General features: G+C 71.6%; 46 protein-coding genes, 18 tRNA genes and 1 pseudogene. 29 read left to right on the top strand and 36 right to left on the bottom strand.

Annotated elements, in window-relative coordinates:
• The first annotated feature begins 89 nt into the window (after positions 1 to 89).
• From V1634_RS34715 to polA, 5 genes are all read left to right on the top strand, one after another.
• Complete coding sequence (locus V1634_RS34715; RefSeq protein WP_331211856.1) at positions 90 to 1,031, top strand: branched-chain amino acid ABC transporter permease; 942 nt, start codon at positions 90 to 92, stop codon at positions 1,029 to 1,031.
• A 50-nt stretch (positions 1,032 to 1,081) separates the two neighbouring features.
• Positions 1,082 to 2,173, top strand: coding sequence for a branched-chain amino acid ABC transporter permease (locus V1634_RS34710; protein WP_407951910.1), 1,092 nt, complete (start codon positions 1,082 to 1,084; stop codon positions 2,171 to 2,173).
• Positions 2,166 to 3,140, top strand: coding sequence for an ABC transporter ATP-binding protein (locus tag V1634_RS34705; RefSeq protein WP_331211854.1), 975 nt, complete (start codon positions 2,166 to 2,168; stop codon positions 3,138 to 3,140). Before V1634_RS34710 ends, V1634_RS34705 begins: the two co-directional genes overlap by 8 nt.
• On the top strand, positions 3,130 to 3,840 hold the full coding sequence (locus V1634_RS34700; protein WP_331211853.1) for an ABC transporter ATP-binding protein: 711 nt from the start codon (positions 3,130 to 3,132) through the stop codon (positions 3,838 to 3,840). Before V1634_RS34705 ends, V1634_RS34700 begins: the two co-directional genes overlap by 11 nt.
• A gap of 134 nt (positions 3,841 to 3,974) precedes the next feature.
• Complete coding sequence (gene polA, locus V1634_RS34695) at positions 3,975 to 6,662, top strand: DNA polymerase I (RefSeq protein ID WP_331211852.1); 2,688 nt, start codon at positions 3,975 to 3,977, stop codon at positions 6,660 to 6,662.
• A 20-nt stretch (positions 6,663 to 6,682) separates the two neighbouring features.
• Here polA and V1634_RS34690 read toward each other — a convergent pair whose 3' ends face one another.
• The 3 genes from V1634_RS34690 to V1634_RS34680 all read right to left on the bottom strand — a co-directional run bounded on the left by V1634_RS34690 (position 6,683) and on the right by V1634_RS34680 (position 8,243).
• A complete protein-coding gene (locus tag V1634_RS34690; RefSeq protein ID WP_331211851.1) occupies positions 6,683 to 7,117 on the bottom strand; it encodes a DUF3140 domain-containing protein in 435 nt (144 codons plus the stop codon).
• Positions 7,110 to 7,322, bottom strand: a complete 213-nt coding sequence (locus V1634_RS34685; protein ID WP_107263450.1) for a hypervirulence associated TUDOR domain-containing protein — start codon at positions 7,320 to 7,322, stop codon at positions 7,110 to 7,112. Before V1634_RS34685 ends, V1634_RS34690 begins: the two co-directional genes overlap by 8 nt.
• A 75-nt stretch (positions 7,323 to 7,397) precedes the next feature.
• Positions 7,398 to 8,243, bottom strand: coding sequence for a class I SAM-dependent methyltransferase (locus V1634_RS34680; RefSeq protein WP_331211850.1), 846 nt, complete (start codon positions 8,241 to 8,243; stop codon positions 7,398 to 7,400).
• A 391-nt stretch (positions 8,244 to 8,634) separates the two neighbouring features.
• Here V1634_RS34680 and rpsA point away from each other — a divergent pair, with 391 nt between their 5' ends.
• From rpsA to uvrB, 3 genes are all read left to right on the top strand, one after another.
• Positions 8,635 to 10,146, top strand: a complete 1,512-nt coding sequence (gene rpsA, locus V1634_RS34675; RefSeq protein ID WP_331211849.1) for a 30S ribosomal protein S1 — start codon at positions 8,635 to 8,637, stop codon at positions 10,144 to 10,146.
• A gap of 207 nt (positions 10,147 to 10,353) precedes the next feature.
• Complete coding sequence (coaE, locus tag V1634_RS34670; RefSeq protein WP_331211848.1) at positions 10,354 to 11,559, top strand: dephospho-CoA kinase; 1,206 nt, start codon at positions 10,354 to 10,356, stop codon at positions 11,557 to 11,559.
• A 348-nt stretch (positions 11,560 to 11,907) separates the two neighbouring features.
• Positions 11,908 to 14,019, top strand: a complete 2,112-nt coding sequence (gene uvrB, locus V1634_RS34665; protein WP_331211847.1) for an excinuclease ABC subunit UvrB — start codon at positions 11,908 to 11,910, stop codon at positions 14,017 to 14,019.
• A gap of 25 nt (positions 14,020 to 14,044) precedes the next feature.
• Here uvrB and V1634_RS34660 read toward each other — a convergent pair whose 3' ends face one another.
• Complete coding sequence (locus V1634_RS34660; RefSeq protein ID WP_331211846.1) at positions 14,045 to 14,824, bottom strand: SDR family oxidoreductase; 780 nt, start codon at positions 14,822 to 14,824, stop codon at positions 14,045 to 14,047.
• Positions 14,825 to 15,382: 558 nt separating this feature from the next.
• On the opposite strand from V1634_RS34660, the gene V1634_RS34655 reads away from it, so the two are divergent.
• Positions 15,383 to 16,225 (top strand): STM4013/SEN3800 family hydrolase, encoded by an 843-nt coding sequence (locus V1634_RS34655; protein WP_331211845.1) that lies wholly within the window; start codon positions 15,383 to 15,385, stop codon positions 16,223 to 16,225.
• A gap of 69 nt (positions 16,226 to 16,294) precedes the next feature.
• On the opposite strand, the gene V1634_RS34650 is transcribed toward V1634_RS34655, so the two are convergent.
• Positions 16,295 to 16,594 carry an antibiotic biosynthesis monooxygenase family protein gene (locus V1634_RS34650; protein ID WP_331211844.1) on the bottom strand — a complete coding sequence of 100 codons (300 nt, stop codon included), beginning with the start codon at positions 16,592 to 16,594 and terminating at the stop codon, positions 16,295 to 16,297.
• 107 nt (positions 16,595 to 16,701) lie between these two features.
• On the opposite strand from V1634_RS34650, the gene pnuC reads away from it, so the two are divergent.
• The 3 genes from pnuC to V1634_RS34635 all read left to right on the top strand — a co-directional run bounded on the left by pnuC (position 16,702) and on the right by V1634_RS34635 (position 19,857).
• Positions 16,702 to 17,358 carry a nicotinamide riboside transporter PnuC gene (pnuC, locus tag V1634_RS34645; RefSeq protein WP_331211843.1) on the top strand — a complete coding sequence of 219 codons (657 nt, stop codon included), beginning with the start codon at positions 16,702 to 16,704 and terminating at the stop codon, positions 17,356 to 17,358.
• A 119-nt stretch (positions 17,359 to 17,477) separates the two neighbouring features.
• The gene (locus tag V1634_RS34640) at positions 17,478 to 18,563 is read left to right on the top strand and encodes an AAA family ATPase (protein ID WP_331211842.1); all 1,086 of its coding nucleotides are present in this window, start codon (positions 17,478 to 17,480) and stop codon (positions 18,561 to 18,563) included.
• 295 nt (positions 18,564 to 18,858) lie between these two features.
• Entirely contained in the window at positions 18,859 to 19,857 is a 999-nt protein-coding gene (locus V1634_RS34635) for a TerC family protein (RefSeq protein WP_331211841.1), read from the top strand.
• A 150-nt stretch (positions 19,858 to 20,007) separates the two neighbouring features.
• Here V1634_RS34635 and V1634_RS34630 read toward each other — a convergent pair whose 3' ends face one another.
• The 4 genes from V1634_RS34630 to typA all read right to left on the bottom strand — a co-directional run bounded on the left by V1634_RS34630 (position 20,008) and on the right by typA (position 24,970).
• A complete protein-coding gene (locus V1634_RS34630; protein ID WP_331211840.1) occupies positions 20,008 to 20,946 on the bottom strand; it encodes a C40 family peptidase in 939 nt (312 codons plus the stop codon).
• A 154-nt stretch (positions 20,947 to 21,100) separates the two neighbouring features.
• Positions 21,101 to 22,195, bottom strand: a complete 1,095-nt coding sequence (locus tag V1634_RS34625; protein ID WP_331211839.1) for a mandelate racemase/muconate lactonizing enzyme family protein — start codon at positions 22,193 to 22,195, stop codon at positions 21,101 to 21,103.
• A 24-nt stretch (positions 22,196 to 22,219) separates the two neighbouring features.
• The gene (locus tag V1634_RS34620; protein WP_331211838.1) at positions 22,220 to 23,080 is read right to left on the bottom strand and encodes a serine hydrolase; all 861 of its coding nucleotides are present in this window, start codon (positions 23,078 to 23,080) and stop codon (positions 22,220 to 22,222) included.
• Positions 23,081 to 23,101: 21 nt separating this feature from the next.
• Complete coding sequence (gene typA, locus V1634_RS34615; RefSeq protein ID WP_331211837.1) at positions 23,102 to 24,970, bottom strand: translational GTPase TypA; 1,869 nt, start codon at positions 24,968 to 24,970, stop codon at positions 23,102 to 23,104.
• A gap of 134 nt (positions 24,971 to 25,104) precedes the next feature.
• Between typA and V1634_RS34610 the strand changes: the two genes are divergently transcribed.
• From V1634_RS34610 to V1634_RS34600, 3 genes are all read left to right on the top strand, one after another.
• On the top strand, positions 25,105 to 26,625 hold the full coding sequence (locus V1634_RS34610) for a DedA family protein (protein ID WP_407951909.1): 1,521 nt from the start codon (positions 25,105 to 25,107) through the stop codon (positions 26,623 to 26,625).
• 48 nt (positions 26,626 to 26,673) lie between these two features.
• On the top strand, positions 26,674 to 27,534 hold the full coding sequence (locus V1634_RS34605) for a transglycosylase SLT domain-containing protein (protein ID WP_331211836.1): 861 nt from the start codon (positions 26,674 to 26,676) through the stop codon (positions 27,532 to 27,534).
• 150 nt (positions 27,535 to 27,684) lie between these two features.
• On the top strand, positions 27,685 to 28,557 hold the full coding sequence (locus tag V1634_RS34600) for a peptidoglycan recognition protein family protein (RefSeq protein WP_331211835.1): 873 nt from the start codon (positions 27,685 to 27,687) through the stop codon (positions 28,555 to 28,557).
• Between the two features lie 36 nt (positions 28,558 to 28,593).
• Here V1634_RS34600 and V1634_RS34595 read toward each other — a convergent pair whose 3' ends face one another.
• Complete coding sequence (locus V1634_RS34595) at positions 28,594 to 29,649, bottom strand: NAD-dependent epimerase/dehydratase family protein (protein ID WP_331211834.1); 1,056 nt, start codon at positions 29,647 to 29,649, stop codon at positions 28,594 to 28,596.
• Between the two features lie 91 nt (positions 29,650 to 29,740).
• Positions 29,741 to 30,517 (bottom strand): GntR family transcriptional regulator, encoded by a 777-nt coding sequence (locus V1634_RS34590; RefSeq protein ID WP_331211833.1) that lies wholly within the window; start codon positions 30,515 to 30,517, stop codon positions 29,741 to 29,743.
• A 74-nt stretch (positions 30,518 to 30,591) separates the two neighbouring features.
• On the opposite strand from V1634_RS34590, the gene V1634_RS34585 reads away from it, so the two are divergent.
• The 5 genes from V1634_RS34585 to V1634_RS34565 are packed head-to-tail and all read left to right on the top strand — an operon-like array spanning position 30,592 to position 36,312.
• Positions 30,592 to 31,476 carry a Cgl0159 family (beta/alpha)8-fold protein gene (locus V1634_RS34585; RefSeq protein WP_331211832.1) on the top strand — a complete coding sequence of 295 codons (885 nt, stop codon included), beginning with the start codon at positions 30,592 to 30,594 and terminating at the stop codon, positions 31,474 to 31,476.
• On the top strand, positions 31,476 to 32,405 hold the full coding sequence (gene iolB, locus V1634_RS34580; protein ID WP_331211831.1) for a 5-deoxy-glucuronate isomerase: 930 nt from the start codon (positions 31,476 to 31,478) through the stop codon (positions 32,403 to 32,405). The genes V1634_RS34585 and iolB overlap by 1 nt, the downstream gene beginning before the upstream one ends.
• Before the next feature lie 34 nt (positions 32,406 to 32,439).
• Positions 32,440 to 34,323, top strand: a complete 1,884-nt coding sequence (gene iolD / locus V1634_RS34575; protein WP_331211830.1) for a 3D-(3,5/4)-trihydroxycyclohexane-1,2-dione acylhydrolase (decyclizing) — start codon at positions 32,440 to 32,442, stop codon at positions 34,321 to 34,323.
• A 50-nt stretch (positions 34,324 to 34,373) separates the two neighbouring features.
• Positions 34,374 to 34,946, top strand: coding sequence for an ArsR/SmtB family transcription factor (locus V1634_RS34570; RefSeq protein ID WP_331211829.1), 573 nt, complete (start codon positions 34,374 to 34,376; stop codon positions 34,944 to 34,946).
• 34 nt (positions 34,947 to 34,980) lie between these two features.
• Complete coding sequence (locus V1634_RS34565; RefSeq protein WP_331211828.1) at positions 34,981 to 36,312, top strand: MFS transporter; 1,332 nt, start codon at positions 34,981 to 34,983, stop codon at positions 36,310 to 36,312.
• Here V1634_RS34565 and V1634_RS34560 read toward each other — a convergent pair.
• The gene (locus V1634_RS34560) at positions 36,293 to 36,496 is read right to left on the bottom strand and encodes a cold-shock protein (RefSeq protein ID WP_101367032.1); all 204 of its coding nucleotides are present in this window, start codon (positions 36,494 to 36,496) and stop codon (positions 36,293 to 36,295) included. The genes V1634_RS34565 and V1634_RS34560 overlap by 20 nt on opposite strands.
• 219 nt (positions 36,497 to 36,715) lie before the next feature.
• Here V1634_RS34560 and V1634_RS34555 point away from each other — a divergent pair, with 219 nt between their 5' ends.
• Both V1634_RS34555 and V1634_RS34550 read left to right on the top strand, forming a co-directional pair.
• A complete protein-coding gene (locus V1634_RS34555; RefSeq protein ID WP_331211827.1) occupies positions 36,716 to 37,324 on the top strand; it encodes a DedA family protein in 609 nt (202 codons plus the stop codon).
• Positions 37,325 to 37,584: 260 nt separating this feature from the next.
• Positions 37,585 to 37,854: an SCO4848 family membrane protein gene (locus tag V1634_RS34550; RefSeq protein ID WP_331211826.1), complete on the top strand. Its 270-nt coding sequence runs from the start codon at positions 37,585 to 37,587 to the stop codon at positions 37,852 to 37,854.
• 161 nt (positions 37,855 to 38,015) lie between these two features.
• Here the strand turns inward: V1634_RS34550 and V1634_RS34545 are convergent.
• The 21 genes from V1634_RS34545 to V1634_RS34445 all read right to left on the bottom strand — a co-directional run bounded on the left by V1634_RS34545 (position 38,016) and on the right by V1634_RS34445 (position 43,013).
• Positions 38,016 to 38,088, bottom strand: a tRNA-Cys gene (locus V1634_RS34545).
• Between the two features lie 27 nt (positions 38,089 to 38,115).
• A tRNA-Tyr gene (locus V1634_RS34540) sits at positions 38,116 to 38,198 on the bottom strand.
• 3 nt (positions 38,199 to 38,201) lie between these two features.
• Positions 38,202 to 38,275, bottom strand: a tRNA-His gene (locus tag V1634_RS34535).
• Between the two features lie 20 nt (positions 38,276 to 38,295).
• Positions 38,296 to 38,368 (bottom strand) — tRNA-Val (locus V1634_RS34530).
• A 28-nt stretch (positions 38,369 to 38,396) separates the two neighbouring features.
• Positions 38,397 to 38,470, bottom strand: a tRNA-Glu gene (locus V1634_RS34525).
• Between the two features lie 7 nt (positions 38,471 to 38,477).
• A tRNA-Val gene (locus V1634_RS34520) sits at positions 38,478 to 38,550 on the bottom strand.
• Between the two features lie 77 nt (positions 38,551 to 38,627).
• Positions 38,628 to 38,700: transfer RNA gene (locus V1634_RS34515), tRNA-Lys, on the bottom strand.
• Positions 38,701 to 38,715: 15 nt separating this feature from the next.
• Positions 38,716 to 38,798 (bottom strand) — tRNA-Ser (locus V1634_RS34510).
• 403 nt (positions 38,799 to 39,201) lie between these two features.
• Positions 39,202 to 39,945 carry a DUF7873 family protein gene (locus tag V1634_RS34505; RefSeq protein ID WP_331211825.1) on the bottom strand — a complete coding sequence of 248 codons (744 nt, stop codon included), beginning with the start codon at positions 39,943 to 39,945 and terminating at the stop codon, positions 39,202 to 39,204.
• A 67-nt stretch (positions 39,946 to 40,012) separates the two neighbouring features.
• Positions 40,013 to 40,086 (bottom strand) — tRNA-Pro (locus V1634_RS34500).
• A 6-nt stretch (positions 40,087 to 40,092) separates the two neighbouring features.
• Positions 40,093 to 40,165 (bottom strand) — tRNA-Arg (locus V1634_RS34495).
• 120 nt (positions 40,166 to 40,285) lie between these two features.
• Positions 40,286 to 40,370: transfer RNA gene (locus V1634_RS34490), tRNA-Ser, on the bottom strand.
• Positions 40,371 to 40,409: 39 nt separating this feature from the next.
• Positions 40,410 to 40,482, bottom strand: a tRNA-Leu gene (locus tag V1634_RS34485).
• Between the two features lie 78 nt (positions 40,483 to 40,560).
• Positions 40,561 to 40,636: transfer RNA gene (locus V1634_RS34480), tRNA-Leu, on the bottom strand.
• 6 nt (positions 40,637 to 40,642) lie between these two features.
• Positions 40,643 to 40,714, bottom strand: a tRNA-Gln gene (locus V1634_RS34475).
• Positions 40,715 to 40,750: 36 nt separating this feature from the next.
• Entirely contained in the window at positions 40,751 to 41,191 is a 441-nt protein-coding gene (locus V1634_RS34470; RefSeq protein ID WP_331211824.1) for an HNH endonuclease, read from the bottom strand.
• 53 nt (positions 41,192 to 41,244) lie between these two features.
• Positions 41,245 to 41,318: transfer RNA gene (locus tag V1634_RS34465), tRNA-Gly, on the bottom strand.
• A 9-nt stretch (positions 41,319 to 41,327) separates the two neighbouring features.
• Positions 41,328 to 41,401: transfer RNA gene (locus tag V1634_RS34460), tRNA-Leu, on the bottom strand.
• Positions 41,402 to 41,446: 45 nt separating this feature from the next.
• Positions 41,447 to 41,519: transfer RNA gene (locus V1634_RS34455), tRNA-Glu, on the bottom strand.
• Between the two features lie 218 nt (positions 41,520 to 41,737).
• Positions 41,738 to 41,810, bottom strand: a tRNA-Trp gene (locus tag V1634_RS34450).
• Between the two features lie 399 nt (positions 41,811 to 42,209).
• Positions 42,210 to 43,013, bottom strand: a complete 804-nt coding sequence (locus V1634_RS34445; protein ID WP_331211823.1) for an alpha/beta fold hydrolase — start codon at positions 43,011 to 43,013, stop codon at positions 42,210 to 42,212.
• 422 nt (positions 43,014 to 43,435) lie between these two features.
• Between V1634_RS34445 and V1634_RS34440 the strand changes: the two genes are divergently transcribed.
• On the top strand, positions 43,436 to 43,867 hold the full coding sequence (locus V1634_RS34440; protein ID WP_331211822.1) for a phage holin family protein: 432 nt from the start codon (positions 43,436 to 43,438) through the stop codon (positions 43,865 to 43,867).
• A complete protein-coding gene (locus tag V1634_RS34435) occupies positions 43,864 to 44,391 on the top strand; it encodes a DUF3618 domain-containing protein (RefSeq protein ID WP_331211821.1) in 528 nt (175 codons plus the stop codon). Before V1634_RS34440 ends, V1634_RS34435 begins: the two co-directional genes overlap by 4 nt.
• Before the next feature lie 9 nt (positions 44,392 to 44,400).
• On the opposite strand, the gene V1634_RS34430 is transcribed toward V1634_RS34435, so the two are convergent.
• Together V1634_RS34430 and V1634_RS34425 are read right to left on the bottom strand one after the other, a co-directional pair.
• Positions 44,401 to 45,051 carry an MBL fold metallo-hydrolase gene (locus V1634_RS34430; RefSeq protein ID WP_331211820.1) on the bottom strand — a complete coding sequence of 217 codons (651 nt, stop codon included), beginning with the start codon at positions 45,049 to 45,051 and terminating at the stop codon, positions 44,401 to 44,403.
• A gap of 30 nt (positions 45,052 to 45,081) precedes the next feature.
• Positions 45,082 to 45,837 (bottom strand): maleylpyruvate isomerase family mycothiol-dependent enzyme, encoded by a 756-nt coding sequence (locus V1634_RS34425; protein WP_331211819.1) that lies wholly within the window; start codon positions 45,835 to 45,837, stop codon positions 45,082 to 45,084.
• A gap of 225 nt (positions 45,838 to 46,062) precedes the next feature.
• Between V1634_RS34425 and rsgA the strand changes: the two genes are divergently transcribed.
• From rsgA to uvrC, 4 genes and pseudogenes are all read left to right on the top strand, one after another.
• On the top strand, positions 46,063 to 47,133 hold the full coding sequence (gene rsgA / locus V1634_RS34420; RefSeq protein ID WP_331211818.1) for a ribosome small subunit-dependent GTPase A: 1,071 nt from the start codon (positions 46,063 to 46,065) through the stop codon (positions 47,131 to 47,133).
• Between the two features lie 143 nt (positions 47,134 to 47,276).
• Positions 47,277 to 50,228 (top strand): annotated as a pseudogene (gene uvrA, locus V1634_RS34415) (excinuclease ABC subunit UvrA); the annotation flags it as partial.
• A 271-nt stretch (positions 50,229 to 50,499) separates the two neighbouring features.
• The gene (locus V1634_RS34410; RefSeq protein WP_331211817.1) at positions 50,500 to 50,988 is read left to right on the top strand and encodes a Rieske (2Fe-2S) protein; all 489 of its coding nucleotides are present in this window, start codon (positions 50,500 to 50,502) and stop codon (positions 50,986 to 50,988) included.
• A 77-nt stretch (positions 50,989 to 51,065) separates the two neighbouring features.
• Entirely contained in the window at positions 51,066 to 53,018 is a 1,953-nt protein-coding gene (uvrC, locus tag V1634_RS34405; RefSeq protein ID WP_331211816.1) for an excinuclease ABC subunit UvrC, read from the top strand.
• A gap of 51 nt (positions 53,019 to 53,069) precedes the next feature.
• Here uvrC and V1634_RS34400 read toward each other — a convergent pair whose 3' ends face one another.
• Positions 53,070 to 53,327 carry a hypothetical protein gene (locus V1634_RS34400; RefSeq protein WP_331211815.1) on the bottom strand — a complete coding sequence of 86 codons (258 nt, stop codon included), beginning with the start codon at positions 53,325 to 53,327 and terminating at the stop codon, positions 53,070 to 53,072.
• 417 nt (positions 53,328 to 53,744) lie between these two features.
• On the opposite strand from V1634_RS34400, the gene V1634_RS34395 reads away from it, so the two are divergent.
• Positions 53,745 to 54,465: hypothetical protein (locus tag V1634_RS34395; RefSeq protein ID WP_331211814.1), on the top strand; the 721-nt coding region annotated here is incomplete at its 3' end.

Genomic DNA, 54,465 nt, shown 5'->3' with positions numbered 1-54,465 from the left:
CCAGCAGGATAAAAAGAAAAGGAGACCAACACACCCGACGTGCGCCCGGGGGGACCCCCCGCCCCCACGCGGTGTAAAAGGGAGACTTCGTGAACTTCGATGAACTCTTCGGGCATCTCGGCCAGCACACCATTGACGGTTTGGCAAAGGGCTCGATCTACGCGCTCGTGGCACTCGGTTACACCCTGGTCTACGGCGTACTCCGGCTGATCAACTTCGCGCACTCCGAGGTCTTCATGGTGGGGACCTTCGCGGTCCTCGGCGTGTGGGGCATGCTCGGTGCGACCGACGGCGCGTCGATCGGCATGTTGCTGCTGCTGCTCGTCGCGGGCCTGCTCGCCGGGGCGCTGGCCTCCGGTGCCACCGCCGTCGCGGTGGAACTGGTGGCCTATCGACGACTCCGCCGGATGAACGCTCCACCGCTGATCTTCCTGATCACCGCGATCGGGCTGTCGCTGGCCATCTCCGAGGCGTTCGGCGTCTGGCAGGGCCGGCTGATCAAAGGCATGCCGAACGTGATCGAGCGGGACGTCTGGCTGACGATCGGCAACACCCAGATCACCAACACCCAGGTGATCACGATCGGCGCCGCGTTGCTGATGATGGCCGCGCTGGACCAGTTCATCAACCGGACGCGGTACGGCCGGGGCGTGCGCGCGGTCGCGCAGAACCCGGACACCGCCGCGCTGATGGGCGTGAACAAGGACCGGGTGATCCTGCTGATCTTCCTCCTCGGCGGCTTGCTGGCCGGCGCCGCGGCGCTGCTCTACAACATCCGGTACGGCAACACCCGGTTCAACGTCGGATTCCTGCTCGGGCTCAAGGCGTTCACCGCGGCTGTGCTCGGCGGTATCGGCAACCTGCGGGGCGCCCTGCTCGGCGGATTGCTGCTCGGCGTCGTCGAGGTCTACGCGGCGACCCTCACCTCGTCGAACTGGGAGGACGTGGCCGCGTTCGTCGTGCTGGTGGTCGTGCTGCTGTTCCGGCCGACCGGCCTGCTGGGAGAGTCGTTGGGGAGGGCACGGGCATGACCGACACCATCCGGAACGTGACCGGTCGGGTGAGCGGGGTGACCGGCGAGATCGGCGCGCGGTTCCGCGCGCTGCCGAAGTGGCAGCGGGCGCTGGCCTTCCTCGCCTTCCTGGCCTTCCTCTACTACCTTCCCTACCTCGGCATCCCGGGGCTCACCTGGCTGCGCACCGACTCGGTCCCGGGCGGCAACAACTGGGCCGGCGTGCTCTTCACCTGCGCCATCTACGTGCTGATCGCGATCGGCCTGAACGTGGTGGTCGGGCTCGCCGGCCTGCTCGACCTGGGGTACGTCGGCTTCTACGCCATCGGCGCGTACTCGGTGGCGCTCTTCGGCTCGAAGCAGTCGCCGGTGGTGAAGGCGTTGCAGAGCCAGTTCGGCCTCTCCGAGAACTGGTCGGTGGCCTGGGCGATCTGCATCCCACTGGCGATCGCCCTGACGATGATCTCCGGGGTGATCCTCGGCTGGCCGACGCTGCGGCTGCGTGGCGACTACCTGGCGATCGTGACCCTCGGCTTCGGCGAGATCATCCGCATCGTCGCCCGGAACGTCGCCTGGACGGGCGGCCCCTCCGGCATCGCGGGGATCCCGGGACCGCAGGGCGTGCCCTCACCGGACAACGACCTCTTCGGCCTGATCGACATGAAGCCGTGGTACTACCTGGCGCTCACCGTCGGCATCGTCCTGATCTTCGCGGTGCGGGGACTGGAGCGCAGCCGCGTCGGCCGGGCCTGGCTGGCGATCCGGGAGGACGAGGACGCCGCCGCGGTGATGGGGGTGTACGGCTTCAAGTTCAAGCTCTGGGCCTTCGCCATCGGTGCCGCACTCGGCGGGATGTCCGGCTTCCTCTTCGCCAGCCGGAACGCGTTCATCGAGCCCAACCAGTTCAATGCCCTGCTCTCCATCCTGTTCGTCGCGATGGTGGTCGTCGGCGGCGCGGGCAACATGGCCGGGGTGGCGCTCGGCGCCTTCCTGGTGGCGTACCTGCCGGAGCGGTTCCGGGACTTCGCCGAGTACCGGTACCTGGTCTTCGGTGTTGCCCTGGTGTTGATCATGCTGCTCCGGCCGCAGGGTCTGATTCCGAGCCGGCGCCGCGCCCGCGAGTTGCAGGATCGGGCGAAGGAGGTGTCCGCCAATGCCTGACGACGAGATCAGGGAAGAGATCCAGTCGCTGTCCGAGGACGAGCTCAAGGACGAGATCAAGGTCGGCGGGGCGATCCCCCGCCAACGGGAGGTACTGGTCGACGTCGACCACCTCACCCTCCGGTTCGGTGGGGTCGTCGCGCTCGACGACGTCAGCTTCCAGATCTACAAGGGTGAGATCATCGGGCTGATCGGACCGAACGGCGCCGGCAAGACCACCTGCTTCAACGCCATGACCGGGGTCTACCGACCCAGTGAGGGCGAGGTGCGGTTCGACGGCACCCGTGTCAGCGGTCGCAAGCCGCACCAGATCAACCGGATGGGCATCGCGCGGACCTTCCAGAACATCCGGCTCTTCCCGGAGATGACCGCGCTGGAGAACGTGATGGTGGGCACCGACTCACAGCACTTCACCAGCGTGCCGGGGGCGTTGTTCCGGCTCTACCGGGTCCGGCCGAAGCCGGAGGAGCTTCCGGTGGTGGACTCGGAGGTTCCGCTCTACCGGGCGTGGCAGCGGATCCGGCTCACCTGCGCCAAGATCTTCGGCATCTCCCGGCACACCCTGGAGGAGCGGGCCGGTGAGCGCAAGGCGCTGGCACTGCTCCGGTTCGTCGGCATCGGGGACCGGGCCAACGAACTGGCCCGCAACCTGCCGTACGGCTACCAGCGGCGGCTGGAGATCGCCCGGGCGCTGGCCACCGAGCCGAAACTGCTCTGCCTGGACGAGCCGGCCGCCGGCTTCAACCCGGCGGAGAAGGAGGAACTGCTCCAGCTCATCCGGCGCATCCGCGACCTCGGCTACACCGTGCTGCTCATCGAGCACGACATGCGGCTGGTGATGGGTGTCACCGACCGGATCGTCGTGCTGGAGTTCGGCAAGAAGATCGCCGAAGGGCTCCCCGCCGAGGTGCGGGAGAACCCGAAGGTGATCGCGGCCTACCTGGGGGTGCCGGCAGATGCTGCTTGAGATCGAGGACCTGACCCTGCTGTACGGCCGCATCGAGGCACTGCACGGCATCAGCCTGCACGTGGACGAGGGCGAGATCGTGGCTCTGATCGGCGCCAACGGCGCCGGCAAGACCACCACGATGCGGGCCATCTCCGGGCTGCGGCCGGTGGCCCGGGGCCGGGTCCGGTTCGCCGGTGAGGACATCACGAACCTCCGCGCCGACCTGCGGGTGGGCCGGGGCATCTGCCAGTCGCCGGAGGGTCGGGGCATCTTCCCCGGCATGACGGTGCTGGAGAACCTCGACATGGGGGCGTACACCCGAAGGGACAGCGCGGGGATCGCCGCCGACCTGGAGCGGGTGTTCGGGCTCTTCCCCCGGCTGGCCGAACGGCGCAAGCAGGCCGGCGGCACGCTCTCCGGCGGTGAGCAGCAGATGCTGGCCGTGGGGCGGGCGTTGATGAGCCGACCCAAGCTGCTGCTGCTGGACGAGCCGTCCATGGGGCTGGCCCCGATGGTGATCCAGCAGATCTTCGAGATCATCACGGAGATCAACCAGCAGGGCACCACGGTCCTGCTGGTGGAGCAGAACGCCCAGCAGGCGCTCTCCCGGGCACACCGGGGTTACGTGCTGGAGACCGGCCGGATCGTCAAGGAGGGCAGCGGCCAGGAACTCCTGCACGACCCGTCGGTCAAGGAGGCATATCTCGGGGTCGCCTGATCCCGTAGCCAGCAGGCCCCGGTCCGGTTCTCCGGACCGGGGCCTGCCGCGTCTGCCCGGGGGGTACCCGCAGGCCCGCCGGGCGGCCCGGCGGGTGGTTACGGTGTCGGGGGTGCGGACTAGAGTCGCCTATCGTGACAGCCTCCACGCCGCGCCTGCTGCTGCTCGACGGTCATTCGCTCGCATACCGGGCGTTCTTCGCCCTGCCGGTGGAAAACTTCTCCACCACGACCGGGCAGCCGACCAACGCGGTCTACGGCTTCACCTCGATGCTGATCAACGTGCTCCGCGACGAGCGTCCCACGCACATCGTGGTGGCGTTCGACGTCTCCCGGCGGTCGTTCCGCACCGAGCGCTACGCCGAATACAAGGCCGGCCGCGCCGAGACGCCGGGCGAGTTCGCCGGCCAGGTCAGCCTGGTCAAGGAGGTGCTGGCCGCGCTCCGGGTGCCGACGGTGGAGAAGCCGGGCTACGAGGCTGACGACGTGCTCGCCACTCTCGCCTGCCAGGGCCGGGACGCCGGCATGGATGTGCTGATCTGCACCGGCGACCGGGACGCGTTCCAGCTCATCGACGACCGGGTCACCGTGCTCTACCCCCGCAAGGGCGTCTCCGACCTGGCCCGGATGGACCGGGCGGCGGTCACCGAGCGCTACGGTGTCGGCCCCGAGCAATACCGGGACCTGGCCGCGCTGGTCGGCGAGACCAGCGACAACCTCCCCGGCGTGCCGGGGGTGGGCCCGAAGACGGCCGCGAAGTGGATCCTCCAGTACGGCGGGGTCGAGGGTGTGGTCGCCCGGGCCGACGAGATCAAGGGCAAGGCCGGCGACAACCTGCGTGAGCGGCTCGCCGACGTGATCCGGAACTACGAGATCAACTGCCTGGTCTCCGACCTGGAGCTGCCGCTGCGCGCCGAGGAGACCCGCTGGCAGGGCTGGGACCGGGAGGCGGTGCACCAGGTCTTCGACACCCTGGAGTTCCGCATCCTGCGGGACCGGCTCTACCAGTACCTGGACGCCGTGGAGCCGGAGGCCGAGTCCGGGTTCGACCTCTCCGGCAGGGTCCTGCCGACCGGTGAGGTGACCGGCTGGCTCGCCGAGCACGTGTCGCCCGGCACTCCGGTCGGGGTCGCCGTCGCCGGTTCGTTCGGCCGGGGCACCGGCGCGCTGACCGGCGTCGCGCTGGCCACCGCGACCGGGGCGGCCGGCTGGTTCGACCCGGCCGGCCTGGCCCCGGCCGACGAGGCGGCGGTGGCCGACTGGCTCGCCGACCCGGAGCGGCCCAAGGTGCTGCACGACAGCAAGCCGGCCCGGCTCGCCTTCGCCGCGCACGGCTGGACGCTGCGCGGGGTGGCCCGGGACACCGCGCTCGCCGCCTATCTGGCCCGCCCCGACCAGCGGTCCTACGACCTGACCGACCTCGCCCTGCGTTACCTGCACCGGGAGCTGAAGGTCGACGCGCCGGAGACCGGCCAGCTCGCCTTCGACGGCCTCGGCAACGACGGCGAGGTCGAGCAGAACCTGATGCTCCGGGCCCGGGCCACCCTGGATCTGGCCGACGCGATCGGCGCCGAGCTGTCCCGGGACGGCGAGCAGTCCGCCCGCCTCCTCGACGAGGTGGAGCAGCCGCTGATCGAGGTGCTCGCCGCGATGGAGCGGACCGGCATCGCCGCCGACACCGACTACCTGTCGGAGCTGGAGGCGCACTTCGCCGGCGAGGTGAAGGCGGTGGCCCAGGCGGCGTACGGGGTGATCGGGCGGGAGTTCAACCTCGGCTCGCCCAAGCAGTTGCAGGAGATCCTCTTCACCGAGCTGGGCCTGCCCAAGACCAAGAAGATCAAGACCGGTTACACCACCGACGCCGACGCCCTCCAGTGGCTCTACGCACAGCAGCCGCACCCGCTGCTGGAGCACCTGCTCCGGCACCGCGACGTGGCCCGGCTCAAGTCCACGGTCGACGGCCTGCTCAAGTCGGTCTCCGACGACGGCCGGATCCACACCACGTTCCACCAGACGGTGGCGGCGACCGGCCGGCTCTCCTCCACCGACCCCAACCTGCAGAACATCCCGATCCGCACCGAGGAGGGCCGGCGGATCCGCCGGGCCTTCGTGGTGGGGCCGGGCTACGAGTCCCTGCTCACCGCCGACTACAGCCAGATCGAGATGCGGATCATGGCGCACCTCTCCTGCGACGCCGCGCTGATCGAGGCGTTCAACTCCGGCGCCGACTTCCACGCCGCGACCGCCTCCTCGGTCTTCGGGGTGGCGGTGGCCGAGGTCACGCCGGACCAGCGACGCAAGATCAAGGCGATGAACTACGGCCTGGCGTACGGGCTGAGCGCGTTCGGCCTCGGCCAACAGCTCGGAATCGCCGCCGACGAGGCACGCGCGCTGATGGAGGAATACTTCAGCCGCTTCGGCGGGGTCCGGGACTACCTCCAGACGGTGGTGAAGAAGGCGGTCAAGGACGGCTACACCGAGACCATCCTCGGCCGTCGGCGCTACCTGCCCGACCTGGTCAGCGACAACCGGCAGCGCCGGGACATGGCCGAGCGGATGGCGCTCAACGCCCCGATCCAGGGTTCGGCGGCCGACATCATCAAGGTGGCGATGCTGCACGTCGACACCGCGCTGCGCGATTCCGGCCTGCGTTCCCGCATGCTGCTCCAGGTGCACGACGAGCTCGTCTTCGAGGTGGCCCCCGGCGAGCGGGCCGACCTTGAGGCGCTGGTCCGGCGCGAGATGGGCGGCGCCTATCCGCTGGCCGTACCGCTCGAGGTGTCGGTCGGCGTCGGTTCCGACTGGAACAGCGCCGACCACTGACCGCGTGGGCCGGGCCGGCGTCAGCGGCGCCGGTTCCGGTCCGAGGAGCGCTCCGCCTCCCGGTGCCGTTGCAGCGCCTTCCGGGAGGGTCCGCCCACCGCCGGCAGCGGCGCCTTCAGCGGATCGTGGCCCCAGTTCATCAGGGAGTAGCGCCACTTCGTGTTGCGGACGTCCCCGGCCGGGCGCTGGGCCATGTGCCGCCGTACGTACCCGACGACCTTGCGCATGTGCGCGAAGTCGCGGTCGGTGAACTGGTTCGCCCTCTTGCGCAGCAGGTCGATGATGCGCCGGCCGGACTCGTGCCCGACCGACTCGCCGCCGCTGCCGCGCCTGCGCCAACCCACCGCCTTCGCCTCGTCGGTGGCCAGCCACTTGCCCAGCTCGCCCGGGTTCATGTTCACCGCGTCCCGGAACTCCCGGACGGTGTCCCGGCCGTCGTCGTCCCGGCTACTCATCGAACAACGCCTCCGGCTTGTGCACCGCGTCCCGCCCCTCGTCGGTGCGGACCCGGTACTGCGGGTTCTCCTTCGAGGCGGCGACGGTGCGCTTCCCGGCGTACGTCCGTTCGGTGATCTCCTCCTGGACGGTGCCGTGCGCACTGGAGCCGTGGCTGCGCCAACTGACCCGGTCGCCCTTGTGCAGCTTCCTTCGCTCTGGCATACCGGGGTCTACCCGGTGGCTCGGAGCGGTAACCGCTGCGCCGCCGGGAGCGGGAAAGGGACTTACGGGGTGATGTCAGGCGGTCGTGCCGGCGGGCTTGTCGCAGACGAAGATGGCGGTGCCGGGGAAGAGCCGGCCGCGCAGTGGGCTCCACTGCCCCCAGACCTGCTCGTGTCCGGCCGGCCACTCCGGCTCCACCACGTCGCGCAGGACGAAGCCGGCGCCGACGATCTCGCGTACCCGGTCGCCGAGGGTGCGGTGCTGCTCGACGTAGCTCGGGGTGCCGGTGGCGTCCTGCTCGACGTACGGCCGGCGGTCGAAGTAGGAGTGCGTGGCGACCAGTCCGCCCTCGCCCGGGTCGTCGAGGAAGATCCACCGCATCGGGTGGGTGACCGAGAACACCCACCGGCCGCCCGGGCGGAGTACCCGGTACACCTCGCGGAGCGCCGCCGCCGAGTCGGCCACGAACGGGATCGCGCCGAACGCCGTGCAGACGACGTCGAAGCTGGCCGCCCGGAAGGGCAGCGCCAGGGCGTCGGCCTGGACCAGCGGCACGCGTACCCCGGAGCTGGCGGCCCCGAGCGCGGCGTGCCGCAACATGCCGGCGGAGAGGTCGAGCCCGACCGGCCGGGCACCCTCGGCGGCGAGCCAGCGGGCCGCCGAGGCCGCGCCGCAGCCGAGTTCGAGCACCCGCCGGCCGGTCAGCTCGCCGAGCAGCCGGGCGTCGGCCTCGCGCAGCCCCTCCGGGCACCAGACGAAGTCCACCTGGCCCAGGAACGCGCCGTGTTCGGCCTGGTAGTCGTCGGCGTCCGCGTCCCACCAGCGACGGTTGGCCCACCGGCTCTCGCCGTCGCTGACCGGGCGGCGGAGTACTCCGGGCAGGTCGTCCTCGGGCAGCTCGGCCAGGGTGTTCTCGGGCACCCCGCAACGCTAGTGCCCGGGGCGGGCGCGGGCACGGATCGGGTCGGCGGCCACGCCGTCCGCCCGCGCGCCGCGCGGTCGGTCGCGGTGCGCCGGTACCGGTGCGGGGTAAGGTGCGGGCACGGCGCCCTGGCGACCTCTTCCCGAGCAGTGGACAGCGGATCTCATCACGTGCGGGGAGGGCTTGCATGCTGTGGTAATGCGCACGGTAAGCTGTTCGATGCGCTCGCGGATCGTGTGCCTCGGCAGGGAGCAGGTCCGCGGTCGTCGGATAATCCCAGCGGTCGGAGCAGCGACCGCCCGGTGCACCTGACGACGGATCCGCAGAGCGTAAAGGGTCACCGCGACACAAACCTGCTGTGACATCCATCCGACCGGAGCAACCGCCCACATGACGAGCAGCATCGAGGCCCCCTCGAGCGCCACCAAGGTCACCGTCGACGACCTCGGTTCCGAGGAAGCATTCCTCGCCGCGATCGACGAGACCATCAAGTACTTCAACGACGGCGACATTGTCGAAGGCACCGTCGTCAAGGTCGATCGGGACGAGGTCCTGCTCGACATCGGCTACAAGACCGAGGGCGTCATCCCCTCGCGCGAGTTGTCGATCAAGCACGACGTCGACCCCGCCGAGGTGGTGTCGGTCGGTGATCACATCGAGGCCCTCGTCCTCCAGAAGGAGGACAAGGAGGGGCGGCTGATCCTCTCGAAGAAGCGGGCCCAGTACGAGCGCGCCTGGGGCACGATCGAGAAGATCAAGGACGAGGACGGCGTCGTCCGCGGCTCCGTCATCGAGGTGGTCAAGGGCGGCCTCATCCTGGACATCGGGCTGCGCGGCTTCCTGCCCGCGTCCCTGGTCGAGATGCGTCGGGTGCGGGACCTCCAGCCGTACGTCGGCCGGGAGCTCGAAGCCAAGATCATCGAGCTGGACAAGAACCGCAACAACGTGGTGCTGTCCCGCCGGGCCTGGCTCGAGCAGACCCAGTCCGAGGTGCGCACCGAGTTCCTCAACAAGCTCCAGAAGGGCCAGGTCCGCAAGGGCGTCGTCTCCTCGATCGTCAACTTCGGCGCCTTCGTCGACCTTGGCGGCGTGGACGGCCTCGTGCACGTCTCCGAACTCTCCTGGAAGCACATCGACCACCCCTCCGAGGTCGTCGAGGTCGGCCAGGAGGTCGAGGTCGAGGTGCTGGACGTCGACCTCGACCGCGAGCGGGTCTCGCTGTCGCTGAAGGCGACCCAGGAGGACCCGTGGCGCCAGTTCGCCCGTACCCACGCGATCCAGCAGATCGTGCCGGGTAAGGTCACCAAGCTGGTGCCGTTCGGCGCGTTCGTCCGGGTCGACGACGGCATCGAGGGCCTGGTGCACATCTCCGAGCTGGCCGAGCGCCACGTGGAGATCCCGGAGCAGGTCGTCCAGGTCGGCTCGGATGTCATGGTCAAGGTCATCGACATCGACCTGGAGCGGCGGCGGATCTCGCTCTCGCTCAAGCAGGCCAACGAGGGCTTCGTCGAGGGCGAGGAGCACTTCGACCCGACCCTCTACGGCATGACCGCGACCTACGACAACGAGGGCAACTACATCTACCCGGAGGGCTTCGACCCGGAGACCGGGGAGTGGCTCGAGGGCTTCGACAAGCAGCGGGAGGCCTGGGAGCAGCAGTACGCCGAGGCCCGCAACCGCTGGGAGGCGCACACCAAGCAGGTGCAGAACTCCCGGGCGGCCGACGCCGAGGCAGCGGCCAACCCGGCCGCCGCGACCAGTGGCACCGGCGGTGGCGGCGGCGGTGGCGGCACCTCGTCCAGCAGCACCACTCCGGCCCGCCAGGCGGAGGAGCCGGCCGGCACGCTGGCCACCGACGAGGCGCTCGCCGCACTGCGGGAGAAGCTCGCCGGCGGCAAGTAGCCGACGCGGGGTAACACGCGGCGAAGGCCCGCTTCCAGGATCGGTCGACCGGTCCGGGAAGCGGGCCTTCCCCTTTGCTCCTGCTAATTCCTCCCCCTTCTCCCTACCCGTGCCCTTCCCCGGCCGGCTCTGCGGTAGCGGGTGCCCGGACGGGTCGCGAAATCCGAAGATCTTGGCGGGTGGGCGCCGATCGGGTTGACTGGACCGGTGCTGAAGGTCGGACTCACCGGTGGAATCGGGTCGGGCAAGAGCGTCGTCGCGGCCCGACTGGCCCGCCTCGGGGCGGTGGTGGTCGACTCCGACCGGATCGCCCGGGAAGTGGTCGAACCCGGTACCGAGGGGCTGCGGGAGGTGGTGGCCGCGTTCGGCGCCCGGGTCTGTGCCGAGGACGGCACCCTGGACCGGGCGGTGCTCGGCGAGATCGTCTTCGCCGACCCGTCGGCGCGGGCCAGACTGGAGGCGATCATCCACCCCCGGGTACGCCGACGCAGCGCCGAACTGGTGCACGGGGCGGCCCCGGACGCGATCGTGGTCAACGACGTACCGCTGCTGGTCGAGGTGGGGCTCGCCCCGACGTACCACCTGGTGCTGGTGGTGCGGGCCGCCGAGGCGACCCGGGTGCAGCGGCTGGTCCGGGACCGTGGCATGACCGCCGAGCAGGCGACGCAGCGGATCCGGGCCCAGGCCGACGACGAGCGGCGGGCCGCTGCCGCCGACGTACTGCTGGACAACGATGGTGAGCTGACCGAGTTGCACGCCGCGCTGGACGTGCTCTGGCGGGACCGGTTGACGCCGTACGAGCGCAACGTCCGGCAGCGCCGACCGGTACGGGCGACCGAGGCGCGACTGGTCGAACCCGACCCGGGCTGGCCGGCCCAGTACCGGCGGCTGGCCGCCCGGATCCGGCACGCCGTCGCCCCGGCCGAGGTCCGCGTCGACCACATCGGGTCGACCTCGGTGCCCGGGCTGGCCGCCAAGGACGTCGTCGACCTCCAGCTCGGAGTCACCTCGCTGGCCGAGGCGGACGCGCTGGCCGACCGGCTCGCCGAGGCCGGCTTCCCGCGCTGTCCCGGACAGTGGTGGGACAACCCGCGCCATCCCGGCGACGACAGTTCCCGGTGGGAGAAGCGGCTGCACGGCGGCGCGGATCCGGGCCGGCCGGTCAACCTGCACGTCCGGGAGATCGGCTCGCCGGGCTGGCGGTTCGCCCTGTTGATGCGCGACCACCTGCGGGCCGACCCGGAGCGCCGGGCCGACTATCTGGCGGTGAAGCGGCGGCTGGCGGCGGCCGGCCCGGACCTGGACGCCTACGCCGGGGCGAAGGAGCCGTGGTTCGACCGGGAGCACCGGTACGCCGAGGAGTGGGCGGCGGCCGTCGGCTGGCGACCGGCGCCGCCCGAGGAGGGGTCGTGAGAGGCGCCGAGCCGGCGGACGGCCGCGACCCGGGCGGGGCGCCGCAGAACGACGCGGTGGGGCGGACAACGACCGGGGGAGGGACGTAAAGGGCGCTCGCGGCGGCCGGTCTGCGCTCTGCGCGACCGCATCGGTGCGCTCGCCGGCCTGAGCCGGGGCTGCAACTCCTGCGCCGGATGCGACGCAGCCGGTGTGGCGGCTGTTGTCGCAGACCCGGTCGGCCGCCGCGAGCGGCCTACCCTAGAACGGTAGCGCGGTGATCTTACACACACAATGACGATATCGAAGCCGATCGTGTACCCACCGTGGCCCGGCGGCTTGTCACACCGTCGGCGTACGGTTGAGGTCATGGCGCTCGACATTCCGCGGCTCGACGGCCGCTTCCAGGTGATCTCCGAGTTCCGGCCCTCGGGTGACCAGCCGACCGCCATCGACGACCTGGAGCGCAGGGTCCGTCGGGGCGACCGGCACAGCGTGCTGCTCGGCGCCACCGGCACCGGCAAGAGCGCGACCGCGGCGTGGCTGATCGAGCGGTTGCAGCGTCCCACCCTGGTGCTGGCGCCGAACAAGACCCTCTGCGCCCAGCTCGCCAAGGAGTTCAGCGAGCTGCTGCCCAACAACGCCGTCGAATACTTCGTCTCCTACTACGACTACTACCAGCCCGAGGCGTACATCCCGCAGACCGACACCTACATCGAGAAGGACTCCTCGATCAACGAGGAGGTCGAGCGGCTCCGGCACGCGACCACGATGTCCCTGCTGACCCGCCGGGACGTGGTGGTGGTCGCCACCGTCTCGGCGATCTACGGCCTGGGCACCCCGCAGGAATACCTGGACCGGTCGGTGCGGATCCGGGTGGGCCAGGAGGTCGAGCGGGACAAGTTGCTCCGCCGGCTGGTCGACGTGCAGTACACCCGCAACGACATGGCGTTCAACCGGGGCACCTTCCGGGTCCGGGGCGACACGCTGGAGATCATCCCGGCGTACGAGGAGCTGGCGCTCCGGATCGAGTTCTTCGGCGACGAGGTGGAGAAGCTCTACTACCTGCACCCGCTGACCGGCGAGGTGGTCCGGGAGGTGGACCATCTGCTGATCTTCCCGGCCACGCACTACACCGCCGGCCCGGAGCGGATGGAGCGGGCGCTCGCCGGCATCGAGGCCGAGTTGGCCGAGCGGCTGGCCGAGCTGGAGCGGCAGGGCAAGCTGCTGGAGGCACAGCGGCTGCGGATGCGCACCACCTACGACGTGGAGATGATGCGCCAGGTCGGCTTCTGCTCCGGCATCGAGAACTACTCGATGCACATCGACGGCCGGTCGCCGGGCAGCGCGCCGCACTGCCTGCTGGACTACTTCCCCGACGACTTCCTGACCGTGGTCGACGAGTCGCACGTCACCATCCCGCAGATCGGCGGCATGTACGAGGGCGACGCCTCCCGGAAGCGGATGCTGATCGACCACGGCTTCCGGCTGCCCAGCGCCGCCGACAACCGGCCGCTGCGCTTCGACGAGTTCCTGGACCGGGTGGGCCAGATGGTCTTCCTCTCCGCCACCCCCGGCCCGTGGGAGCTGGAGCAGGCCCAGGGCGAGGTGGTCGAGCAGGTGATCCGGCCGACCGGCCTGGTCGACCCCGAGGTGGTGGTGAAGCCCACCAAGGGGCAGATCGACGACCTGATGCACGAGATCAAGCTGCGTACCGAGCGGGACGAGCGGGTGCTGGTCACCACGCTGACCAAGAAGATGGCGGAGGATCTCTCCGACTATCTGTTGGAGCACGGCATCCGGGTCCGCTACCTGCACTCCGAGGTCGACACGCTGCGCCGGGTGGAGTTGCTGCGCGAGCTGCGCAAGGGCGACTACGACGTACTGGTCGGGATCAACCTGCTCCGGGAGGGGCTGGACCTGCCCGAGGTGTCGCTGGTGGCGATCCTCGACGCCGACAAGGAGGGCTTCCTGCGCAGCGGTAGGTCGCTGATCCAGACCATCGGCCGGGCCGCCCGGAACGTCTCCGGCCAGGTGCACATGTACGCGGACAAGATGACCCCGTCGATGGCCGAGGCGATCGAGGAGACCAACCGGCGCCGGGCCAAGCAGGTCGCGCACAACGAGGCGAACGGGATCAGCCCGGAGCCGCTGCGCAAGAAGATCCACGACATCCTGGACGACATCTACCGGGAGGCCGAGGACACCGACAGCGCCACCACCCGGGTCGGCGGCGCGGTCCGGCAGATGTCCCGGGGCAAGGCGCCGACGCCGGAGACCCGCAGCCGGGGCCGGGTCGGTGCCGCACCGGCCCGGGAGGGGATGGCCCGGGCCGAGCTGGCCCAGCTCATCCAGGAACTGAACGACCAGATGCTGGCCGCCGCCCGGGAGTTGCAGTTCGAACTCGCCGCCCGGATCCGCGACGAGGTCGCCGAACTGAAGAAGGAGCTGCGCGGGATGGACGCGGCCGGGGTCAGCTGACCACCGGCCGCGTGGCCGGCGGCCGTCAGGCGTACCGGTTGAAGCCGCCCTCGGAGTCGATCACCTGGCCGGTGATCCAGCGGCCGTCCGCCGAGCAGAGCCACTCGACGAGCCGGGCGGCGTCGTCCGGCCGGCCCCACTCGCCGCCCGGAAAGAGGTAACCGCTGGCGGCCATCTCCGCCGGCGGGGCCCAACCGGTGTCGGTCGGCCCCGGGTTGACGCAGTTCACCGTGATGCCGCGGGGCATGAGCAGTGGGCTCAACTGCCGGGTCAGGTTCTCCACCCCGGCCTTGCTGACCGCGTACGCCAGCTCGCCGGGCATCGGGCCGAGCCGCTGACCGCTGGAGAAGAGCACCAGCCGCCCTCCGGTGCCGGCGTCGAACGCCGCCGCGAACGCCTCGGCGAGGAGCAGGTTCGCCCGCACGTTGACCACGAGGTGCCGGTCGATCTCGTCCGCGTCGAGCTTGCCCAGCGGGGTGGGCGTCGAATAGGCGTGTGCCGCGACCAGCACGTCGAGCCGGCCGTGGACGCGTACCGCCGTCTCGACCAGTTCGGCGGGGGCGGTCGGCGAGGTCAGGTCGGCGGCCCGGTACCGGGCCAGGTCGGGGTCGCCGGTCAGCTGCTCCAGTTCGGCGAGCAGCCCCGGGATGCCCTCGGGATCGCCGCCGTACGGCTGCGCGTCGTCGTACTCGGGTAGCCCGGTCAGCTGTAGCCGGTAGCCGGCGGCGGCGAACCGCCGGGCGACCGCGGCGGCGATTCCCGCCCGCCGGCTGACTCCGGTTACCAGTGCGACCCGTTCCAGCATGCCGCAGAGTCAACCCGATCCGGCCCTGTCCGGGCCAGCGGGAATCGCCGGTGGGAGTGGCCGGGGTGCGGCGACCGGTAGATGGCCGTCGACGAGTGACTGGCATGATCGACGGATGACTGGCAGGGCCCCGCTGGTGGTCGTCGGCAACCCGGAGAACCGTCGGGTGACGCTGTTCCGGGCGCCCACGGGCGAGGACGCCGGGGTCGACCGGTTGCTGCGCGGTGCCGACCGGTCCGCCGGGCACGGCGGGACTGTCCTTCGCCGCCTGGTACGCCGGATGCACCGCCGCCCTGGGCCGGCTCGGATGCACCGCCGCCCTGGGCCGGCTCGGCGAGGCGGCCCGACCAGGCCGGCACCGGAGCCGACACCGAGGCCCGAGCCGACAGCGGGACCCGGGTCGAGAGTGCGGTCCGGGGTGGGAGTAGAACTGCGCTCGACAGTGGAGTCCGAGTCGGCGTCGGCGGTCGGGGCGGGCAGGGGGTCCGGGCGCGCGGGCGACGGCGGCACCGGGCAGCATGGGAATCCGGGACGCGACAGAGAGGTGGGGAGGGCGGCATGAAGGAGCTGATCGGCAGCCACGACCTGTTGTTCGTCACCCTGGACACACTCCGCTACGACGTGGCCGAGGAGCTTGCCGCGGCCGGGCGCACCCCGAACCTGGTGCGCGCGTTGCCGGGCGGCGTCTGGGAGCGACGGCACAGTCCGGCCAGCTTCACCTACGCGGCGCACCAGGCGTTCTTCGCCGGCTTCCTGCCCACGCCGACCACACCCGGCCCGCACACCCGGCTCTTCGCGGCGGCCGTCCCGGGCAGCGAGAGCACCGGCGAACAGACCTGGACCTTCGACGCCCCGGACGTGGTGCGGGCCCTCGCCGGTGCCGGCTACCACACCGTCTGCGTGGGCGGTGTCGGCTTCTTCAACAGCAGGTCCCCGCTGGGTGGGGTGCTGCCGGCCCTCTTCGCCGAGGCGCACTGGGAGCCCCAGTTCGGCGTCTCCGCACCCCGGTGCTTCGAGGCGCAACTCGACCGGATCGCCACCGTGCTGCCGACCGTGCCGGAGGAGCGGCCGCTCTTCCTCTTCGTCAACGTCGCGGCGATCCACCAGCCGAACCGGCACTACCTGCCCGGCGCCGACCGGGACTCCCGGGAGAGTCACGCCGCCGCGTTGGAGTACGTCGACCGGCACATCGGGCGGCTCTTCGCCCTCGCCACCTCCCGGGACCGGCCCTGCCTGGTGCTGCTCTGCTCCGACCACGGCACGGCGTACGGAGAGGAGGGGCACAGCGGTCACCGGCTCGGTCACGAGGTGGTGTGGACGGTGCCGTACGGGCAGTTCGTCCTCGAACCGGGGGACTGGGGCAAGCCTGGCGACTGGCCCGGCCCGGAACAGTCGGGGTGACCGGCTGGAGTGGCTGACCGCTTGCCATCGACTTGACGACGGCGTACGACAGTCTGCGTAAGTCGGGGGTCAGCCCGGCGCCGGTACGTCGGTGAAGTGCTCGACCACCGGTGGGGCGGCGAAGTACGGGCCGATCAGTGCGCGCCAGGTGTCGAACCGCTCGGTGGCCCGGAAGCTCTCCAGGTGGGCCTCGACCGAGTCCCACTCGACCAGCAGCACGAACCGGGACGGCGACTCGATCCCCCGGGTCATCCGGACGGACCGGCAGCCGGGGGTACCGGCCAACGTCGGGTGACCCTTGGCGTACGCCTCGGCGAACGCCTCCTCCTGACCGGCCAGCACGTCGATCAGGGCAACCTCCAGCACCATGATTCGCAGCATGGCACGGCGGGCCGGGGCTGGTCGATCGGGGTATACCCGTCCCGCCCGCCGGTACCTACGGTAGGAACTCCGAAGGATCTTGCGGGAGGTGCGCCATGCTCGACTGGCTGACCGGTACGGCGTTCACCGTGGCGGGTACGCCGACCAGCCGGGCCGAACTGCTCGGCTTCGCGACCGGCGTACTCAACGTCTGGTTACTGGCCCGGCAGAAGATGTGGAACTGGCCGGTCGGCATCGCCAACGTGCTGCTGCTGATGGTGCTCTTCTGGACCGCCGGCCTGTACGCGGACGCCGGGCTCCAGATCGTCTACGTCGCCCTCGGCCTCTACGGCTGGTGGGCCTGGCTCTTCGGCGGTGCGCAGCGGAGCCGGCTGGTGGTCAGCCGGACCGGTCGTCGGGAGTGGACGGTGCTGGTCGGCGCCGGTGCGGTGCTGACGCTGCTGCTCTGGCTGCTACTGGACCGGGCGACCGACTCGACCGTGCCGCTGCCGGACGCGGTCACCACCGCGCTCTCCCTGATGGCGACGTACGGCCAGTGCCGCAAGCGGGTGGAGAGCTGGTGGATCTGGATCACCGCCGATCTCGTCTATATTCCGCTCTACGCCTACAAGGGCCTGCACCTGACCGCCGCGCTCTACCTGGTCTTCCTCGGGCTCTGCGTGCTCGGGCTGCGGAACTGGCGGGCCGACCTGCGCCGGCTCTCGGCCGCCGCCCGGCCGATCGCACCCGGTCCGGCGCCGGTCACCCCGTGAGCGTGCGCGACCCGGGCGGCCCCGCCGCCGCACCACGGCCCGGCCGGGCGGCTCCGCCGACCGCACGGAACACCGGCAGTTTTCCCCTCGTGCGGCCCGGGCGGGATGCGGTGCACCCGGTGCTGGCGGGGGGCGGCCGGCCGGAGTTCGGGCACGGGCTGGTGGTGGGGAAGTTCTATCCGCCGCACGCCGGGCACCACGCGCTGATCGCCGAGGCGGCCCGCCGGTGCGCCGCCGTCACGGTGGTGGTGGCGCCGTCCCGGCGGGAGTCGATTCCGCTGGAGCTGCGGCTGGACTGGTTGCGCGAGGTGCACGCCGCCGACCGACACGTCCGGTTCGTCGGCCGGTACGACGACCACCCGGTCGACTACGCCGACCCGGCCGCCTGGGAGGCGCACTGTGCGGTCTTCCGGGCGGCCGTCGGACCGGACCGGGTCGACGCGGTCTTCTCCTCCGAGGCGTACGGGGCGGAGCTGGCCCACCGGTTCGACGCGGTGGACGTACCCGTCGATCCGGCCCGGGCCGCCGTACCGGTCTCCGGCACGGCGGTCCGGGCCGATCCGGTGGGGCACTGGGCGATGCTCAGTCCGCCGGTCCGGGCCTGGTTCGTCCGCCGGATCGTGGTGGTGGGCGCCGAGTCCACCGGTACCACCACGGTGGCCGAGGCGCTGGCCCGGCACTACCGCACCTGCTGGGTACCGGAGTACGGCCGGGAGCTCACCGAGGCGAAGCTCGGCCGGCTGCGGCGTACCGAACCGGCGGCGACGATTTTCGACGTCGAGTGGGAGCGGGCGGATTTCGAGACGGTGGTCCGGGAGCAGCAGGCGGCCGAGGACGCGGCCGCCCGGCGGAGCGGACCGCTGCTCTTCTGCGACACCGACGCCCGGGCCACCGCCGTCTGGGAGGAGCGCTATCTCGGTTCGACCTCGCCCCGGGTCCGGGCCGCCGCCCGTCGACCCGATCTCTATCTGCTCACCGACCACCGTGGGGTGCCGTTCAGCGACGACGGACTGCGGGACGGGGCACATCTGCGGGGCTGGATGACCGAGCGGTTCCGGGCGGTCCTGGCCGATTCCGGGGTACCCGTGATCGAACTCACCGGTCCGCTCCGGGACCGGCTGCGCGCCGCGATTCTGGCCTGCGACGGGATTCTCGCGGCCGGTTGGTCCCTCGCCGACCCGGTCTTTCCCCGAAATAGCACCTAGGTTCCTAGGATGATTAGTGGTGGTGACCAGAGCAGCCTCGACAGGGGGAGATGCGCAACCGGCGGGGAATGGTGAACAATGGCGCTGTAGGAGGGGAGTATTCCTTCGCGACGGTGTCGTCAACACGGTCATCGGCCGGCAGACCGGTACGAAGACCCGGCACCGTAGGTTGTCGCCACGGCGTCTCCGCGTGGCGACGGCGGAAGAGACCTCCGACAGTCACCACCGTCTACACCGCCTGACGCGCGTCATCCGCGTGCTGACGGCGGTGCCGCGTGCCTGCCGGAGGAGTGCTTTGAACGTGTCCGCCTGGGTTTGGGCCGTCTCACTAGTCGTGATGACGGCGATCCTGCTACTCGATCTCGTGATCATCGGCCGACGACCCCACGAGCCGAGCCTGAAGGAGTCCGGCCTCTGGGTCGCGCTCTACGTCGGCCTCGCGATCATCTTCGGGGTCGGTCTGGCCCTGACCACCAACTTCACCGTGGCCGGGGAGTTCTACACCGGCTGGCTCACCGAGTACAGCCTCTCGGTGGACAACCTCTTCGTCTTCGTGATCATCATGTCCAGGTTCGGCGTGCCCCGGCAGTACCAGCAGAAGGTGCTGCTGATCGGCATCGTGCTGGCACTGGTGATGCGCGGTGGCTTCATCGCGGCCGGTGCGGCCCTGATCAACCAGTTCTCCTGGGTCTTCTACATCTTCGGCGCGTTCCTCATCTACACGGCGATCAACTTCTTCCGCCAGGGTGAGCCGACCGAGGACGACTTCAAGGAGAACGTGCTGATCCGCTGGACCCGGCGGGCCCTGCCGGTCTCCCGCGACTTCTCCGGCACCCGGCTCACGGTCCAGGAGAACGGCCGCCGGCTCTTCACCCCGATGCTGATCGTGCTGATCGCGATCGGCACCACCGACCTGGTCTTCGCGCTCGACTCCATCCCGGCGATCTTCGGGATCACCCAGGAGCCGTACCTGGTCTTCACCGCCAACGTCTTCGCGCTGATGGGGCTGCGGCAGCTCTACTTCCTGCTCGGTGGGCTGCTCGACCGGCTGGTCTACCTCAACATCGGGCTCGCCGTGGTGCTCGGCTTCATCGGGGTCAAGCTGGTGCTGGAGGCGCTGGCCGGCAACAACCTCGGGTTCCTCAACGGTGGTGAGCCGATCGCCTGGGCGCCGCACATCCCGATCTGGCTCTCGCTCACCGTCATCCTGGGCACCCTGGCGATCGCGACCGTGGCCAGCCTGATCAAGTCCAGCCGGGACCGCCGGTCAGCCGACAAGGTCCCGGTCGCCTGACGCGACGACTGTCGGTCCCGGTCGCCTGACGCGACGACTGTCGGTCCCGGTCGCCTGACGCGACCGCCGACACGGCGGGTCAGGGAACGGATCCCCTCGTGGGCCACGTGGCCCACGAGGGGAGCGGGGCCGAGGTGCGCGCCTCGCGGTTCAGCGGGGAAAAGGTTCGGTGACCCGGTGCACGCCGACCAGGGTCGCGACCCGGTCGGCGGGCATCGGTTCCTCCAGGACCCGTCGCTTGGTGTAGCAGGCGTGCAGCATCCGCCGGTCGCCATCCGGCCCCGGCCGGGCGGTGACGATGCCGATGTGGTGCACGGGCCGGCCGGGGCGGGCGAAGAAGTAGAGGTCGCCGGGGCGTTCCGCGCCGAGCGGCACCGGGAGCGTCGCCGCCGCCTGGTCGTCGGCGTCCCTGGGCAGGCGTACGCCGAAGCGCCGCCAGGCCAGGTGCACCAGGCCGGAACAGTCGATGCCGTACGCCGAGACGCCGCCCCAGAGATAGACCACGTTACGCAGCCGACTGGCCACCGTGAGCACCTCGGCCGCGCTGGGCAGCCGGCTCGGCGCCGGGGCGAGATGGGTGTCGGGCGCCCAGAGCGGCTGCCCGTGGTCGGGGACCCGTACCGGCCGCCAGCCGCCCCTGGACGGTCCCGCGCTGGCGAGCCGGGTACCCAGGATGACCCCGGGCAGCAGCACCGCGCCGGACGGGGCGTCGTGCAGCCGGGTGACGGTCGCCGCGACGACCAGGTCCGGGGGTGCCGGGGCCGGATCGGCGGGCTCGACGAGCTGCTCGAGCGGTAGCCAGCCCGGATAGCCTCTCGGGTCGAGCTTGGCCGCCGGCTGTTCCACGGCGACGACCCGGACCCAGCCGTCCGGGCGGATCTCCTCGACCAGCACCCGCTCGCCGAGCAGGAGCTGACTGAGCACGCACTCGCCGACCCGCTGGTCGGCGGTCATCCCGGAGATCCAGCCGGCGATGTCGGTCCGGCGGGACAACGCCGGCGCGTCCACCGGACGGATCGCCTCGGGGCGCGCCCACAGGGTGGCGACGGCGACCCGGACAACGGCTTCGTGCCCCGAGCGCAGCACCATGTCAGTCCCACCCGTCCTCGCCCCGCCCTCCGCCCGAACCTTATGAAAATTAGCGCCGTACTGCAACAAGCGACTGAATGTTGCCTTCAAGGCTTGCGGGTGGCGGGTGGTGGGTGGTGGGTGGTGGGTGGTGGGTGGCGGACGATCTTCCCGGTCAGGGCGTCGGGGGCGGCGTCCGGTGCAGGCCGGCGATGCCGAGGCCGGGAGCGTCGGGCAACAGCACGGCGGCATTCTCGTACCGGATGCCGCCCTGCACCGGCGACCAGGCCAGCCACCAGGCGGCGTCCAGGTCGGAGACGGCGCTGGTGCCGTACGCGCCCACCAGGCTGGCGGCCGCGCCGATCCCGATCTGACTCTCCATCATCGAGCCGACCAGCGTGCCGAGGCCGTGCTCGGCGGCCAGCTCCAGCAGCGCCCGGGCCGGACCCAGCCCGCCGCACTTGGCCAGCTTCACGTTCACCATGTCGGCGGCCCTCCGCTGGATCACCTCGACCAGGTCCCGCAGACCGTAGACCGACTCGTCGGCCAGGATCGGCACGTCCACCCGCTCGGCCACCCAGGCCAGCCCGGCGATGTCCCGGGCGTGCACCGGCTGCTCCACCAGCTCCACGTCGAGGCCGGCGTCCTCGACACTGCGGATCACCCGGACCGCCTCCCGGGGCGTCCAGCCCTGGTTGGCATCGAGCCGGATCCGGGTCTGCGGCCCGGCGGCGGCGCGTACCGCCCGGACCCGGGCCAGGTCACCCGAGGCGTCGGTGCCGACCTTCACCTTGAGTACGTCGAAACCGTCGGCGACCCGCTGCTTCGCCGCCCCGGCCAACTCGACCGCGTCCCCGGCCGACAGGGTGACGTCGGTGGCGACCCGCCGGGACGTACCGCCGAGCAGCCGCACCAGCGGTACCCCGAGCCGCCGGGCCGCCAGGTCGTGCAGCGCGACGTCCACCGCCGCCTTCGCCGCCTCGTTGCCGACCACCGCCCGGCGCACCTCCGCGCAGAGCGCCACCAGGTCGTCCGGGTTCCGTCGGGTGAGCAGCGGGGCGAGCACCTCCTCGACACACGCCCGCGCACCGCCGATCGACGCCCCGGTCACCCGCCACACCTGGGGTGCCTCGCCGAACCCGGACCGCCCGTCGGCGTCGACCACCTCCACCACCAGGGTCTCTACTGTGGAGGTGCGACGCAGTGCGGTCACGAACGGCGTGTGCAGCGGAGCGGAGAGCCGGTGGGTGCGTACCGAGACGATCGACATGCAGGCACCATATCGACCGTCGGGTCAGCCGACGGTCCCCAGACGGTGCCGGGCGGCCCAGACCAGGGCGGAGACCCGGGCGACGAGACGGCGGGCCCGGGCGTCCCGGTCCTCGCCGGGCGGCCCGCCGGCACCCTCCGGCGGCGCGCTGGTGCAGACCACCACGGCGTACGGGGGCGCGTCGTCCGGGAAGACCACGCCGGCACCGTGCCGGACGCCGCGTACCCAGCCGTTCTTGTGTGCGATCCGGGTGCCCGGCGGCAGCCCGGCGGCCAGATCCTCCCCGCGCTCCTGGGCGAGCAGTACGTCCAGCATCGCGGCGCAGGCGCCGGGGGAGGCGAGCCGGGACCGGGCGATTCCGCCGAGCAACCGGGCCAGGTCGGCGGCGGTGACCTCGTTGTCGAGCCCGGCGTCCCGGGCGGCGAAGTCCTCGATGCCCCGTCGGGTGTGGCTGTGCCGGGCGCCGCTGTCGGCCCAGACCTGGGCGACGGCGGGGAGCCCGACGTGCCCGATCACCAGGTTGGTGGCGAGGTTGCTGGACCGGACGATCATCCGTTCGGCGAGCCAGCGCAGCGGGGCGGTGCCGCCGAGCCGGGCCCAGACCGCCTCGTCGTTGTCGTAGTCCGCCGCGCAGCGGAACCGGCCCGCGCCCGGCCGGGCCGAGTCGAACTCGTTGACCACCGGCACCGGCGCGTCCAGCTCCACCTCGCCGGCCTCGGCTGCCCGGTGCAGGGCGGCCAGCACCGCCACCTTCATGGTGCTGGCCGCGTAGTGCGGGGTGTCCGGCAGCCGGGTGTACGCGGGCCGGCGGCCGAGCCGACCCGCGTAGACCGAGACGGTGCCGGGCACCGCCGCCAGCTCGCTGTCGAGTGCGTCCCAGGGCATCTGTGTGCGGTGCGGCCGGACTCAGTTGGCGTGCTTGCGCCGGGCGGCGGCCCGGGCCCGGGACGGCGCGTCCAGCACCACCTTGCGGAGCCGGATCGCCACCGGGGTCACCTCGACGCACTCGTCCTCGCGGCAGAACTCCAGGGCCTGCTCCAGGGAGAGCTTGCGCGGCGGGATCAGCTTCTCGGTCTCCTCACTGGTCGAGGAGCGCATGTTGGTGAGCTTCTTCTCCTTGGTGATGTTGACGTCCATGTCGTCGGAGCGGGAGTTCTCGCCGACCAGCATTCCCTCGTAGACCTCGGTGGACGGCTCGACGAAGAGGGTGCCGCGCTCCTGGAGGTTGAGCATCGCGAACGCGGTCGCCACCCCGGAGCGGTCGGCGACCAGCGATCCGGTGTTCCGGGTACGCAGCTCGCCGAACCACGGCTCGTACGACTCGAAGACGTGGTGCAGGATGCCGGTGCCCCGGGTGTCGGTGAGGAACTCGGTGCGGAAGCCGATCAGCCCCCGGGCCGGGACCAGCCACTCCATCCGGATCCAGCCGGTGCCGTGGTTGACGAGCTGCTCCATCCGGCCCTTGCGGGTGGCCAGCAGCTGGGTGATGGCGCCGAGGTATTCCTCCGGGGCGTCGATGGTGAGCCGCTCGACCGGTTCGCAGGTCTTGCCGTCGATCTCCCGGGTCACCACCTGCGGCTTGCCGACGGTCAGCTCGTACGACTCGCGGCGCATCTGCTCGACCAGGATGGCCAGCGCCAGCTCGCCGCGGCCCTGCACCTCCCAGGCGTCCGGCCGGTCGGTGGGGAGCACCCGGAGCGAGACGTTGCCGATCAGCTCCCGGTCCAGCCGGTCCTTGACCATCCGGGCGGTGACCTTGGCGCCCTTGACCCGGCCGACCAGCGGCGAGGTGTTGGTGCCGATGGTCATCGAGATGGCCGGCTCGTCGACGGTGATCAGCGGCAGCGGCCGGGGGTCCTCCAGGTCGGCCAGGGTCTCGCCGATCATGATCTCCGGGATGCCGGCGACCGCGATGATGTCGCCCGGCCCGGCCGAGGTGGCCGACTTGCGCTCCAGCCCCTCGGTGATCAGCAGTTCGGAGACCCGGACCCGCTCGACGGTGCCGTTGGTGCGGCACCAGGCCACCGTCTCGCCTTTGGTGATGGTGCCCTGGCGGACCCGGCACAGCGCCAGCCGGCCGAGGAACGGCGAGGCGTCCAGGTTGGTGACGTGCGCCTGCAACGGGGCGCTCTCGTCGTAGGCGGGCGGCGGGATGGTTTCCAGCAGGCTGCGGAAGAGCGGCTCCAGCGAGCTGCTGTCGGTCGGCACGGTGCCGTCGGCGGGCTGGGTCAGCGAGGCGATGCCGTCCCGGGCGCAGGCGTAGATGATCGGGAAGTCGATCTGCTCGGCGTCCGCGTCCAGGTCCAGGAAGAGTTCGTACGTGTCGTCGACCACCTCCTTGATCCGGGCGTCCGGCCGGTCCACCTTGTTGATCACAAGGATGATCGGCATCCGGGCCTGGAGCGCCTTGCGGAGCACGAACCGGGTCTGCGGCAGCGGACCCTCGCTGGCGTCCACCAGCAGCAGCACCCCGTCGACCATGGTCAGCCCGCGTTCCACCTCGCCGCCGAAGTCGGCGTGCCCGGGGGTGTCGATGATGTTGATGGTGACCGGGTCCGAACCGTCCGCCGGCAGGTAGCGCACGGCGGTGTTCTTGGCCAGGATGGTGATGCCCTTCTCCCGCTCCAGGTCCATGGAGTCCATCACCCGGTCGGCCGGCTCGGCCCGGGCGGAGAACGCGCCGGACTGCCGCAGCATGGCGTCGACCAGGGTGGTCTTGCCGTGGTCGACGTGGGCGATGATTGCGACGTTACGAAGGTCCCCGCGGGTCTGCATGCTCTCCATCCTCCCGCCTGCGCGATCGGGGCCGGCGTCCGGGTTCCCCCTGAGGTAACCCCGCTCTCGGCGGGAATCGCTGTGCCATCCCACCACGCGGCTGGCATGCTGGCCGGGGTGTTCGGGGGGTCGCCGTGCAGGATGTGTTGACGGTGGTACGGGAGTTGCCGCCGGTGCTTGTCTATCTGGCCGCCGCGCTGCTGGTGACCGCCGAGACGGCGGTGATCGTCGGCCTGGTGATGCCGGCCGAGGCGACCCTGCTGCTGGTCGGCTTCCTCGCGTACACCGGGATGCTGCGGCTCGGGCCCGCGCTGGTGGTGATGATTGTCGCAGCGGTGCTCGGCGACGCGCTGGCGTTCCGCAGCGGCCGGCGGCACGGACCCCGGTTGCGGGCCGGCCGGTGGGGGAGCCGGGTCGGCCGGCGGCGCTGGGCGAAGGCCGACGCGATGCTGGTCCGGCTGGGCGGGCGCGGGGTGTTCGCGGCCCGCTGGGTGGCGTTCGCCCGGACCCTGGTGCCCCGGCTGGCCGGCAGCGCCGGGATGCCGTACCGGCGGTTCGCGCCGTGGAACCTCGCCGGGGTGGTGAGCTGGGTCGGCGGCTCGGTGCTGGCCGGCTATCTGGCCGGCGAGTCCTACGAGACCGTCTCCCACTATCTCGGCAAGGCGACCGGCGCCGTACTGCTGCTGATCGTCTTCATCGTGGCGATCGTGCTGGTCGGCCGTTGGCTCGGCCGGAATCCCGATCCGGTGCGGTCGCTGATGTCCCGGGCCGTCGCCCGGCCGCCGCTGCGCTGGCTCGCCCGGCGGTACGGGGTGCTCTTCTTCCTGCTGTCGATGCACATCGGGCCGGCCTGGACGCTGCTGGCGAACCTGGTCGCCGGGCTGGCGCTGCTCTTCGTCTCCGGGCTCGCCCTGGCCTGGCTGCTCGACCTGGTGATCACCCAGAGCGGGCTGTCGGTGGTCGACAGCGCGATAGCGGAGTGGTTCGCGTCCCGGCGTACCGACGGGGTGGCCGAGCTGGCGCACGCGGCGATCGGTGCGCTGCAAGGGCGGGTGCTGATCCTGGTGGTGGCGCTGGTCGCCGCGGTGGTCGGCTGGCGTACCCGGCCGTGGCGGGTCGACCTGCTCAGCGTGCTCGGTACGGTCGGCGCCTTCGTACCGCTGCTGGTGCTGGTCCTGGTGACCGACGTCACCGGGCCGACCAGCGGGGCGCCGGTCCGGCTGCTGCCGGCCCAGAACGCGGTGGTGGCGGCCAGCCTCTGCACGCTGGCCTGGCTGCTGGCCCGGCAGAGCCGCTGGCCGATGGCGGTGGCGGCCTGGACGGTGGCGGCGGTCGGGGTGGTGACGGTCGGCGCCGCCCGGCTCTACGTCGGCTGGAGTTCGGCGAGCGAGACAGTCACCTCGATGCTGCTCGGGGTGCTCTGGACGGCGGTCTTCATGGTCGCCTGGGCGACCCGGGACCGCGCGGTACGCGCCGGCCGCACCTCGGCCGAACCGTCGGCCGCGAACCGGCCCCACCCGCAGGCGGGCGAGCCCCGATCGTCGGCGGGCGAGGCCCTGCCGTCCGGGGGTGCGGCCCGGCCGCCGACGACGGAACGGGGCGGTACGCCGGCCGGCGGGACCGCCCAGCCCAGCCGGGCGGTCGAGGCCCCCTGAGCCGCTGGTGTGCCTGTTATGGTGCGCCGGGAGATTCGGGGGACTCGCATGACGCAGTGGCTACGCAGGACCGGCTTGGTGTCGGCGGCGCTGGTCCTGGCGCTGGGCACGGTGGTCGCCTGTGCCAACGGTGGACAGGGCGGCGACGGCACGACCACGGTCGCGGCGCAGGCCGACCCGACCGCCGTCGCGGAGCCGAGCGCGGCCGGCGAGCCGACGACCGACCCGGAGCCGCCGGCCGTGGTCGGGCTCGGCGCCCGGCCGACCCCGTCGGCGACCCCGCGCCGCACCCCCAGCAAGAAGCCGGGGCCGCGCAAGGTCCCGAAGCCGCCGACCGAGACGAAGCTGCCCCCGCCGCCGCCGAAGCCGGAGACCGGCTGCACCAAGCCGCGCTACGAGGGCACCCAGGCCAGCCGGACCCAGGTCAAGCAGGCGCTGACCGAGGCGGCCGGCCGGACGTACTGGCCGAACTCGGCGCCCGGCATCCGGGTGCCGGTCGACCTGGTCAAGGCGACCGCCTGGCAGGAGAGCGGCTGGCAGTCGAACATCATCGCCTGTGACGGCGGGGTGGGTTTGATGCAGGTCATGCCGGACACCGCCGCCTTCGTCAACCAGCGCTTCGACCAGTCGTACGACATCGACGCCTACCGGGACAACGCCACGCTCGGGGCGAACTACCTGGCCTGGCTGATCAAGTACATCGGGGACGCCTTCTTCGAGAGCGACTACGGGGTCTCGGCCGCCGACTGCACCACCGCACTCGACTCCTGCCTGCTGAACGCGGTGATCTCGGCGTACAACTTCGGTCCGGGTGCGGTGGTGACCGACGACGGGCTGAAGATCCCCAATCCGCAGTACGTGCGCAACGTCCGAGCGCTGATGACGGAGTGTGAATGCCTGGCCTTCTGAGTTCGGTGGCCGGTTGACCGTCCCCTCCCGACCTTCGAGGGGTTGACCACTGCTTTTGGTCAGATTGGCAGCTTGGACAACTGGACTCTGGTCGATGTCGCGGATACGGTCAGTAGTGAACACCTGCCTCCGAGTCAGGAGGAACGACCGATGCGACTGCTCTGGTTGGCCGACGTGCTCAGGTCCGCCGGTCTCACCGTGCACGAGGTCGGCGGCTGGCGAAGTCGAGGGTCCACGTCCTTCGACCCACACGGGATCATGTGCCACGAGACCCGCGGCTCGCTCCGCTCCACCGACGCTGGTGAGATATACGTTCTGCTCAACGGCTCCGCGACAGCGCCGCCGCCGATCGCCCAGCTCTACCTGTCCCGCACCGGGCACTGGCACGTGATCGCCTCCGGCCGGTGCAACCACGTCCGGGTCGGTTGGGCCGGGCCGTTCAAGGGGGTCGGCAACTCGGGCCTGATCGGCATCGAGGCCCAGCACGCCCTCGGCGAGCCGTGGACCGATCGGCAGTACGAGTCCTATGTGCGGGGCGTCCGGGCGCTGCGCGACCGTACCGGTTGGGGGATCGGCGGCCACAAGGAGCACCAGCCGGCCGGCTACGGGCATCCCAGCGTCAAGACGGATCCGAGCTTCAACATGAACCAGTTCCGGCGCGACGTCGCGGCGGCATCGTCCGGAGGGGAGAACATCATGCCCGCACTGTCCAACCAGGAGCAGGAGCAGCTGCTCAAGTTCGCCAAGGACAACAACTACCTGCTGTGGCACGGCGCACAGAAGCCGGACGGCGGCGGCCGTACCGACATCCGGCAGCACTTCTACAACATCGAGGGGATGCTGACCGAGGTCAAGGCGAACCAGATGACCATGCTCGGCAAGGACTGGGTCAACGAGCAGGAGATCATCGACGGCGTGCTCAGTGGGCTGGGCTCGAAGGACCTCGACGACGCGGCAACCGCGCTGCGCGCGGCGTTCGGCGACCGGATCGGGGAACTGGCCGCCAAACTCACCGCCGGCTGAGCGTCCCGCCCGGCCGGTGGGGCGACCCGACGCCGGTCAGCCGGCCGTGCGGCGGCGCAGCCAGGCGTCCTCGGCGAGGTAGTCGAAGTAGTCGGTCCGGTAGTTCTGCGCGAGGTCGGGGAAGACCGTCCGCCAGTCCCGGCCGTGTGCCGCGTCGACCAGCCACCGCACGGTCGCCGGCAGCGAGTCGAGATAGCTGGTCACCGGCCGGTAGCCGAGCTGGCGTTCCGCCAGGCTCATGTCCAGCACCACCGGGTACGGCGTCGACCACGGTGTCTCGCCGACCGGCGGTGCCGGCGACGGGCCCTCGATCAGCACGTCCTCCGCGCCATGGTCCAGCACCGCGTGCACGGCGGCGCCGATCTCGCGTACGGTCGGCGGCTCCGGGTCACCGGCGTTGAGTACCCGGGCTCCGGGTTCGGCGGCACAGAGCCGGATCAGCTCGGCGAGGTTGGCCGTGGAGACCGGGTGGAAGCGGCACTCCCCGGAGTACGCCAGCACCCGCACCGGCCGGTTGTCCAGGGCGCGCTTGACGAAGTGCCACTCGCGCGGGTGCACGCTGTGCGGCCCGTGGATCGCACCGGCCCGCAGCAGGGTGGTCGGCAGGACCGCTCCGGCGGCGAGCAGTTCGCGCTCCAGGGCAGCCTTGCCGGCCGCATAGGTCTGTGCGCTCGCCGTCGCGTCCGGGTCCAGGGGTGCGACGGTCGGCTGGGTCTCGGCGATCGGCACCGGGAACCGGACCCCTTCGGTGCCGAATCCCCGGCCCGCGTCGTCCAGGTAGACCCCGGCGGTGGAGACGACGACGGCCGAGCCGATCCGGTCGGCGAGCCGGAGCAGTTGGCGGGCGTGCCGGGCGTCGTACGCGACGGTGTCGACCAGTACGTCGCAGCCGTCGCCGACCGCGGCGGCGAGCCCGGCGTCGTCCTCGCGGTCCAGCGGGACCAGTTCGACGTTCCAGTCCGGTGGCCAGGGCGCACCGGCCCGCAGGCCCCGGGCGGCGGCCCGGACGTGCCAACCGTCGGCGACCAGGGCGCGGACGGCGGACCGGCCGACCTGCCCGGTGGCACCGACGACCAGGGCGAGCTTCTCCATACCGTCACGCTAGATCCGCGTCGTCGGGGTTGGCGAGCGCTTCCGCTGTCAGCCGAACCTGCCGCCCGTCGATCTCCACCGTCCGGCCGGGTCAGCGGGTGACCAGGGTCATCTCCACCGAATAACGGGCCGCCAGGTAGGCGTGCGCGCCGTACTCGACGGCGCGGCCGGCGGAGTCGTAGGTGGTGCGCCGGATGGTCAGCACGGTGCTGCCCCGGGAGACGCCGAGGAGCCGGGCCTCGCCGGCCAGCGCGGGCCGGGCCGACACCTGCTGGTTGGCCAGTTGCAGTGTCACGCCCTGGCGGCGGAGCAACTGGTAGAGGCCGTGCTCGCCGAGCCCGGCCCGATCCACGCTGACCAGTGCCGGCGGCAGGTAGTTGCGCATCACCGCGAGCGGTTGGCCGTCGGCCGAGCGGAGCCGTTCCACGGCGATCACCTCGGCGCCCTCGGGCACGTCGAGCGCCGCCGCCTCGTCCGGGCCGGCCGGCACCCGGTCGAGGCTGAGCACCTCGGTCGACGGTCGGCGGCCGGCGCTGGCGAGGTCGTCGAAGAGGCTGGTCAGGGCGAGCGGCCGGCGTACCGGCCGGGCCATCACCACCGTGCCGAGGCCGCGTCGGCGGACCAGCAGCCCCTGCCGGACCAGGGTCTCGATCGCCTTGCGCAGCGTCGGCCGGCTGACCGCGAGCTGGTCGGCGAGTTCGATCTCGTTGTCCAGTCGGCCGCCCGGCGGCAGCGTGCCGGCGGTGATCGCCTGCTCCAGTTGCTGGGCGATCTGGAAATAGAGCGGCATCGGGCTGTCCCGGTCGATGACGACACCGTCCAGGGAGACCTTCGCACCGCGCTCACCGGCGAGGACCACGACCGCCATCGTACGGCATCGTGCTGAGGTGAGGTTGTCACTATGTATTGACAAAGGTCGACTTCGCCGGGGAAGGTGGATAGATGTCCGACCGGTACGACCAACTCCGGGAGGTCCGTGCCCGCCACCCGGAGACGATCCGGGCGGCGGCGGCCCGGCGGCGGCGCCGCCCCCTGCTGGGCGAGACCGGCCGGCTGCTGCTGATCGCCGCCGACCACCCGGCCCGGGGCGTGCTCGGGGTCCGGCAGGCGACCGGGGTGATGGCCGACCGCTACCGGCTGCTCGACCGGCTCTGCACCGCCCTCGGCCGGCCCGGCGTCGACGGTGTGCTCGGCACCCCGGACATCCTGGAGGACCTGCTGCTGCTCGACTGCCTGGACGACAAGGTGGTGGTCGGTTCGATGAACCGGGGCGGGCTGCACGGCGCCGTCTTCGAGGCCGACGACCGGTTCACCGCCTACGACGCGCCGACGATCGCCGAGATGGGTTTCGACGGCGGCAAGATGCTCTGCCGGGTGGACCTGGCCGATCCGGCTACGGCCGGGACGCTCGCGGCCTGCGGCCGGGCGGTGGCGGAGCTGGCCCGCTACCGGCTGATGGCGCTGGTCGAGCCCTTCCTGTCCAGCCGGACGGGTGGGCGGCTGCGCAACGACCTCGACGTCGAGGCGGTCGTCCGGTCGGTGGCGATCGCCTCCGGCCTCGCCCCGACGTCGGCGTACACCTGGCTGAAGCTGCCGGTGGTCACCGGGATGGCCCGGGTGATGACCGCGACGACGTTGCCGACGCTGCTGCTCGGCGGGGATCCGGCCGACGACCCGGCCCGGACCTTCGCGGCCTGGGCCGAGGCGCTGGCCCTGCCCGGCGTACGCGGCCTGGTGGTCGGCCGGAGCCTGCTCTTCCCGCCCGACGACGACGTGGCCGGCGCGGTCGACCGGGCCGCCGCGCTGGTGCACCGGACGGGGTCCTGATGTCCGGTGCCGAGTCACATCGTCGGCACTGGCCGGCCGGGAGCGCCGCCGCCGGCCCGTGGTCGGTCTCGCTGGACCCGGAGCGGGCCGGCTGGGCCTACACCGGGCTGCGGGTGGTCGCGCTGCCGCCCGGCGGGCGGATCGGCTTCGACACCGGGCCGGACGAGGTGATCGTGCTGCCGCTGGCCGGCTCGGCGGTGCTGCGCTGGGCCGACTCGCCTCCCGATCCGGATCGGACGATGGAGTTGGTCGGCCGCCCCGGCGTCTTCGCCGGGACCACCGACTTCGGCTACCTGCCGCCGGGAACCCGGGCCGAGTTGTCCAGCCCCGACGGCGGCCGGTACGCGCTGCCGTCGGCCCGGGCCCGGCGCCGGTTCCCGGCCCGCTACGGACCCGCCGACGGGGTACGGGTCGAACTGCGCGGTGCCGGCGCGTGCAGCCGGCAGGTGAACAACTTCGCCACCCCGGAGACCTTCCGGACCGACCGGTTGATCGCCTGCGAGGTGCTGACCCCGGACGGCAACTGGTCGTCGTACCCGCCGCACAAGCACGACGAGGAGCGGCCCGGGGCCGAGGCGGTGCTGGAGGAGATCTACTACTTCGAGGTCGGCGCCGGTCCGACCGGTACCCCGGGCTACGGCTACCAGCGGGTCTACGGCACCGAGGCGCGGCCGATCGAGGTGCTGGCCGAGGTCCGCTCCGGCGACACGGTGCTGGTCCCGTACGGCTGGCACGGCCCGTCGATCGCCGCACCCGGCCACCCGCTCTACTACCTGAACGCGATGGCCGGGCCGGCCGAGGAACGGGCCTGGTTGATCAGCGACGATCCCGCGCACGCCTGGGTGCGCGCCTCCTGGGCCGGCCAGCCGGTCGACCCGAGGCTCCCGTTCGGCCGCGACCTCCCGCCGTCCCCTGCCGAACTCCGCTGACTGCCGGCGGCGCACCCCCGGACCGGAGGCTCCGATGACGACGACCAGGCTCACTGTCGGGCAGGCGCTGCTGCGGTTCCTCGCCGTCCAGTGGACCGAACGCGACGGCGTACGGCACCGGCTCTTCGCCGGCTGTTTCGGCATCTTCGGGCACGGCAACGTCGCCGGGCTCGGTCAGGCGCTCGCCGAGCACGAGATCGCCGGTGCCCCCGGGCTGCGCTACCTGCCGGCCCGCAACGAGCAGGCGATGGTGCACGCCGCCGTCGGCTACGCCCGGATGCGCAACCGGTTGAGCACCTGGGCCTGCACCAGTTCGATCGGCCCGGGTGCCACCAACATGGTCACCGGGGCGGCGCTGGCCACCGTCAACCGGCTGCCGGTACTGCTGCTGCCCGGCGACGCCTTCGCCACCCGGGTGGCGACGCCGGTACTCCAGGAGCTGGAGGATCCGCGCGCTCCCGACGTCTCGGTCAACGACTGCTTCCGGCCGGTCTCCCGGTTCTTCGACCGGATCCACCGGCCGGAGCAGTTGCCCGGCGCCCTGCTCGGTGCGGTGCGGGTGCTCACCGATCCGGCCGAGACCGGGGCGGTGACCCTGGCGCTGCCGCAGGACGTGCAGGCGGAGGCGTACGACTGGCCGGTCGAGCTCTTCGCCGAGCGGACCTGGCACGTACCCCGGCCGGTGCCGGAGCCGGCGGCGCTGGCCCGGGCGGCGGAGCTGCTCCGCACGGCCCGCCGCCCGCTGCTGGTGGCCGGCGGCGGCGTGATCTACGCCGAGGCGACCGCCGCGCTGCGCGAGTTCGCCGAGGCGACCGGCGTGCCGGTGGCGGTGACCCAGGCCGGCAAGGGTGCGCTGCCGTCCGACCATCCGCTGGCGGTCGGCGCGCTCGGGGCGAGTGGCGCGCACGCCGCCAACGAGTTGGCCGCCGACGCCGACGTGGTGCTCGGGGTCGGCACCCGGTACACCGACTTCACCACCGCCTCCCGGACGCTCTTCGCCGATCCGGGGGTGCGGTTCGTCAACCTGAACGTGGCCGCCTTCGACGCGGCGAAGCTCTCGGCGGTGCCGGTGCAGGCCGACGCCCGGGCCGGGCTGGTCGCGCTGACCGGGGCGCTGCACGGCTGGTCCGCGCCGGCCGGGCACCGGCGGCGGGCCGAGCGGCTCGCCGCCGGCTGGGCGGCGACGGTGCGGGCGACGTACGCGCGCCGGCACCGGCCGCTGCCGGCCCAGACCGAGGTGCTGGGGGTACTCGACGAGGTGGTCGGCCCCCGGGACGTGCTGGTCTGCGCGGCCGGCTCGCTTCCCGGGGAGCTGCACCGGCTCTGGCGGGTACGCGACCCGCTCGGCTACCACGTGGAGTACGGCTACTCCTGCATGGGCTACGAGATCGCCGGTGGCCTCGGGGTGAAGCTGGCCGCACCGGACCGGGAGGTCTTCGTGCTGGTGGGGGACGGCTCCTACCTGATGATGGCCCAGGAGCTGGTGACCGCGGTGGCCGAGGGGATCAAGCTGGTGGTGGTACTGGTGCAGAACCACGGGTACGCCTCGATCGGCGCGCTCTCGGAGTCGGTCGGCGGGCAGCGGTTCGGCACCGCCCACCGCTACCGCGACCCGGAGACGGGGCGGCTGGCCGGGCCGGTGCTGCCGGTGGATCTGGCCGCGAACGCGGCGAGCCTGGGTGCCGAGGTCTTCCGGGCGGGGGATGTCGACGGGTTGCGGGTGGCGCTGGGCAGGGCGCGGGAGTCCCGGCGTACCACGGTGGTGCATGTCGAGACCGATCCGCTGGCGCCCGGGCCGGCCGGCGGGGCCTGGTGGGACGTGCCGGTGGCCGAGGTGTCGGCGTTGGGGAGCGCGGTCGCGGCCCGGGCGGCGTACGAGCGGGGGAAGGGCGCCCAGCGCAACTATCTGCAACCGTAGTTGTGCAATAGCTCTTGCGCAACTGCTCTTGTCTGTGTCAGTGTGACGGCATGAACAGAGAGGTCCGCCAGGTCACCGACTCCCGGGTACTGGCCGCGATGTCCCACCCGCTCCGCCGCCGCCTGATGGACGTGCTCAAGGTCTACGGCCCGGCCACCGTCAGCGCGCTGGCCGAACGCACCGGGCAGGCGGTGGCGAACGTCAGCCACCACCTGAAGGTGCTCGCTGCCGCCGACCTGGTCGAGGAGGCCCCCGAACTGGCCCGCGACCGCCGGGAGCGGTGGTGGCGGCTGGTCTCGGCCGGGCTGCGCTGGTCCAGCGCCGACTTCGCCGACGACCCGTCCCGGGAGGCGGTGCAGCAGGCCGCCGTCTCGCTCAACCTCGACCGCCAGGTCGGGCTGGTCCGGGACTGGCACGCCGCCGCTCCCGACCAGCGGGCCGCCTGGGGCGAGGCGCCCTTCTCCACCGACCGGTGGCTGCGGTTCACCCCGGCCGAACTGGCCGAGTTCGAGGCCGAACTGCTCGCCCTGCTCGCCCGGTGGGGCGACCGCGAGCTGCCCGACGACGGGCAGACCCGCGAGCCGGTCTTCTTCTTCGCCCACGGCATCCCGGCCCAGCCCTGAACCGGCCGGCGGACGAGCGAGACGAGGAGAAGAGATGAGCCTGCTCCGGCAACGGGATTTCCGGCTGCTCTGGATCGGCCAGGCCGGCAGCACCTTCGGCGCCAGCGTCACCAGCGTGGCGCTGCCCCTGGTCGCGGTCGCCACCCTCGACGCCAGCACCTTCCAGGTGGCGCTGCTGACCGCCGCCGCGTGGCTGCCCTGGCTGCTGGTCGGGCTGCCGGCCGGCGCCCTGGTGGACCGGCTGCGCTGCCGGCCGGTGATGGTGACCTGCGACCTGGTCGCCGCGCTGCTCTTCGCCAGCGTGCCGGTCGCCGGCTGGCTGGGTGCACTCACCATCGGGCACCTGCTGGCCGTCGCGCTGGCCGGCGGCACGGTGAGCGTCTTCTTCAAGACCGCGTACCAGGTATACCTGCCCACCCTGCTCGACCGGGCCGACCTGGCCGAGGGGAACGCGAAGCTCCAGGGGACCGAGGCGGTCGCCCAGGTGGCCGGTCCGGGCGCCGCCGGCCTGCTGGCCAACCTGGTCGGCGCGGCCACCGCGCTGCTGGCGGACGTGCTCGGCTTCCTCGGCTCGGCCGCCTGCCTGCTGTCGATCCGGAGCAGGGAGCCACGCCGGGCCGCCGAGCCGGCGGCGGGTCTCGGCCGGCAGATCGCCGAGGGGGTACGCTTCACCGCCCGCGACCCCTACCTGCGGGTACTCACCGTCTGGGGTGGGGTCAGCAACCTCGGCCTGATCGGCTACCAGGCGCTCCTGGTCGTCTTCCTGGTCCGTGAGGTCGGGCTCGGCCCGGGTACCGTCGGCGGCCTGGTCGCCGTGATGAGCCTCGGCGGAGTCATCGGCGCCGCGATCGCCACCACGCTGTCCCGGCGGCTCGGCAGTGCCCGCGCGCTGCTGCTCTGCGCCCTCGGCGCCGAACCGTTCGGGCTGCTGATCCCGATGACCGCACCCGGTGCCCGGCTCGCCCTGCCAGTGGTCGCCGGAATGGTGATCGGCGCCGGAGTGGTCGCCGGCAACGTGATCAAGGCCGGCTTCCGCCAGGCGTACGTGCCACACCGGCTGCTCGGCCGGGTCAGCGTGACCATGCAGGTGGTCAACCTCGGCACCATCCCACTCGGTGCCGTGCTCGGCGGCGTGCTCGGTACGGCGCTCGGGCTCCGCCCCGCGATGTGGGTGATCACCGCCGGACTGGCGCTGAGCGGGCTGATCCTGCTGGCCGGCCCGCTGCGCAAACGCCGCGACCTGCCCGAGCCGGAGCCGGACGCGGACCTGCCGGAGCACCCCGCGCAACCGCCGGAGCCCGACGAGGAGCCGCCCGCGCCGGCCCGGTCAGCGCGTCGCGAGCTGCTCAGCGCGGCTGAACGTTAGCCGCCTGCGGGCCCTTGTCGCCCTGGGTGACGTCGAACTCGACCTTCTGCCCCTCGTTGAGCTCGCGGTAGCCGGACGTCGCGATCGCGGAGTAGTGGACGAAGACGTCCGGCCCCCCGCCGTCCTGCTCGATGAAGCCGAAGCCCTTTTCCGAGTTGAACCACTTGACGGTTCCGCTTGCCATGGGTGTCTCCTTAGCGGCGCGCCCGGTGCGTGGCGTGCCCTGTACGCCACCGACAGTAGCGTCCCGGGCTCGCCGGTGCGGGCGGAAGTCGGGAGTCGTACAAACCTCGGCCTACGCCGGACGGCGGAGTCACCCCTAGGCGGAGTCAGGGTCGACCGCGCCGCTTACCAGGGCTCGACCCGGATGTCCAGGTGACGTTCGGTCCGTAACGTTCCTGACGTGGCGGACTGGCTGGTTCAGGTGGGGGAACTGCCGTCGGGAGTCTTTCTGGCGGTGCTCGGCGGTGTCATGATGCTGGACGCGATTCCGCTGCTCGGCGTACTCGTGCCGGGCGACGTCGCGGTACTGGCCGCGGTGGGGGTCGGCCGGCCGGCGAGTCTGGGGGCGTTCCTGGCGGTGATCGGCGGCTGCCTCGGCGGCTGGTCGCTCACCTTCCTCGCCGGTCGACGGTTCGGTGCCCGGCTGCGGCGCAGCCGTACCGGGGCGTGGATCGGGGAGGCGCGCTGGTCGGCCGCCGAGCGGATCCTCGGCAGTGGTGGGGGCCGGATGGTGATGGTGGCGCCCTTCCTGCCGGTACTCAACGCGCTGCTGCCGCTCGCCGCCGGCGGGCTGCGGATGTCGTACCGGCGGTTCCTGGGTTTCGCGGCGGTCGGCGCGGTGCTCTGGGCCGGCCTCTACATGGTGCTCGGCATCCTGGCCCGCTCGGTCGGCGGGCTGCTGCCCGGCGAGTCGTTCGCGCTGCTCGGCACGGTGGGCTTCGGGATGCTCTTCGGCGGCCTCGTCCTGCTGGGCGTACGCCGCCGGCTCGCCGCGACGGTCCAGAGCTGACCGGCGGCTGTCGATGATCGGGGGGTGATGGGTGGTGCCGGCCGGCTGGGGCCGCCGGCCGGTGTCACCCGGGGGGACGCGGAACGCGGGTCACGGGGTGCCGGGACGGGTCGGGGCAACGGCCGGTCGGGAACGTGGTCGCGGAGCCGCTGCGGACCGGCGGCCGGTCAGGGGGGACCGGCCGCCGGTGCCGGGGCGAGGTCGCCGGGTGATGTCGCCGGGCGGGGCGGGTCGCCGCCCGGCTGGCATACTGGGCTGCCATGGTGTTGTCGCGGCGCTGGGCCGGTTTCCTGATCCTGGTCGGCGTGTGGACCTGGGTGATCTGGCCCCGGTTCGCCGTCGCGATCTGGAACGACGCCCGGGCCTGGTCGACCGGAGAGATCGGGCAGGGCAGCCCGACCAGCTTCCTCTGGGTGCACGCGCTGTTGATCGGGGCGTCCCTGGCGATCGGCAGCACGGTCGGCGTTCTCGGCGTACGCGGCTGGTGGGCCGGGCGGGCTCCGCGAACCGCAGGCCGGCCTCGTTCCTGAGCTGTTCCCGGCGTGGTCCGGCGCCGGCCGGCGTACCCCCGTCAGCACGACCGCCGGCCGGCGAGTCATGGGCCCCGGTGTCGAACCGGGCACACCGCCATCATGAGTGGCGGCCGAGCAGCCAACGCCCGCGCCCATGGCATCCACAGTGGATGGCAACGAGGCCTCGCCGGGAGTCGAACCCGCAGCACCCGCTTTGCAGGCGGGGCGCCCCACCGGGGACGAAACGAGGCCGGGTGGGCCCGACGATCGGGCCCGGCGTGCGGGTGGGAGGACTCGAACCTCCTCAGCGCGAAGCACCTGTTCTACAGACAGGCCCGACTCTCCAGCGTCGGCGCACCCGCGTGGGTGACTGGCGGGACTCGAACCCAGCTACCTCCGGATCCACGGTCCGGCGCTCTTCCGGCTGAGCTACAGTCACCATCGCGGCCTCCCGGCCAGTACCCGGACCTGGGATCGAACCAGGGACCTCCTCGGGGTGAACGAGGCGCTGCCACCACTGAGCTATCCGGGCATCGCTCCGGCGGAGCGGGGGAGTGACGTAGCGCCGACGGGATTCGAACCCGCGAACTCCAGGGTGAAAGCCTGGCGACTCTTGCCACTCGTCCACGGCGCCGGGTGAGTGTTCCGAGCTGGACTCGAACCAGCGACCCTCGCGATGTCGACGCGATGCTCTTCCGACTGAGCTACCGGAACGGGGGCGGGACCGGGAGTCGAACCCGGGGCCTGCGGCTTATGAGGCCGCCGCGCTTCCACCGCGCCATCGGAGCAGGTACGCCGCCAGGGACTTGAACCCTGAACCCACGCATTAAGAGTGCGTTGCTCTGACCATTGAGCTAGCGGCGCATGACAGTGCTGAGGAGGAAGGCGGAGGAGTCGAACCCCTGCCGTTGCCGACACCCCGGTTTTCAAGACCGGTCGCCCGCCACCGGGCGGCGCCTTCCGAGAGTTTGGCGGACCCCCGGGGTATGCCCGACCCCGGGGGCCCTGAAGTTCCACCCGTTCGCACGCCAGCGGCGTTTAAGCGCCACGATCAGTCTGCAGTCGACGTGCTTTGCCATTAAGCGACCGCCGCAGGAAGAGCGGCAGACTGGACTCGAACCAGCATCTCGTCGAGGTTGTCGTGGTCGGTAGATCTGGCGATCGGTGGGGGTGCTGAGTCTGGAGCGATAGCCTCAGCCTGCTCGGTGCCGGTATGCCTCTGCCGGTTGGGCTACCTCGGCCCGAAGTGCCGAGGGGAGGACTCGAACCTCCACTGGAACCGTCACCTCTGATGAGTCTGACAAATCAGCCTCAGTCTCGGCGCACTGTTGCGCCACCCCCCGCTCCACGGGGGTGCCTGGGAGACTACCCGAACAGGTAGCCGAACACCTCGTCGCCGACGGTGCGGTCCTCGACCGTGGTGCTGTTCGCCTCCTCGCGGGCCACCTTCACCGCCTCCAGCAGCTTGTCGACCCGGCCGCGCAGCACCTTGACCCGCTCCGCCGGCAGGGCGCCGGAGAGCTTCACCGTGGTCCAGGTGCCCACCGGCACGTCCTCGGTGTAGACCTCGACCTGCGCCGGGTGCTTCTCGGTCGCCTCGGCCTTGACGTGGTTGCGGTGCACCTTGCGCATCTTCTGGGTCTGGCTCGGCGTACTCGCGTAGCAGCCGCGATCGGGGTCGAACTCCCACCGCTCCGCCGCGTCCAGGGTGGCCAGCCCGTCGACGAAGGTACGCAGGTCGACGAGCTGCTTCTCCAGGAAGAGCAGGTAGGTGACCGGGGCCTGCCGGACCAGGGTCCGCCCGTCGACCACCACGTCGGCCTTGGCGGTGGCGTTGCCGGTGTCCTGGAGGAACTGGAGGTCGAAGAGCCGGCCCATGGTGCTCGCCACCTCGTCGAGGACCTCCTGGACGGTGTACTGCACCCGGGTCGACTCCGGCGGCAACTGCTCGCGGATGTCGTCGGCGAACGGCTGGTAGGTGCGGGAGATGCCGGAGAGCGGCGGCGCCTTCTGGGTACGCCGGTGCGCGTCGGTCAGCTCCCGCTTGGCCTGTGGCTTGAAGCCCTGCACCAGAGCGTTGACCTTGTGCAGTTCGGTGGGATTCGGCACCATGATCCTTTCGGTCTCGTCGGGCAGACGATAGTCGTCGTCGCCACGTACGGCGACCCTGTCGAAGTCGGGACGGCCGGATTCGAACCGACGGCCTCCGCACCCCCAGTGCGGCGCGCTGCCAAGCTGCGCCACGTCCCGATGTCGTACCCCTGGGACGGTTCGAACGTCCGGCCTCCTGGTTCGTAGCCAGGCACTCTGTCCACTGAGCTACAGGGGCTTGGACCTCTTCTTCGTCATCGCCGGCGTTACCGCCAAGTATCTGATTCCAATCTCGGCGGTCAACGGCATGCGTGCGCTCATACTCGACTCGAAGTACTCTGCGTTTCAAATCGAGTAGCGGAGAGGGAGGGATTCGAACCCCCGACGGTGTCATCCGTTACGGGTTAGCAGCCCGCTGCCTTAACCATCTCGGCCACCTCTCCTCCGTGTCGTACGGTTGAACGACATCCCTGAGGCGTACGTACCCGGAGCAGGAGTCGAACCTGCAACACACCGGTTCTGAGCCGGCGGCCTCTTCCGTTGGGCTATCCGGGCCCGGGTGGAGTGACGCGGGATCGAACCGCGCACGCGCAGCTTGCAAGGCAACACTGTGCACCAGCACTCACCCCGAAGTGCCCTCGGCGCGACTCGAACGCGCACGTGACCAGGCTCTCGACCTGGTGCCTCTGCCAAATTGGGCCACGAGGGCATCGTGCTCCCGGACAAGGATTTGAACCTCGATTGCCTGATCCAGAATCAGGAGTCCTGCCAGTTGGACGATCCGGGAACGGGCGGCCGGCGGGGGAGAATCCGCCGGCCGCCGTCAGCGCCGGGTCAGCGCGGCCCAACCGGGGACCGTCGCCGCCGACCGCAGCACCATGCCCGCCTCGGCGGGGGTGCGGTCTGCCTTGCGCTGGTTGCAGCCGTCGCAGCAGGCGACGGTGTTGGTCCAGGTGTTCCGGCCGCCACGGGAGCGGGGCAGGATGTGGTCGACGGTGCTGGCGGGACCGCCGCAGTAGCCGCACCGGCGTCCGTCCCGGGCGAGCACACCCGGCCGGGACCAGGCCGGGCCCGAACTGAAGCGCCACCTGGTGACGACGTACCGGACGAGCCGAACCACCGTCGGCACCGGGTAGACCCCGATCAGTCGGTCCGGTACGGCCTCGTGCACCTCGGCGACCCGCCGGACCAGCATCCGTACGGCGTGCCGGAGACTGACCCGGTGGAGCGGGCCGAGGTCGGCGTTGATGACCAGGACGTCCACCGGATGCCTCCTTTTCTCTCGTCGGGGTCACGGAATCCGTGTCGGGTGTTCGGAGCGGCTACCGGGATTCGAACCCGGGGCCTCCACCATGGCGAGGTGGCGCGCTGCCAAACTGCGCTACAGCCGCGTGTGAAGATGCTCCGGGTGCGATTCGAACGCACACTGTGCGCGTTTTGAGCGCGCTGCCTCCTGCCGTTGGGCTACCGGAGCGGATGGTCGGGGACACGGGCGTTCCCCGACGGATACTGCCGTGCGTAGACCGTGCCGGAATCGAACCGGCCTTCTCCAGATTGAGAGTCTGGTGAGATAACCACTACTCCAACGGTCCGGGCGGGACGCTGTCGCCCCGGTGTGCACTGGATCGTCCGGGACCCGAGAATCGAACTCGGTGTCTCCTGTACCCAAAACAGGCGGGTCAGCCGTCTCCCTCGCCCCGGATCCGCCCGGCCGGCGCGCTGGTACGGCGCCGGCCGGGCATCATCTTTGCCATCCACTGTGGAGTTTTCAACGTGGTACCGGTCCCGCCGGCCGAGGTCGGGGGAGAAGCAGGGGTGACAGGACTCGAACCTGCAACCTTCGGATTTGGAGGCCGCTGCGCTGCCAGTTGCGCCACACCCCTGTGTGGTGAAATCCGTGTGGGTAAAAGAAACGCCGCCCGGTCCCGGGTCTGGGAGGGCGGCGTAAACGCGGGTGGAGTCGCGTTACGTCCGCCAGCCGCCCAGCTTGGCACATTCGCCAAAGCTCAGGTGGACGGGGCGCCCGGGCATGGCGTGACTCGACGAGGCGTACGGCAGTTGCCGCCACGCTCGCGCTGAGGTCTGCCACAACATCGGATGCTCCCTGTCGTTTCGGTGCCGGTTTGTTGATCGCTGTGGTAACTACGGTAGGTGCCGCTCCCGCGCGGAGCAACATCTTTTTCGGATTCTGTCGCACCTCATCGATCGGGCGCGCGGAAACGGCTGCTCGACGGCGTTGCCGGCACCGGTCGACAGCGGTGCCGGCACGATCCGCAGTGGACTCAACGGACCCGTTCGACCAGCCGGGTCACCGCGGCGGCGACCGCCTCGGGCGCCTGCGCCTGCGGGAAGTGGCCCACTCCGGGGAGCATCACCACCTCGGCTCCGAGTTGTTCGCCGATCCACTGGGCCTCGGTCGCCGGATCCTTCCAGTCCACGTCGGCGGCGCCCATCACCACGACGGCGGGGGCGGACACCTCGGGCAGCCGCTGCCGGGCCGGTTCGTGCGAGGTGCGGGTGGTCCGCACGAAGGCCCGCCAGTGTCCGGGGCGGCGCAGGTTGTCCCGTACCCGGGCGCGGTGCTGCTCGTACCCCTCGGGCTTGGTGCCGGGCAGCCACCTCGGGTAGTAGCCGAGGAAGGCCGCCGGGCCCCAGGGCCGGACGAGCATGATCCGGAAGAGCAGGTTCAGCACGGCGGCACCGGCGGGCTGCCGGACGAAGGGCCCGAGCAGGGCGAGTCCGCGAATCTTCGCCGGGGCGTCGGCGGCGGCGATCACGGCGGCTCCGGCGCCCATCGAGTTGCCGACCAGGTAGCCGGACCCGCCGAGTTCGTCGAGGAGCGCGAGCAGGTCGCTGGCGAGGGCGACGTCGTCGTACCGGGAGAAGCTGGCGTCGCTGTCGCCGTGCCCCCGGATGTCCAGCACGGCCACCCGGTAGCCCGCCTCGACCAGCCTCGGCACGAGCAGCCGGTAGGACTGGCGCAGTTCGCCCATCCCCGGCGAGCAGATCACCAGCGGGCCGTCGCCGTCCCAGAGGTCATAGGCGATGCGCCCTTCGGGGCGGCGAAGGTAGTGGATCTGAGTCATAGCCTAAAAGCTACACCCATTAGCCAAGGTCGCCAAGAGTCGACCCGTTCCCGACGGTCGGGTGCACCGGTCCCGGCGCGCGCCGCCCGGTCGGCGACGGCCGTCCGGCGCGGTCGCCCTCAGCGCGGCACCGGGGGCATACGGCCAGGTCCGGAGGGGTGGAAGCCGCGGTTTCGTCCCGGCCCGGCGATGGCCGGTGGCACCATGAGAGAGCAGTTGGTCTTTGCCGGGTCGCCCGAACCCTCGGAAGCGAACCCCGGCCGGGGGCGGCCCGCGCGGGCGGCGGTGCGGCACCCGGACCACGCCTGTGGCGGTGCCCGCGGCAGGGAGGGTGCCGCAGCCGCGCGGCCCCACTCCGGCGGCTCGCAACGCCCGCGCCGGCCGCGCGGATCCGGTCCGACAGCCGTACGGGAGGAAAAGCCATGGCAGACACCCGGGCCAGCACGAGTACCAGCGGCGACGGCGTTACCACACCCGAGCTGGTGCAGCGGGCCACCGAGCAGATATCCGGGCTGCTCCGCGAGGAACTCGCGCTGGCCCAGCTGGAGATGTCGGAGAAGGGCAAGCGTGCGGGACTCGGCGCCGGACTCTTCGGCGGCGGCGGCGCTCTGGCCCTCTACGCCGGTGCCGCACTGGTCGCCGCCGCCGTGGTGGGGTTGAGCTACGTCATCCCGGCAGCACTGGCCGCGCTCGTCGTCGGCGTCGTGCTGGCCGCTCTGGCGGGACTGCTGGCGGTGTCCGGCCGGAAACAGGTCCGCCGTGCGACGCCGGCGATGCCGAAATCGACGGTGGGAAGCCTGCGCGCCGACGCCGAGACGGTGCGGAACGCGGCCAAGGATCGGGGACGGTCATGACGATGGGGGACGGCGCCGGGGACGTGGACCGGACCCGTGCGGAGATCGACCGGCGGCGTGCCGAACTCGGCGAGACGGTTCAGGCGCTGGCGGCCAAGACGGACGTACGCGCCCGCGGCATCCAGAAGGCCGAACAGACCACGAACCGGCTCCGGGAACGCTCGGCACAGGCGACCGGGACGGTCCGCGAGAAGGTCGCGCAGCTGCCGGACGTGGTCGGCCAGAAGGTGGAACAGGCGCAGCGGAGGGTGGGTCAGATGGCTGCGGATGCCGGCGAACAGGGCGCCCGTGGTGCCGAGAAGGTGAGCGCCTCGGTCAACCGGGCGGGTGGGATGGTCCGTCGCACCCCGGTGCCGTTCGCTCTCGGTGCCGTCGTGGTGATCGTGGGCGTGCTGACGGCGCGGAAGCGCATGGCGGCCGCCCGGGCCAGGCGCCGGAGCGGCTGGAACGCCGACCGGCTGCTGCGGATGGCTCGGCCGATGGCTCCGTGGTGGTCGGCGGTGACCAGATCCGTGCGACGGTAGGGGGGCCGGCTACCAGCCCCGGGCCCGCCACTCCGGGATCGACGGGCGTTCCGCGCCGAGCGTCGAGTCCCTGCCGTGGCCGGGGTAGAACCAGGTGTCGTCCGGCAGCACGTCGAACACCTTGGCCTCCAGGTCGTCCATGATCTGCGCGAACTCGTTCGGGTTGGTCGTCCTCCCCGGGCCTCCGGGAAAGAGCGAGTCCCCGGTGAACAGGTGCGTCCCGTCGGTGTCGTCCCGGTAGAGCAGCGCGACGGAGCCCGGGGTGTGCCCGACGATGTGGATCACCTCGAGTTCGCGGTCGCCGACCCGGATCCGGTCACCGTCGGTGAGCGGCTCGGAGGGGATCGGCAGCCCGTCCGCGTCGGCGGCGTGCACCAGCGACCGGGCACCGGTGCTGGCCGCCACCTCCTCCAGCGCCACCCAGTGGTCCATGTGCTGGTGCGTGGTCACCACGGCGGCCAGCCCGGCGTCGCCGACCAGTTCCAGCAGCCGGGGCGCCTCGTTGGCCGCGTCGATCAACACCTGCTCGCCGGTCGAGTTGCAGCGCAGCAGGTACGCGTTGTTGTCCATCGGGCCGACCGACAGCTTGCTGACGGTGAGCCCGGCCAGCTCGCGTACGTCGGGCGGGCCGTCGGTGACGACGTCTCCGGTGTAGCTCATGTGACAGGGCCTCCGAGTCGGGTCGGCGGATCAGATCCAGGGCGGGGGTGCCGGCAGTGGCCCGGCCGGCGTGACGACGAGGCCGGTACCGGTGCTCCGGCCGGTGAGCCAGCCGGCCAGTTCGTGTGCCGGACCGGTGACGGTACGCAGTTCCGGGCCGCTCTCCGGCGCCGGGATGCCCGCCGGCCGACCTCGGCCGGTGGCGACGGTCAGCGGCTGCCCGGTCTCCGTCGGCAGCAGCACCAGGGCGAGCGGATCGTCCCGCTCGGCCAGGTCGTGCACCACCTCGTGCAGCAGCCGCTGGCCGAACGCGTCCGGCCAGTCGGCGGTCCGGTAGCCGGCGGCGAGGTCGACGTGGTGCACCTCCACCTCGCGCAGCCGCCCCCAGGCCAGGGTGGCGGCCGGGCGGAGCCCGCGGGCGGAGCGGACCTGCGCGGCCCAGGCCTCCGCCGGCAGTGCCCCGGCCGCCTCGACGAACCGCTGCGCGCTGGCCCGCAGGTCGGCGAGCTGGGCGGCGGCCGGCCGGGCCGCGCCGGCCGCGATCTCCGCGTTCCGGGCCGCCGGGTTCGGGTACTGCGGGATGTCCTCACCGGTACGCGCCGAGGTCAGCAGGTTGACGTAGCTGTCGGCGTTCCGGGCGAGGTGGGTGAGGATGTGTCCCCGGGTCCAGCCCGGGAGCAGGGACGGCTCGCCGACCGCCGCGTCGTCGAGCCCGTCGACGGTCCGCAGCAGCCGGTCCGTCGCCCGGTCCACCTCGGGCAGCAGCGCGAGCGGGTCGAGTGTCACGACTCACGACGATAGCGGTCGACGGCCGGCGGGGCGCGGCGCCTGCGCCGCGAGTGGCGGCCCGGAATTGGCTTTCGGTGTGGTCGGGCCAGCACCTACCGTTCGAGTACACACACACCCGCAAGGCGTGAGGAGGTGGGATGCATGCCGGTCGCAGTGCGCGGGGCCACCGTTTCCACTTCTGGATTCCACTGCTGAATCTCACTCCTGACGACAAGGGTTGACATGACCTTCGATCTCGCGTCCCTCGGTTGGGACGCGTCCGCGGCCGCTCCGTACCCGGAACGCGGCGACGAACTACGGCCCGGCCGGGTGGTCCGGGCCGACCGGGGGATCTGCACGGTGCTCGGTGCGGGCGGGCTCGTCCGGGCCAGCCTCGGCGGCGGGGTACTGATCGCCGCCGCCCGGGACGCGGTCAACCTGCCCTGTGCGGGTGACTGGGTGCTGGTCCGGGACTGGCCGGACCGGCGACTGACCGTGGAGGCGGTGCTGCCCCGGCGTACCGCGATCGTGCGGCGGACCGCCGACAAGGATTCGACCGGGCAGGTACTTGCGGCGAACGCCGACGCGGTGGCGGTGATCGAGCCGCTGCATCCGTCTCCGGACGTGGCCCGGATCGAGCGGCTGATCGCGCTGGCCTGGGAGTCCGGTGCCACCCCGCTGCTGGTGCTCACCAAGTGCGACCTGGTGGCCGATCCGGCGGCGGTGGCCGAGCAGCTCGGCCAGGCGGCGCCCGGTGTCGAGGTGCTGCCGGTGAGCGCCCAGCGCGGGACCGGGCTGGCCCGGCTACGACCGTGGATCGTCGCCGGCCGGACCCTGGCGCTGCTCGGGCCGTCCGGGGCCGGCAAGTCGACCCTGGTGAACGCGCTGGCCGGCGCGACGGTGATGACCACGCAGGGGGTACGCGGGGTGGACGGCAAGGGCCGGCACACCACCACGCACCGGCAGCTGATCCCGATCCCGGGCGGGGGAGCGGTGCTGGACACCCCGGGGGTGCGGGCGGTCGGCCTGCTCGACGCGGCGGCCGGACTGGACCAGGCCTTCGCCGACGTGGCCGCTCTCGTCGCGGCCTGCCGGTTCGCCGACTGCGGGCACCGGGGCGAGCCGGGCTGCGCGGTCCAGGTCGCGCTGGAGACCGGCGAGCTGAGCCCACGACGCTGGGCGAGCTGGCAGAAACTCCAGCGCGAGGTGGCGTACGAGACACGCCGTCGGGACGCGCGGTTGGCGGCCGAGGAACGGTACAAATGGAAGCGGATTCGCAAGGAGCAGCGGAGTCGGGGCGGCCCGGGGCGGTGACCTGCCGGGAACCCGGGGCGTTGAGCTGCGGGAATCTGCCGGTGCGGAAAACTGTCGTACGCCGGGGCTAGAGTTGCCGAGGCGCTTCTCTGCGCCACCAAATCGGACAGAACGTATCTTTTCTCCCCGGGAGTGCGCGGACAGTGGCCGACCGACTGATCATCCGTGGCGCGCGTGAACACAACCTGCGCGACGTCAACCTCGACCTGCCGCGCGACGCCATGATCGTCTTCACCGGGCTCTCGGGTTCCGGCAAATCCAGCCTGGCCTTCGACACGATCTTCGCCGAGGGCCAGCGGCGGTACGTCGAGTCGCTGTCGTCGTACGCCCGGCAGTTCCTCGGCCAGATGGACAAGCCGGACGTCGACTTCATCGAGGGGCTCAGCCCCGCCGTCTCGATCGACCAGAAGTCCACCTCCCGCAACCCGCGCTCCACCGTCGGCACCATTACCGAGGTCTACGACTACCTCCGGCTGCTCTTCGCCCGGGTCGGCGAGCCGCACTGCCCGATCTGCGGTCAGAAGATCTCCAAGCAGAGCCCGCAGCAGATCGTCGACCGGGTGCTGGCGATGGAGGAGGGCACCCGGTTCATGGTGCTGGCCCCGGTGGTGCGCGGCCGCAAGGGCGAATACGTCGACCTCTTCGCCGAGCTACAGGCCAAGGGCTACGCCCGGGCCCGGGTCGACGGGGTGGTCCATCCGCTCACCGAGCCGCCCAAACTGAAGAAGCAGGAGAAGCACACCATCGAGGTGGTGGTCGACCGGCTCACCGTCAAGGCGGGTGCCAAGCAGCGGCTCACCGACTCGGTGGAGTCCGCGCTCGGCCTCTCCGGCGGGCTGGTGCTGCTCGACTTCGTCGACCTGCCGGAGGACGACCCGGCCCGGGAGCGGCGCTACTCGGAGCACCTGGCCTGCCCCAACGACCACCCGCTGGCGATCGAGGACCTCGAACCCCGGGTCTTCTCCTTCAACGCCCCGTACGGCGCCTGCCCCGAGTGCACCGGGCTCGGCACCAAGAAGGAGGTCGACGCCGACCTGATCATCCCGGACCCGGAGCGGACCCTGCGGGAGGGCGCCGTCCAGCCGTGGTCCGGCGGGCAGACCCAGGAATACTTCCTCCGCCTGTTGCAGGCGCTGGGCGAGGCGGAGCACTTCGACCTCGACACCCCGTGGCGGGCGCTCCCGTCCCGGGCGCAGAAGACCATCCTGCACGGCTCCGGCGACCAGGTGCACGTCCGCTACCGCAACAAGTACGGCCGCGAGCGCTCCTACTACACCGGCTTCGAGGGCGTGGTGCAGTGGATCGAGCGGCGGCACAACGACACCGAGTCGGAGTGGTCCCGGGACAAGTACGAGGGCTACATGCGGGACGTCCCCTGCCCGGTCTGCCGGGGCAGCCGACTCAAGCCCGAGGTGCTGGCGGTCACCCTCGGCGGGCGGAACATCGCCGAGGTCTGCGCGCTCTCGGTCGGCGAGTGCGCCGAGCTGCTCGGCGGGATGACCCTGACCGACCGGCAGAAGATGATCGCCGAGCGGGTGCTCAAGGAGATCAACGCCCGGCTGCGCTTCCTGGTCGACGTCGGCCTGGACTACCTGTCGCTGGACCGGCCGGCCGGCACCCTCTCCGGCGGCGAGGCGCAGCGGATCCGGCTCGCCACCCAGATCGGCTCCGGCCTGGTCGGGGTGCTCTACGTGCTGGACGAGCCGTCCATCGGGCTGCACCAGCGGGACAACCACCGGCTGATCGAGACGCTGGTCCGGCTCAAGGGGCTGGGCAACACGCTGATCGTGGTGGAGCACGACGAGGACACCATCCGGACGGCGGACTGGATCGTCGACATCGGGCCGGGGGCGGGCGAGCACGGCGGCAAGATCGTGCACAGCGGTTCCGTACCGGAGCTGTTGTCGAACGAGGAGTCGGTGACCGGGGCGTACCTCTCCGGGCGCAGGGCGATCCCGACCCCGAAGGGGCGCCGGCCGCAGATGCCGGGCCGCGAGCTGGTGGTGCAGGGGGCGCGCGAGCACAACCTGCGCAACCTCACCGTGTCGTTCCCACTCGGGCAGTTCATCGCGGTCACCGGGGTCAGCGGCTCCGGCAAGTCGACCCTGGTCAACGACATCCTCTACGCCGTGCTCGCCAACCAGATCAACGGGGCGCGGCTGGTGCCCGGCCGGCACACCCGGGTCACCGGCCTGGAGCACGTGGACAAGGTGGTCGGGGTCGACCAGTCGCCGATCGGACGCACCCCGAGGTCCAACCCGGCGACGTACACCGGGGTCTGGGACCACGTCCGCAAGCTCTTCGCCGAGACCACCGAGGCGAAGGTCCGGGGGTACGGGCCGGGGCGGTTCTCCTTCAACGTCAAGGGCGGCCGCTGCGAGGCGTGCAGCGGCGACGGCACCATCAAGATCGAGATGAACTTCCTGCCGGACGTCTACGTGCCGTGCGAGGTCTGCAAGGGCGCCCGCTACAACCGGGAGACCCTGGAGGTGCACTACAAGGGGCGGACGGTCTCCGACATCCTGGAGATGCCGATCGAGGAGGCGGCCGAGTTCTTCTCGGCGATCCCGGCCATCCACCGGCACCTGAAGACCCTGGTCGACGTCGGCCTCGGGTACGTCCGGCTCGGCCAGCCGGCGCCGACCCTCTCCGGCGGCGAGGCGCAGCGGGTCAAGCTCGCCTCCGAGTTGCAGAAGCGTTCCACCGGCCGCACGGTGTACGTGCTCGACGAGCCGACCACCGGGCTGCACTTCGAGGACATCCGCAAGCTGCTCGGGGTGCTGGAGAGCCTGGTCGACAAGGGCAACACCGTGATCGTCATCGAGCACAACCTCGATGTGATCAAGACCGCCGACTGGCTGGTCGACATGGGCCCGGAGGGCGGGCACCGGGGCGGCCTGGTGCTGGCCGCCGGTACCCCGGAAGAGCTGGCGGAGGTCCCGGAGAGCCACACCGGCCAGTTCCTCCGGCCGGTGCTCGGGCTGACCGGCCCGGCCCGGGGAGCGAGCGCGGCCGTCACCCGGGCGGCCCGGGCCAACGGTGCCGCCAAGGCCGACGGCACGGCGAAGGCCAACGGTGCGGCGAAGGCCAACGCCGCCTCGACCAGGGCGAACGGCGCCGTGACCAAGGCCGGTGACGGTGCCGCGAAGGCCGGCAACGGCCGGGCCGCCGAGGGTACGGTGAAGGGCGGCGCCGCCCGGGCGGGTACGACGGCGAAGGCCACGACCGGGAAGACCGGTACGGCGAAGAGCCGGCGCACCGGAAAGTCCTGACCCCGGTCCGGTTGAACCGGTTGGTGGATATATCCGTGTCTTCGGGCGTGGCCGCGGACGACCAGGAGCGCGGCGCCGAAGAGGAAGGCTAGGTATGAGTGACGAACTGACCGGGCCGGGCACGCAGACCCGACGGGCGCTGTTGGCGGGCGCGGGTGCGGTGGGCGTGTCCGTGGTGTTGGCCGCGTGCGGCACCGGTGACGACGACGCGCTCGACGGCACCGGAAGCAGCCCGTCGGCCGGCGGCGCTCCGGCGCCCAGCGGTTCGGCGAGCGCTCCGGCCGAGGGCGGCGGCGCCGCCGCGCTGGCCAAGAAGAGCGAGATCCCGGTCGGCGGCGGCAAGATCTTCGCTGACCAGCAGATCGTGGTCACCCAGCCGACCGAGGGCGAGTTCAAGGCCTTCAGCTCGATCTGCACCCACCAGCAGTGCCCGGTGACCGGGGTCGACGGGGGCACGATCAACTGTAGTTGCCACTTCAGCAAGTTTTCCGTGGCCGACGGGTCGGTCAAGGGCGGCCCGGCCACCAAGCCGCTGGCCGAGAAGAAGGTCAACGTCGACGGGGACAACATCGTCCTGGCCTGAGGGCCGGTTCGCCCGGCGCGGTCGACCCTCCGTCGCCGCGCCGGGCGTTGTCCCAGGCGGGGTCTAGGCTTGTCGGCGTGCCCGACCCCGCTACCTATCGCCCGGCACCGGGCACCATTCCCGACCTGCCCGGGGTTTACCGGTTCCGTGATCCCAGCGGCCGGGTGATCTATGTCGGCAAGGCGAAGAGCCTGCGCAGCCGCCTCAACTCCTACTTCGGCGACCTGTGGAACCTGCACCAGCGCACCCAGCAGATGGTCACCACCGCCGGCAGCGTGGACTGGGTCACCGTCGGCACCGAGGTCGAGGCGCTCCAACTCGAATACAACTGGATCAAGCAGTACGACCCCCGGTTCAACGTGCGGTACCGGGACGACAAGTCGTACCCCTATCTCGCGGTCACCCTCGACGAGGAGTTTCCCCGGCTCCAGGTGATGCGCGGCGCCAAGCGCAAGGGGGTGCGCTACTTCGGGCCGTACTCGCACGCCTGGGCGATCCGCGAGACGCTCGACCTGCTGCTCCGGGTCTTTCCGGCCCGGACCTGCTCGGCCGGGGTCTTCCGCCGGCAGGCCCAGATCGGCCGGCCCTGCCTGCTCGGTGACATCGGCAAGTGCTCGGCGCCGTGCGTCGGGCGGGCCTCGCCCGAGGAGCACCGCCGGATCGTCGAGGAGTTCTGCGACTTCATGGCCGGTCGCACCGACCAGATGGTCCGCCGGTTCGAACGCGAGATGGGCGAGGCCAGCGAGGCGCTGGAGTTCGAGCGGGCCGCCCGGCTGCGGGACGACATCGTGGCGCTGCGCCGGGCGATGGAGAAGCAGACCGTGGTCTTCGGCGACGGCACCGACGCCGACGTGGTGGCGTTCGCCGAGGATCCGCTGGAGGCGGCGGTCCAGGTCTTCCACGTCCGGGACGGCCGGGTACGCGGCCAGCGCGGCTGGGTGGTGGAGAAGGTCGAGGACCTGACCACCGGCGACCTGGTGCACCACTTCTGCTCCCAGGTCTACGGCGGGGCCGAGGGGGAGGGGGACGTGCCCCGCGAGCTGCTGGTGCCCGCGCTGCCGGCCGACGTCGACGCGCTGGCCGAGTGGCTGTCGGCACGTCGGGGCGGCGGCAAGGTCGCCCTGCGGGTGCCGCAGCGTGGCGACAAGAAGGCGCTGCTGGAGACCGTGGCCCGCAACGCCGCCGAGGCGTTGACCCGGCACAAGCTGCGCCGGGCCGGTGACCTGACCACCCGCAGCGAGGCGCTGGACGAGATCACCGAGGCGCTCGGGATGCGTACCGCACCGCTGCGCATCGAGTGTTACGACGTCTCGCAGATCCAGGGCACCGACGTGGTGGCCAGCATGGTCGTCTTCGAGGACGGCCTGGCGCGCAAGAGCGAATACCGGCGGTTCGTGGTGCGGGGGGCCACCGACGACCTGTCGGCGCTCTCCGAGGTGCTGCGCCGCCGGTTCGCCCGCTACCTCCAGGCGCGCGGCGAGACCGGGGAGATCGGCGACGAGATGGCCTCCGACCCGGACCGGCCGGGCATCGACCCGACCACCGGGCGGCCGCGCAAGTTCGCGTACCCGCCGCAGCTCGTGGTGGTCGACGGTGGGCAGCCACAGGTCGCCGCCGCGGCGCAGGTCCTCGCCGAACTCGGCATCGACGACATCGCACTCTGCGGGTTGGCCAAGCGGCTGGAGGAGGTCTGGCTGCCCGGTGACGAGTTCCCGGTGATCCTGCCCCGCACCTCGGAAGGGCTCTATCTGCTGCAACGGGTCCGGGACGAGGCGCACCGGTTCGCCATCACGTTCCACCGGCAGCGCCGCTCCAAGCGGATGACGGTCTCCGGCCTCGACCAGGTCCCCGGCCTCGGCGAGGTACGCCGCAAGGCGCTGCTGCGGCACTTCGGTTCGGTGAAGCGGCTCTCGGCGGCGACGGTGGACGAGATCGCCGAGGTGCCGGGGGTGGGGCGACGCACCGCCGAGGCGATCGTCGCGGCGCTGAACCCGACCGAGCCGCCGGAAACCGCCGACAACCCGGTGTGACGGTCCGTCCGGCAGCCGCGCCGACCAACCGGAGCTGAGCTTCCCAGTCGGTCAGCGGGTGCACTCCAGTAGCACCCACGCCTCATACCCACCCGGCGAGGTGTAACTGTCGATCACCTCGCAACCGGTGAATCCGGCGTCCCGGGCCCTGCCGAGGGCCTGGCCGTACGCCCAGTCGTATGCCAGCCCCATGCTGCTGTAGCCCTCACCACGGAACTGCCTGGTCTCGTCGGCGTTCGCCGCCACACCGGTACCGATCACGGCCAAAGTTGCGGCGAGTAATCCAGAGGTGACTGTTCGGATAAACATCGCATCAGGATAAGCGGGCATCGATACGGCCGCATCTGAAAGCGGTCGGCGCCGATCCTCGTGCGGTCTGGACACGCCTGGGGTGCCTCGACCCGGATGTCCGGATCTCAGCCATGATCAACCCGGCCCAGGGGGGCGCCCGGTGGAATGCCGTCGGGGGCTCGGTCGTTACATCTCGCGTACGGCCGAGTAGCACCGCCTGTGGCCTGGGCTGGTGGCGGGGCTTCGGGGAATGATCCGGGGCCGCCGGTCGTTACATATGGTGTTCGCTTGAGTACCAGCACAGCCCCCCGCGTGCGTGTGTGCCGGGCGGAGGCGGACACTTCGTCCCTGGAGACCCGTGTGGTTTCGGGACATCTCCGATGACACCCCACATCCCCCGTGGAGTGTTCACCCCCGATTGGAAGGCGGACCATCATGAACACGACTCTGTTCAGCCGATGGCTCCCGGCCATCGAGCAGACTTCCCTGGTACGTAGGACCGCTCTGGGTGTCGCCGGTCTGGCGTTCGTCGGTGGCGCCGTCGCCGGCCCCGCCGTGGCCGCGCACGCCGCTCCCGAGCATGTCGGGTCGACCGTGTCGCAGTCGGTCATGGCCGACAAGGGCAACGACCACAAGAGCGACAAGCGCGACAGCGACAAGCGCGACAAGGGTAAGAACGACAAGCGTGACAAGCGCGAGGGCAAGGATCGTAAGCCGTCGCGGGACAAGCTCGTGCCGCACGGCCCGCAGGGCAAGCAGTCGCGGATCTCGCTGTCGGGTGAGCAGTCCGACAACGTGCGGGCGATCGTGAAGGCGACCAAGAAGGCCGGTCTGGACGAGCGTGCCGCGGTGATCGCGGTCGGCACGAGTCTCCAGGAGTCGAAGCTGGAGAACCTGGGTCACCTGGGTGACCGCAACGACCACGACTCGCTGGGCCTGTTCCAGCAGCGCCCGTCCTCGGGCTGGGGCTCGCCGGAACAGATCACCGATCCGGAGTACTCGACCATCGCGTTCCTCAAGGGCCTCAAGCAGGTCGACGGCTGGCAGAACCTCCCGCTGACCGTGGCCGCGCAGAAGGTACAGGTCTCGGCCTACCCCGACGCGTACGCACAGTGGGAAGACCAGGCAGCCGACCTGGTCGCCAACACCTGGAACA

Origin of the sequence: Plantactinospora veratri (genome assembly GCF_036421995.1) — a bacterium.
Lineage (GTDB): Bacteria > Actinomycetota > Actinomycetes > Mycobacteriales > Micromonosporaceae > Plantactinospora > Plantactinospora veratri.
The sequence above is the reverse complement of the archived record's forward strand: the minus strand, read 5'-3'. Positions and strand labels throughout refer to the sequence as shown.

What these genes read in the sequence shown, in the direction of transcription:
- V1634_RS34705 (WP_331211854.1), top strand. Translation starts at nt 2,166, where the DNA reads ATGCCTGACGACGAGATCAGGGAAGAGATCCAGTCGCTGTCCGAGGAC.
- V1634_RS34700 (WP_331211853.1), top strand. Translation starts at nt 3,130, where the DNA reads ATGCTGCTTGAGATCGAGGACCTGACCCTGCTGTACGGCCGCATCGAG.
- V1634_RS34690 (WP_331211851.1), bottom strand. Translation starts at nt 7,117, where the DNA reads ATGAGTAGCCGGGACGACGACGGCCGGGACACCGTCCGGGAGTTCCGG.
- V1634_RS34685 (WP_107263450.1), bottom strand. Translation starts at nt 7,322, where the DNA reads ATGCCAGAGCGAAGGAAGCTGCACAAGGGCGACCGGGTCAGTTGGCGC.
- rpsA (WP_331211849.1), top strand. Translation starts at nt 8,635, where the DNA reads ATGACGAGCAGCATCGAGGCCCCCTCGAGCGCCACCAAGGTCACCGTC.
- uvrB (WP_331211847.1), top strand. Translation starts at nt 11,908, where the DNA reads ATGGCGCTCGACATTCCGCGGCTCGACGGCCGCTTCCAGGTGATCTCC.
- V1634_RS34660 (WP_331211846.1), bottom strand. Translation starts at nt 14,824, where the DNA reads ATGCTGGAACGGGTCGCACTGGTAACCGGAGTCAGCCGGCGGGCGGGA.
- V1634_RS34655 (WP_331211845.1), top strand. Translation starts at nt 15,383, where the DNA reads ATGAAGGAGCTGATCGGCAGCCACGACCTGTTGTTCGTCACCCTGGAC.
- V1634_RS34650 (WP_331211844.1), bottom strand. Translation starts at nt 16,594, where the DNA reads ATGGTGCTGGAGGTTGCCCTGATCGACGTGCTGGCCGGTCAGGAGGAG.
- pnuC (WP_331211843.1), top strand. Translation starts at nt 16,702, where the DNA reads ATGCTCGACTGGCTGACCGGTACGGCGTTCACCGTGGCGGGTACGCCG.
- V1634_RS34630 (WP_331211840.1), bottom strand. Translation starts at nt 20,946, where the DNA reads ATGGTGCTGCGCTCGGGGCACGAAGCCGTTGTCCGGGTCGCCGTCGCC.
- V1634_RS34625 (WP_331211839.1), bottom strand. Translation starts at nt 22,195, where the DNA reads ATGTCGATCGTCTCGGTACGCACCCACCGGCTCTCCGCTCCGCTGCAC.
- V1634_RS34620 (WP_331211838.1), bottom strand. Translation starts at nt 23,080, where the DNA reads ATGCCCTGGGACGCACTCGACAGCGAGCTGGCGGCGGTGCCCGGCACC.
- typA (WP_331211837.1), bottom strand. Translation starts at nt 24,970, where the DNA reads ATGCAGACCCGCGGGGACCTTCGTAACGTCGCAATCATCGCCCACGTC.
- V1634_RS34605 (WP_331211836.1), top strand. Translation starts at nt 26,674, where the DNA reads ATGACGCAGTGGCTACGCAGGACCGGCTTGGTGTCGGCGGCGCTGGTC.
- V1634_RS34600 (WP_331211835.1), top strand. Translation starts at nt 27,685, where the DNA reads ATGCGACTGCTCTGGTTGGCCGACGTGCTCAGGTCCGCCGGTCTCACC.
- V1634_RS34595 (WP_331211834.1), bottom strand. Translation starts at nt 29,649, where the DNA reads ATGGAGAAGCTCGCCCTGGTCGTCGGTGCCACCGGGCAGGTCGGCCGG.
- V1634_RS34590 (WP_331211833.1), bottom strand. Translation starts at nt 30,517, where the DNA reads ATGGCGGTCGTGGTCCTCGCCGGTGAGCGCGGTGCGAAGGTCTCCCTG.
- V1634_RS34585 (WP_331211832.1), top strand. Translation starts at nt 30,592, where the DNA reads ATGTCCGACCGGTACGACCAACTCCGGGAGGTCCGTGCCCGCCACCCG.
- iolB (WP_331211831.1), top strand. Translation starts at nt 31,476, where the DNA reads ATGTCCGGTGCCGAGTCACATCGTCGGCACTGGCCGGCCGGGAGCGCC.
- iolD (WP_331211830.1), top strand. Translation starts at nt 32,440, where the DNA reads ATGACGACGACCAGGCTCACTGTCGGGCAGGCGCTGCTGCGGTTCCTC.
- V1634_RS34570 (WP_331211829.1), top strand. Translation starts at nt 34,374, where the DNA reads ATGAACAGAGAGGTCCGCCAGGTCACCGACTCCCGGGTACTGGCCGCG.
- V1634_RS34565 (WP_331211828.1), top strand. Translation starts at nt 34,981, where the DNA reads ATGAGCCTGCTCCGGCAACGGGATTTCCGGCTGCTCTGGATCGGCCAG.
- V1634_RS34560 (WP_101367032.1), bottom strand. Translation starts at nt 36,496, where the DNA reads ATGGCAAGCGGAACCGTCAAGTGGTTCAACTCGGAAAAGGGCTTCGGC.
- V1634_RS34550 (WP_331211826.1), top strand. Translation starts at nt 37,585, where the DNA reads ATGGTGTTGTCGCGGCGCTGGGCCGGTTTCCTGATCCTGGTCGGCGTG.
- V1634_RS34445 (WP_331211823.1), bottom strand. Translation starts at nt 43,013, where the DNA reads ATGACTCAGATCCACTACCTTCGCCGCCCCGAAGGGCGCATCGCCTAT.
- V1634_RS34440 (WP_331211822.1), top strand. Translation starts at nt 43,436, where the DNA reads ATGGCAGACACCCGGGCCAGCACGAGTACCAGCGGCGACGGCGTTACC.
- V1634_RS34435 (WP_331211821.1), top strand. Translation starts at nt 43,864, where the DNA reads ATGACGATGGGGGACGGCGCCGGGGACGTGGACCGGACCCGTGCGGAG.
- V1634_RS34430 (WP_331211820.1), bottom strand. Translation starts at nt 45,051, where the DNA reads ATGAGCTACACCGGAGACGTCGTCACCGACGGCCCGCCCGACGTACGC.
- rsgA (WP_331211818.1), top strand. Translation starts at nt 46,063, where the DNA reads ATGACCTTCGATCTCGCGTCCCTCGGTTGGGACGCGTCCGCGGCCGCT.
- V1634_RS34410 (WP_331211817.1), top strand. Translation starts at nt 50,500, where the DNA reads ATGAGTGACGAACTGACCGGGCCGGGCACGCAGACCCGACGGGCGCTG.
- V1634_RS34400 (WP_331211815.1), bottom strand. Translation starts at nt 53,327, where the DNA reads ATGTTTATCCGAACAGTCACCTCTGGATTACTCGCCGCAACTTTGGCC.